This is a genomic window from Kitasatospora sp. NPDC057936 (assembly GCF_042887525.1).
Classification (GTDB): Bacteria; Actinomycetota; Actinomycetes; order Streptomycetales; family Streptomycetaceae; genus Kitasatospora.
Genome location: NZ_JBHVPD010000069.1, coordinates 1 through 41796, shown reverse-complemented (window position 1 = coordinate 41796; position 41796 = coordinate 1). Strand labels below are relative to the sequence as shown.

General features: G+C 71.8%; 36 protein-coding genes. 17 read left to right on the top strand and 19 right to left on the bottom strand.

The genetic code is table 11. The annotated features are described in order from the left end of the window. Positions 1 to 120: 120 nt before the first annotated feature. The 3 genes from ACFVU9_RS30245 to asnB form a co-directional block, all read right to left on the bottom strand. A complete protein-coding gene (locus ACFVU9_RS30245) occupies positions 121 to 873 on the bottom strand; it encodes a hemerythrin domain-containing protein (protein ID WP_387598807.1) in 753 nt (250 codons plus the stop codon). A 137-nt stretch (positions 874 to 1010) separates the two neighbouring features. Then, a complete protein-coding gene (gene glnT, locus ACFVU9_RS30240; protein WP_387598804.1) occupies positions 1011 to 2402 on the bottom strand; it encodes a type III glutamate--ammonia ligase in 1392 nt (463 codons plus the stop codon). 15 nt (positions 2403 to 2417) lie between these two features. Beyond that, a complete protein-coding gene (gene asnB / locus ACFVU9_RS30235) occupies positions 2418 to 4289 on the bottom strand; it encodes an asparagine synthase (glutamine-hydrolyzing) (protein ID WP_387598801.1) in 1872 nt (623 codons plus the stop codon). A gap of 315 nt (positions 4290 to 4604) precedes the next feature. Between asnB and ACFVU9_RS30230 the strand changes: the two genes are divergently transcribed. Both ACFVU9_RS30230 and ACFVU9_RS30225 read left to right on the top strand, forming a co-directional pair. After that, complete coding sequence (locus tag ACFVU9_RS30230) at positions 4605 to 4850, top strand: hypothetical protein (RefSeq protein ID WP_387598798.1); 246 nt, start codon at positions 4605 to 4607, stop codon at positions 4848 to 4850. Positions 4851 to 5020: 170 nt separating this feature from the next. Further along, positions 5021 to 7093 carry an alkaline phosphatase family protein gene (locus ACFVU9_RS30225; protein ID WP_387598795.1) on the top strand — a complete coding sequence of 691 codons (2073 nt, stop codon included), beginning with the start codon at positions 5021 to 5023 and terminating at the stop codon, positions 7091 to 7093. Positions 7094 to 7139: 46 nt separating this feature from the next. On the opposite strand, the gene ACFVU9_RS30220 is transcribed toward ACFVU9_RS30225, so the two are convergent. Next, entirely contained in the window at positions 7140 to 7526 is a 387-nt protein-coding gene (locus ACFVU9_RS30220; protein WP_380445924.1) for a hypothetical protein, read from the bottom strand. A 119-nt stretch (positions 7527 to 7645) separates the two neighbouring features. Then, entirely contained in the window at positions 7646 to 8830 is a 1185-nt protein-coding gene (locus ACFVU9_RS30215) for a TIGR03364 family FAD-dependent oxidoreductase (protein ID WP_380445923.1), read from the bottom strand. A gap of 162 nt (positions 8831 to 8992) precedes the next feature. Between ACFVU9_RS30215 and ACFVU9_RS30210 the strand changes: the two genes are divergently transcribed. From ACFVU9_RS30210 to ACFVU9_RS30175, 8 genes are all read left to right on the top strand, one after another. Continuing rightward, the gene (locus tag ACFVU9_RS30210; protein WP_387598791.1) at positions 8993 to 9778 is read left to right on the top strand and encodes a GntR family transcriptional regulator; all 786 of its coding nucleotides are present in this window, start codon (positions 8993 to 8995) and stop codon (positions 9776 to 9778) included. A gap of 6 nt (positions 9779 to 9784) precedes the next feature. Continuing rightward, positions 9785 to 10498 carry a phosphonatase-like hydrolase gene (locus ACFVU9_RS30205; RefSeq protein ID WP_380445921.1) on the top strand — a complete coding sequence of 238 codons (714 nt, stop codon included), beginning with the start codon at positions 9785 to 9787 and terminating at the stop codon, positions 10496 to 10498. Positions 10499 to 10675: 177 nt separating this feature from the next. Then, positions 10676 to 11299 (top strand): LURP-one-related/scramblase family protein, encoded by a 624-nt coding sequence (locus tag ACFVU9_RS30200; protein ID WP_380445920.1) that lies wholly within the window; start codon positions 10676 to 10678, stop codon positions 11297 to 11299. A 183-nt stretch (positions 11300 to 11482) separates the two neighbouring features. Then, positions 11483 to 12286, top strand: coding sequence for a glycerophosphodiester phosphodiesterase (locus ACFVU9_RS30195; protein WP_380445919.1), 804 nt, complete (start codon positions 11483 to 11485; stop codon positions 12284 to 12286). A 9-nt stretch (positions 12287 to 12295) separates the two neighbouring features. After that, a complete protein-coding gene (locus tag ACFVU9_RS30190) occupies positions 12296 to 13693 on the top strand; it encodes an MFS transporter (RefSeq protein WP_387598786.1) in 1398 nt (465 codons plus the stop codon). Between the two features lie 284 nt (positions 13694 to 13977). Next, the gene (locus ACFVU9_RS30185) at positions 13978 to 14358 is read left to right on the top strand and encodes an acyl-CoA thioesterase (RefSeq protein ID WP_380445917.1); all 381 of its coding nucleotides are present in this window, start codon (positions 13978 to 13980) and stop codon (positions 14356 to 14358) included. Positions 14359 to 14401: 43 nt separating this feature from the next. Further along, positions 14402 to 15934 carry an acyl-CoA dehydrogenase family protein gene (locus ACFVU9_RS30180; protein WP_387598783.1) on the top strand — a complete coding sequence of 511 codons (1533 nt, stop codon included), beginning with the start codon at positions 14402 to 14404 and terminating at the stop codon, positions 15932 to 15934. Further along, the gene (locus ACFVU9_RS30175) at positions 15934 to 16884 is read left to right on the top strand and encodes a DMT family transporter (protein WP_380445915.1); all 951 of its coding nucleotides are present in this window, start codon (positions 15934 to 15936) and stop codon (positions 16882 to 16884) included. Before ACFVU9_RS30180 ends, ACFVU9_RS30175 begins: the two co-directional genes overlap by 1 nt. Before the next feature lie 112 nt (positions 16885 to 16996). Here the strand turns inward: ACFVU9_RS30175 and ACFVU9_RS30170 are convergent, their stop codons facing one another. Continuing rightward, positions 16997 to 17593 (bottom strand): helix-turn-helix domain-containing protein, encoded by a 597-nt coding sequence (locus tag ACFVU9_RS30170; protein WP_380442339.1) that lies wholly within the window; start codon positions 17591 to 17593, stop codon positions 16997 to 16999. 87 nt (positions 17594 to 17680) lie between these two features. Here ACFVU9_RS30170 and ACFVU9_RS30165 point away from each other — a divergent pair, with 87 nt between their 5' ends. Then, positions 17681 to 19129: an aminopeptidase P family protein gene (locus ACFVU9_RS30165; protein ID WP_380500951.1), complete on the top strand. Its 1449-nt coding sequence runs from the start codon at positions 17681 to 17683 to the stop codon at positions 19127 to 19129. A 7-nt stretch (positions 19130 to 19136) separates the two neighbouring features. Here the strand turns inward: ACFVU9_RS30165 and ACFVU9_RS30160 are convergent, their stop codons facing one another. The 9 genes from ACFVU9_RS30160 to ACFVU9_RS30120 form a co-directional block, all read right to left on the bottom strand. Then, positions 19137 to 19742 carry a ferredoxin gene (locus ACFVU9_RS30160; protein ID WP_387598778.1) on the bottom strand — a complete coding sequence of 202 codons (606 nt, stop codon included), beginning with the start codon at positions 19740 to 19742 and terminating at the stop codon, positions 19137 to 19139. Next, entirely contained in the window at positions 19739 to 20464 is a 726-nt protein-coding gene (locus tag ACFVU9_RS30155; protein ID WP_387598775.1) for an SMI1/KNR4 family protein, read from the bottom strand. The genes ACFVU9_RS30160 and ACFVU9_RS30155 overlap by 4 nt, the downstream gene beginning before the upstream one ends. 34 nt (positions 20465 to 20498) lie before the next feature. Continuing rightward, positions 20499 to 20936, bottom strand: coding sequence for a GNAT family N-acetyltransferase (locus ACFVU9_RS30150; protein ID WP_380442330.1), 438 nt, complete (start codon positions 20934 to 20936; stop codon positions 20499 to 20501). A gap of 69 nt (positions 20937 to 21005) precedes the next feature. Beyond that, positions 21006 to 21680, bottom strand: coding sequence for a class I SAM-dependent methyltransferase (locus tag ACFVU9_RS30145; RefSeq protein ID WP_387598772.1), 675 nt, complete (start codon positions 21678 to 21680; stop codon positions 21006 to 21008). 30 nt (positions 21681 to 21710) lie between these two features. Then, positions 21711 to 22979, bottom strand: coding sequence for a sugar ABC transporter permease (locus ACFVU9_RS30140; protein ID WP_387598836.1), 1269 nt, complete (start codon positions 22977 to 22979; stop codon positions 21711 to 21713). Positions 22980 to 23050: 71 nt separating this feature from the next. Then, positions 23051 to 23830, bottom strand: a complete 780-nt coding sequence (locus ACFVU9_RS30135; protein ID WP_380442326.1) for an ATP-binding cassette domain-containing protein — start codon at positions 23828 to 23830, stop codon at positions 23051 to 23053. 69 nt (positions 23831 to 23899) lie between these two features. After that, positions 23900 to 25024 (bottom strand): sugar ABC transporter substrate-binding protein, encoded by a 1125-nt coding sequence (locus ACFVU9_RS30130; protein ID WP_387598769.1) that lies wholly within the window; start codon positions 25022 to 25024, stop codon positions 23900 to 23902. Between the two features lie 226 nt (positions 25025 to 25250). Beyond that, a complete protein-coding gene (locus ACFVU9_RS30125) occupies positions 25251 to 26645 on the bottom strand; it encodes a sensor histidine kinase (protein WP_387598766.1) in 1395 nt (464 codons plus the stop codon). Between the two features lies 1 nt (position 26646). Next, positions 26647 to 27324: a response regulator transcription factor gene (locus ACFVU9_RS30120; protein ID WP_359972186.1), complete on the bottom strand. Its 678-nt coding sequence runs from the start codon at positions 27322 to 27324 to the stop codon at positions 26647 to 26649. Positions 27325 to 27460: 136 nt separating this feature from the next. Here ACFVU9_RS30120 and ACFVU9_RS30115 point away from each other — a divergent pair, with 136 nt between their 5' ends. Both ACFVU9_RS30115 and ACFVU9_RS30110 read left to right on the top strand, forming a co-directional pair. After that, positions 27461 to 28201, top strand: a complete 741-nt coding sequence (locus tag ACFVU9_RS30115) for a hypothetical protein (RefSeq protein ID WP_387598763.1) — start codon at positions 27461 to 27463, stop codon at positions 28199 to 28201. Between the two features lies 1 nt (position 28202). Beyond that, positions 28203 to 29015, top strand: coding sequence for a hypothetical protein (locus ACFVU9_RS30110; RefSeq protein WP_387598760.1), 813 nt, complete (start codon positions 28203 to 28205; stop codon positions 29013 to 29015). 92 nt (positions 29016 to 29107) lie between these two features. On the opposite strand, the gene paaK is transcribed toward ACFVU9_RS30110, so the two are convergent. Further along, positions 29108 to 30475 (bottom strand): phenylacetate--CoA ligase PaaK, encoded by a 1368-nt coding sequence (gene paaK / locus ACFVU9_RS30105; RefSeq protein ID WP_387598757.1) that lies wholly within the window; start codon positions 30473 to 30475, stop codon positions 29108 to 29110. Between the two features lie 290 nt (positions 30476 to 30765). Between paaK and ACFVU9_RS30100 the strand changes: the two genes are divergently transcribed. From ACFVU9_RS30100 to ACFVU9_RS30090, 3 genes are all read left to right on the top strand, one after another. After that, positions 30766 to 32313, top strand: a complete 1548-nt coding sequence (locus ACFVU9_RS30100) for a hypothetical protein (protein ID WP_387598754.1) — start codon at positions 30766 to 30768, stop codon at positions 32311 to 32313. A 23-nt stretch (positions 32314 to 32336) separates the two neighbouring features. Next, positions 32337 to 32726, top strand: a complete 390-nt coding sequence (locus ACFVU9_RS30095) for a hypothetical protein (protein WP_387598751.1) — start codon at positions 32337 to 32339, stop codon at positions 32724 to 32726. 294 nt (positions 32727 to 33020) lie between these two features. Next, positions 33021 to 34184 carry an ROK family protein gene (locus tag ACFVU9_RS30090; RefSeq protein ID WP_380442312.1) on the top strand — a complete coding sequence of 388 codons (1164 nt, stop codon included), beginning with the start codon at positions 33021 to 33023 and terminating at the stop codon, positions 34182 to 34184. A gap of 142 nt (positions 34185 to 34326) precedes the next feature. On the opposite strand, the gene ACFVU9_RS30085 is transcribed toward ACFVU9_RS30090, so the two are convergent. Then, a complete protein-coding gene (locus tag ACFVU9_RS30085; protein WP_380498334.1) occupies positions 34327 to 35115 on the bottom strand; it encodes a GntR family transcriptional regulator in 789 nt (262 codons plus the stop codon). Positions 35116 to 35406: 291 nt separating this feature from the next. On the opposite strand from ACFVU9_RS30085, the gene ACFVU9_RS30080 reads away from it, so the two are divergent. Continuing rightward, on the top strand, positions 35407 to 36213 hold the full coding sequence (locus ACFVU9_RS30080; RefSeq protein WP_380498335.1) for an exodeoxyribonuclease III: 807 nt from the start codon (positions 35407 to 35409) through the stop codon (positions 36211 to 36213). 463 nt (positions 36214 to 36676) lie between these two features. On the opposite strand, the gene ACFVU9_RS30075 is transcribed toward ACFVU9_RS30080, so the two are convergent. Continuing rightward, entirely contained in the window at positions 36677 to 36991 is a 315-nt protein-coding gene (locus ACFVU9_RS30075; RefSeq protein ID WP_380498336.1) for a hypothetical protein, read from the bottom strand. Then, the gene (locus ACFVU9_RS30070) at positions 36988 to 41697 is read right to left on the bottom strand and encodes a polymorphic toxin-type HINT domain-containing protein (RefSeq protein ID WP_387598745.1); all 4710 of its coding nucleotides are present in this window, start codon (positions 41695 to 41697) and stop codon (positions 36988 to 36990) included. Before ACFVU9_RS30070 ends, ACFVU9_RS30075 begins: the two co-directional genes overlap by 4 nt. Positions 41698 to 41796: the final 99 nt, after the last annotated feature.

Genomic DNA, 41796 nt, shown 5'->3' with positions numbered 1-41796 from the left:
CCGCCGCCCCGGGGGGGGGTTTTGCCCTGCTTAGCGCCGTCCCTGCCCCCCTCCCCGGGGGGGGGGGCGCCGCGGCCCCCCCCCACCCGCCCCCCGCCCCCACCTCGGTGTGGGCTCACGTCAGATCTGCGCCCAGACCCGGGCGTTGAGGTCGCGGTACTGCTCCCGCCAGCCGGGCAGCGCCCCGGCCATCTGCTCCGCGAACGCCGGCGGCAGCGCGGCGATCAGCGCGTCCACCACCACCGGGTCCACGTCCTCCTCGGTCCAGGTCGAGACGAGCCACCGCGGCGGCTCACCCGCCCCGGGGCCGCCCTGGCCGGCCCGGCCCGGGCCACCACCGGGGCCGCCCTGGCCCGGACCGGCGCCAGGACCGGCGCCAGGACCGCCCTTGCCCTGGCCGCCGGCCAGTTCCTCGGGGCGGATCCGGTCCACCAGCACCGGCACGATGTGCTTCTCCTCCCGGTCCAGATGCCGGCCCAGCAGCCCGGCGAGCCGCTCGGTGGCGGCCCGCGCCGTGGCGACGGCCTCGGGCGTCGTCAGGTCGGCCATCAGCCGGCCGATCTCCTTGAGCCGCGCGTCCAGTTCCTCGTGCTCCTGCTCGATGCCGTCGAGCGGCTCGGCCAGCTCCGGGGCGCGCGAGAGGGCGAGCGGGAAGAGGCTGGCGTCCTCGTTCTCGCTGTGGTCGGCCAGCACCCACTCGAACAGCCGCCAGCGGTCGTCCAGCAGGGCCGCCTGCGCGGTGTCCCGCGGGTCGAGCGCGGCGAGCGCCCGCGGGAGGCGTTCGGCGTCCCGCCGCAGGGCGTGGTGGACCAGCAGGAAGGACGTGGCGGCGGTGATCCGGCCCTGGTCGTCGAGCTGGAATTCGGTACTCATACCGGTGAACTCCCTTATCGGGTACCGCAGATGGGGACGAGCGAGGGCGACACTAGCGGAGCGCGCCCGGCCTCCGCGGCAACCCGCGGCGACCGGGCGCGCCCGGTGGTGCGCTTCGGTGCAGAGGCACTGCGGTGTCAGAGGGTGGTGAGGTAGCGGTCGACCTCCCACCCGCCGACCGCCCGGTGGTACTCGGCGAACTCCTCGTGCTTCGACCGCGCGTAGAAGTCCACGAATTCCCCCTCCCCCGCCTTGCCGAAGGCCGCGCGCAGCACCGCGTCCCGGCGGACGGCCTCGGCCGCCTCGGCGAGCGTGGCGGGCAGCGGCGCACCGCTCGACGGCTGCGCCGCGGCCGCCTCCAGGTCGGCCTCGTTCGGCGGGCCCGGGTCCGCCGACCGGTCGACGCCGTCCAGGCCGGCCGCCAGCAGCGCGGCCGTCGCCAGGTAGGGGTTCGCCGAGGAGTCGACGCAGCGCGCCTCGACCCGGCCCGGCGCCGGCACCCGCAGCAGCTGGGTGCGGTTGTTGCCGCCGTACGTGGCGTAGGTCGGCGCCCAGCTGGAGCCGGAAGCCGTGTCACCCCTGGCCCCGAGCCGCTTGTAGGAGTTGACGGTCGGGCAGGTGAAGCCGACCACCCCCGGGGCGTGCGCCAGGACGCCGCCGATGAACGCGTAGCCGAGCGCCGAGACGCCCAGGCCGCGGGCGTCGCCCTCGTCCAGGAACAGCTCCTCGCCGCCGGTGCCCCACAGGCTCAGGTGCAGGTGCAGGCCGCTGCCGGTCAGGTGACCGAAGGGCTTCGGCATGAAGCTGGCGATCAGCCCGGCGTCCCGCGCCAGCATCTGCACCAGGTACCGGAAGAGCACCACGCGGTCGGCGGTGACCAGGGCGTCGGCGTAGTCGAAGTTGTGCTCGAACTGGCCGTGGGCGTCCTCGTGGTCGTTGGAGTAGTTGCCCCAGCCGAGGCGGCCCAGGGCGCGGCTCACCTCCGCCACGTGGTCCAGCGAGCGGCCCAGGCCGCGGGCGTCGTAGCAGGGCCGGGGGCCGGTGTCCTCCGGGTCGGCGACCGCGATGCCGCCGTCGGCCGTGCGCCGCAGCAGGAAGTACTCCGGTTCGGCGCCGACCTTGAGCACCATCCCCCGCCCGGCGAGCTCGGCGAGCGCCCGGCGCAGGATCACCCGGGGGGCGTAGGGCCAGGGCGCGCCGTTGACGTGCGGGTCGCACTGGACGACCGCGAGCCCGGTCCGCCACGGCAGCACGCTGTAACTGGTGACGTCCGGAACGGCGACCACGTCCGGGTCGGCCGGCGACTGCCCGATCGACCCGACCGCGTGGCCCGCGAACCCGACCCCGTCGGCGAGCAGCCGGGGCACCGCCGCGGCCGGCACCAGCTTGCAGCACGGCCGGCCGTCCACGTTGACGAACATGGCGAGCACGAACTCGATGCCGTCCCGTTCGACGGCCCGTACGAACTCCTCCGCGGAGCGCGGCGGCCGCGCCTGGGCGTGCGTCGGAGCTTCTACACGAGTGGACACGAGATCACCCCTCCGTCAGACGTCCAGCGTGACGCGGTACTCGGCGAGCCACGTGTTGAGGCTGAGCACCATCTCCACGTCCAGCCGGCAGATCCACGCCCACACGCCCGGCTGGTCGGACACCCGCGCCGGGTTCTCGGCGACCGCCAGCGCGGCGGGGACGTCGATCAGCGGCAGCACCGGCGCGGCCGGATCGGCGAGCACCTCGCGCAGCTGGCGGCAGAGCTCGCCGAGGTAGGCGCCGTCCTGGGTGACCGGGTAGGGGCTCTTCTGCCGGTCCAGGACCTTGCGCGGCAGCAGGTCCCCGGCGGCGGCGCGCAGCAGGCTCTTCTCCCGGCCGTCGTGGTTCTTCATCGCCCAGGGGGTGTTGAAGACGTACTGGACGAACTCGTGGTCGCAGTACGGCACCCGCATCTCCAGGGCCGGCCCCATGCCGAGCCGGTCGCTGCGGTCCAGCAGCACCCCGAGCCAGCGGGTCAGGTGCAGGTGGATGACCTCGCGCATCCGGCGCTCGTGCTTCGACTCGCCGGCCAGCACCGGCACTTCGGCGAGCGCCTCGCGGTAGCGCTGGGCGACGTAACCGCGCAGGTCCAGCTTCTGCAGCAGGCCCTTGTCGAGCAGGCCGAGCCCGAGGCCGGGGTGGGCGGCGTCGTAGACGTGCATGATGCCCATCCACGGGAAGGTGTCGCTGTAGACGACGTCCTCGTTGTGGACCCACGGGAATCCGCCGAACACCTCGTCGGCGGTCTCCCCGGACAGCACCATCGTGGCCCGCTCGCGCACCGCCTTGGAGAGCAGGTACGCCGAGGCGTCCATGTCGCCGAACATCGACGGCATGTCCTGCGCCACGACGCACGCCCGCCGCACGTCCGGGTCGGCGAGCTCCTTGGTGGTCAGCGTGATCTGCTGGTGCACCGTCCCGGCGTACTTGGCCATCGCGTGCGCGAACGGCGCGTCCGAGGTGCCGCGCATCTCGTCGGACCGGAAGCCCTCCGCGCTGGTGAGCAGGAGGGAGAAGCTCTGCAGCGGCGGTTCGCCGTTCTCCTTGGCCCAGCGGGCGGCGAGCGCGGTCAGCACGCTGGAGTCGAGGCCGCCGGAGAGCAGCATGCCGCGCGGCACGTCCGCGACCAGCTGCCGGGCCACCACCTCCTCCAGCTGCTCCCGCACCCGGGTGACCGTGGTCGGCAGGTCGTCGGTGTGCGGGCGGGCCTCCAGGGCCCAGTACGTGCTCTGCGCCGAGCCCTTGCGGCTGAAGCGCAGCACGCTGCCGGGCAGGACCTCCTGGACGCCGGCGTAGATCGACACGCCGGGGGACTTCGTCTGCGCCAGCAGTTCGGCCAGCCCGCCGGCGTCTACCCGGGCGTCCACGGCCGGGTGGACGAGCAGCGCCTTGGCCTCGGAGCCGAAGACGATGCCGTTCGGCAGCCGCTTGTACAGCAGGGGCTTGATGCCCATCTGGTCGCGGATCAGGAAGAGTTCCTCCCGGCCGCTGTCCCAGATGCCGAACGCGAACATCCCGTTGAAGTGCGTGCCGCAGTCCGGGCCCCACTCCAGGTAGCCGCGGAGCACCACCTCGGTGTCGCACCGGGTCGTGAACCGGTGCCCCTTGGCTTCCAGTTCCGCGCGCAGCTCGCGGAAGTTGTAGATCTCGCCGTTGTACGTCACGGCGACGACGGCCCGGCCGTTCTCCTCGGCGGCCATCGGCTGCCCGCCGCCCGGGATGTCGATGACGGCGTTGCGGGTGTGCCCGAAGCCCGCGTGCGGCGCGAACCACACCCCGTCACCGTCGGGCCCGCGGCAGGCCAGGCTGTCCGTCATCGCCCGCACCACCGTGCGCAGCGTGTCCGCGTCCTGCTCGAAGTCGACCCATCCGGCGATCCCGCACATCCGCTCGCTCCTTCCGGCGACGCCTCCCGGCCGTCCGGCCGGTCTCCGTCTCGCCACCACGACGGGCATGGTGGCCGAGCGCGGTCGAGGCGTTCTGAAGACGCATGCCGGGCGCGGTCCGGCTTCGCGCGGACACCCCGGAGGGCCGCCCCGGGCGCCGTACGGCCCGACGGGCCGCGGGCGCTCACGCCGACCCCGCGTCAGCAACGCATCAGGGCGGCGCCAGCAAGCCGTCAAACCCGGATCGCGGGCCGCCGCGCCGGTGCAGGCTGTCGGGTACCTGCAGGTCCGCAGGTCGTTCCGGAGGTGATCCGCATGTCCGTCATCGCTGCGTTCCACTCCGCGGTCCCCGCCGTCGGCCGACGGGGGCGCGGGCTGCGCGCCACGCTCGCCGCGGCGGTCGAGCGCCTGGCCGCGAGCCCGCTCGACAGCACCGTCCTCCAGGCCATGGGCAAGGAGTCCGCGTCGGCGCGGCGGGCCGGATTGCGCGCCCAGTGGCACCCCGTCACCACCGACGAGGGGACGACCCGTCTCGAAGCCACCTGGCGCACCGCGCGCTGACCGGGGCCGCCGGTACCCCGATCACGGGGAATCCGGCCACGGGGAATCCGGTCGCCAACTGTTCACGAGCCGGTCAGGAAACTTGTAGAGACAAGTGTGCCGAGCCACCGGGATCGTATGGACGCCCGGCCGCGCCGCCGGGACCTCGAACCCCACACGGAGACATCCGCATGATTCCTGTGTCCGGCTCACGACCGTCCCGCCTCCCCGCCGCCCTCACGGCAGCGGCCCTCGCCCTCGCCCTCGCCGTCCCGGCCGCGCTCGCCACCCCGAGCGCGAGCGCGGCCACCACGACGGCCACCACGAGCGCCACCACCAGCGCCAACCTGCTGCTCAACGGCAACGCCGAGACCGGCCAGTGCAGCCCCGGCGGCTGGGAGGAGACCACCCTCCCCGGCTGGCGGATCACCGCCGGCGACCCGGTCATCGACTGCTACGGCATGCCGTCCGGCGCCACCGCCGGCTCCCCCGGCTCGCCGACCCGCGGCACGTCCTACTTCCAGGGCGGCTCCCGCGGCAGCTCCCAGATGACGCAGACGGTCGACGTGTCCCCGGCCGCCACCGCCGTCGACGGCGGTTCGGTGTCCGCCACGCTCAGCGGCTGGCTCGGCGGCGTCGGCTCGTACGACGACAACGCCAAGGCCACCGCGACCTACCTGAACGCCGCCGGCGCCTCCCTCGGCAGCTCGGCGATCGGCCCGGTGCTGGCCGCCGACCGCGGCAGCGCCACCGGCATGGTCCGGCGCAGCACCACCGGCGCCCTCCCCGCCGGCACCCGTTCGATCAAGGTCACCATCGACTTCTCGATGACGGGCACCCAGAACGACGGCATGGCCGACGACCTGTCGCTGACCCTCGACACCGCCGTCACCCCCGGCACGCTGAGCGTCCCCGCCTCGGCCGTGCCCGGCTACGACCACGTGTTCCTGATCATGATGGAGAACACGAACTACTCGGCCGCGTCCAACACCGCCACCGGCAGCCCGGGCATCGTCGGCAACACCACCGACGCGCCGTACATCAACAACACGCTGATCCCCATGGGCTCGCTGCTCACCGACTACCACGCGGGCACCCACAACTCGGACCCGAACTACGAGCAGGTCGCGTTCGGCAACAGCTACGGGCGCAGCGCCAAGGCGCCCGGCGGCAACAACAGCAACTGCATCACCAGCGCGGCCTGCGCGGCCACCAACGACGGCCTCGGCGACAAGCTCGACCAGGCCGGCAAGACCTGGGCGGAGAGCGTCTACGGGCAGACCAGCGCCTGCCAGACCACCTCCAGCGGCAACTACGAGAACGACGACGTGCCGTTCTACTACGCCCCGCGGATGAAGAACGACAACGCCTACTGCCGGGCGCACTGGCCCGCGTGGAGCGACTACACGAACGCGCTGAAGTCCGCGTCGACGACCCCGAACTTCACCTGGTTCGCGGCCGGGGCGTGCAGCGACTTCGAGTTCTGCTCGATCTCCTCCGGCGACACCTGGCTGAAGAACAACCTGCCGCTCATCTTCGACTCGCCGGCCTGGAAGAACGACCGCTCGCTGCTGATCGTCACCGTCGACGAGGACGGCAAGTCGTCGCCCGGCGGCTTCGGCCCCGGCCAGACGAACCAGGTGATGACGGTCGCCGTCGGTTCGCAGAACACCGTCAAGGCGGGCTACCGGGCGACGAACCGCTACGACCACTACAGCACCGCCCGGGTGGTCCGGGACGCGCTCGGCCTGCCGGCGATGACGAACAACGACGCCTGGGCCACCCCGTACGACGAGGTGTTCACCGGCACCGGGAGCCCCGCGCCCGCCCCCGCCCTCACCAACGGCGGCTTCGAGACCGGGGACCTCTCGGGCTGGACGACGGCCGGCTCCGCCGCCGTCACCCCGGCCGCCGCCCGCACCGGCGGCTACGGCGCGGTGCTCGGCTCCACGAGCCCGAGCGCCGCGTCCACCGCCGCCCAGACCTTCACCGCTCCGGCCGGCAGCTCCACGCTCTCCTTCTGGTACGACGTGACCTGCCCGGACACCGTCGACTACGACTGGGCGAACGCCACGCTGCAGGACGTCACCACCGGCACGAGCACCACCGTGCTGGCCAACACCTGCACCAGCGGCCTGGGTTGGCAGAACGCCACGACCCCGGTCACGGCCGGCCACAGCTACACCCTGACGCTCACCAACCAGGACGACGGCGCCGCCGGCGACCCGACGTACACCTACGTCGACGACGTCACGGTCTCCTGACGCCACCGTGCGGGGCCCGCACCGCCGGGCCCCGCACCCGCGCGCGTCACGGCCAGCCGGGCGGCCGCGACGTCTCGGTGGCCCTGGCCGCGACGATCGACTCGCAGGCCCGCCGGACCTCCGTCGCCACCCAGCCGGACGGCAGCGGCCCCTGCGCCCGCAGCGCGGCCGCCTGCCGCTGGAGCTCCCGGAGCGCGCTGCCCTGGGCGTTGGACAGCCCCATCTCCTGGTAGTCGCCCAGGTCCTTGCCCCCGTCGACGGCCATCTGGAGCCAGGGCGTGATGCTCAGGACACAGTCCTGAAAGACGCCGCCGGGCGGCGTCGTCGGCAGTTCGGCCGGGGGCGGCGCCGGTGCCGCACCCGGCCCGCCGCACGCCACCACCGCGGCCAGCCCCGCCAGTTCGGCCATCACGACCGCGAACCATCTCCGCATGCCCGCATTGTGACGCCGGTCCCCGGGCCGCACCAGGGATCGGACGGCACCATGACCGGGCAACACCAAAAAAGCGCCGCAGGACCTGTCCTGACAAGTCCTGCGGCGCGGGCCCCACGTCAGCCCGTGGCGGCGAGCGTGCCGTCGAAGGTCGCGGCGGCGAGGCCGAAGGAGAGCGTCATGCCGATGCCCGAGGTGACGGACAGCACCCGCACACCCGACGCGAGGTCGCGCACCAGCAGCGGGCCGCGGTCGCTGCTGGCGTAGACGCCCTGCCAGCGCTCCAGGACCCGCAGCCGCTCGACCCCGAGGACGCCGGCGACCGCGCCGGTCAGCAGCTCGAAGGTGTGCTCGTCGATGAACGGCGGCGTGGTGGCGTCGTAGTGGTGCGAGTCGCCGACGAGCACCGAGCCGTCGGGCAGCCGCGTGAACATCACGTTGGCGCCGATCCCCAGCAGCTCCGGGCTGTGGCCGACGACCTCCTCGCGCAGCCGGGCCGCGGACGGCTGGGCGGTGAACGCGTCGTAGCGCAGCATCGAGGTGGCGGTCAGCACCGCCGAGTCGGTGCGGAACCCCTCCGGGGCGACGGCCCGCGCCATCGTCAGCCGGCAGCGCCGGACCTCGTGCTCCTCGGCGAGGTCCGGGAACAGGTAGTCCACGTCGTGGCCGACGCACACCAGGATCCGCTCGCCGTGGACGGGGCCGCGCGTGGTGTGCACCGTGCCGGACTCGACGCCGGTGACGGCGGTGCCCCACAGGATGCGGGCGCCGGGCTGCCGCTCGATCCAGCGGGCGAGCGCGGGCGTCGCCTCGCGCGGGTTGACCCGCAGGTCGTCGGGCAGGAACGCGCCGCCCACGAGGTCCCCGGCCGCGCCGGACGCCCGCCCGAGCGCCTGCGCCGTCTCGGCGGCGGTGCGCAGCACGACGCCCCGGCCGCCGCGCTCGGCGTGCAGTTCCTCCAGCACGGCCGCCTCGGTGGCCGAGCGGGCGACCACGAGGGCGCCGGCCTCGGCGGCCCAGAACCCGGCGGCCTGCGCGGCGCGCAGCCAGCCGGCCCGGGAGCGCCGGGCGAGGCCGAGCAGGTCGCCCTCCTGGGCGCTGATGCAGCAGTGGCCGAAGTTGCGGACCGAAGCGCCGACGGGCTGCCGGTCGCGCTCGACGACGGTGACGGAGAGCCCGTTGGCGAGCGCCTCGAAGGCGTGGGCGAGGCCGACGATGCCGGCGCCGACGATCACGAGGTCGCTGCGCCCGGGCGCGGGCGAGCGGGTGACGGCGGGGGCGGTGGCGGGTGCAGTGCTGCTCATGGCCCCAGGTTCCGGGTTCGCCGGCGCCTACGTCAAGAGATGTCTGTACAAGTTACCCTCTGTTCACCTGCTCGACGATCACCGGGAACACCGGGCCACCCGGGGAAACCGCCAGGTGGAACGGCCTTGAGAAGCCACGCCCGGAAGTGTCATAGTCGTCTTGTGAAGACAAGTGACCGTCCGCTGGACCGGGCTCCCGAGGACGTCCCGCTGCACCAGCGGCTCGGCGTCGAGTTCCAGCGCCGCATCGACTCCGGCGAGTGGCCCGAGGGCCGCCCGGTGCCCAGCGAGTCGCAGCTGTGCGCCGAGTTCGGCACCTCCCGGGGCCCGGTGCGCCAGGCCCTGGCGCTGCTGCGCCGCGAGGGCAGCCTGGTCGGCGGCCGCGGCAAACCGCCGGTCGCCCGACGCGCGGCCCCCTCCCAGCCCTTCGCCACCTTCCTGTCGTTCACCCAGTGGGCCCGCGGCATCGGCCGCGAGCCCGGGCAGACGACGATCGAGGTGGCCCGCCGCCGGGCCTCCCCCGACTCGGCGGCCCGGCTCGGCATCGCCGAGGGCGCGCCGGTCGTCGAGCTCGTCCGGCTGCGGCTGCTGGACGGCGTCCCGGCCATGCTGGAACGCTCGACCTTCGTCCACGAGGTCGGCCGCGCCCTGTTCGACTTCGACCCGGACACCGGCTCCATCTACGAGGAGCTGCTGCGCCGCGAGGTCGACCTGCACCACGCCCGGCACACCATCGACGCCGTCGCGGCCTCCCCCGAGGACGCCGAGCACCTGGACATCGGCATCGGCGACCCGCTGCTGCGCGTGCGCCGGCTGACCACGTCGAGCCGGGGCGAGCCGCTGGAGGACGCCGACGACCGCTACCTCCCCACCATGGCCACCTTCACCATCGAGAACACCGTCGAAGGCCGCACCACCATCGGCCGCTACCGCACCGAAGAGGACTGATTCACCGTGATCGAGCTCGCCGCTCTGGACATGGCCGGCACCACCGTCAACGAGTCGGGCGCCGTGTACCGGGCGCTGCGCACCGCCGTCGAGCGCACCGGCGTGCCGGTCTCCGACGAGGACCTGCAGACGTGGATGGGCACCGACAAGCGCGAGGCCATCGCCGCCCTGGTCCGCCTCGGCGGCGGCACCCCCACGCCGGAACTCGTCGAGGAGGGCTACGAGGCCTTCGCCGCGTTCCTGCGCGAGGCCTACCGGGCCACGCCGCCGCAGGCCATCGAGGGCGTCGAGGAGGCGCTGGCCGAGCTGCGCCGCCGCGGCATCAAGGTCGCCCTGACCACCGGCTTCAGCGCCGACGTGGCCTACCCGCTGCTGGAGTCGCTCGGCTGGTCCGCCGGCGAGGGCGGCAACCTGGACGCCGTCGTCACCTCGGACGAGGTCCCGCGCGGCCGCCCGGCCCCGCACATGATCCACCGGGCGATGGAGAAGACCGGCGTCATCGACACCCGCCGCGTCCTGGCCGCCGGCGACACCATCGTCGACGTCGAGGCGGGCACCAACGCCGGGGCCGGGGTCGTCGTCGGGGTCCTCACCGGCGAGCTCCCGCGCGCCGCCTTCGCCGGCCACCCGCACGCCCGCGTCCTCGCCAGCGCCGCCGAGCTGCCGACCCTCCCGGAGACGCTCCCGCAGGCCCGTCCCGCGGACCTCCCCGCCGTCTGACGCCGCACCAAGGGCCGTTCGCACACACCCCCTCCGACCAGGGATTTCTCCTCCGCCACAGCCGTTCGCACGTTCTGTGCGGATTGTGCAACAGAGGCCCGGAAAGCTGTCCCGCGCCCGTTTCCCGTCCCTAGGATCGTGCCCGCCAACGCACCATCAGATGGGGACGAAACACACATGAGCAACGAGTTCGGCGGCCTGCTCGGCATCGCGCAGGAGCTGTTCGGTGACGAGCAGCGCCAGGGCCAGGGCGAGCACCACGACAACTTCCTGATGGACCTCGGGCAGAAGCTCATGAACGGCCACCAGCCGGTGCCCGAGGGCGTCGTCTACGACATCGACGAGAAGTTCTTCTCGCCCACCCACGACTTCTGGATCAAGCGCGGCGGCGAGCGCGCCTTCCAGGTCGACGAGAAGATGTTCAGCTTCAGCGGCGCGATCGCGATGCAGGACTCCGAGGGCAACGAGCTCTACCGGATCTCCGAGAAGATCATGACGCTGCGCGACATCCGCTACATCAAGCGCGGCGAGCAGACCATCGCGACGGTGAAGAAGGCGCTCTTCTCGCCGCTGGTCTACAAGTTCACGGTGACCTTCGAGAACGGCGCGGAGATCCACGTCACCGGCAACATCACCGACCACCAGTACGCCATCACCTACGGCGAGCAGGAGATCGCGCACATCTCCCGCGAGTGGTCGCTGCTGAGCGAGCACTACTCGGTCAAGATCGTCCCCGGCCAGGACGACGCCCTCATCCTCACCATCGCCGCCTGCGCCGAGGCGATGGTCCTGGACGACTGAGTCCCCACCGCCCGGGCCGTGAGCGCCCGGGCGACGCACCCCCGCAGGGGCCGTCCCGACCGCCGTCGGGACGGCCCCTGCGGCGTTCGCACCCGCCGGGCCGAGGGCCTGAGCCCCCATTACTGCTTGACAGGATGCGTAATACTGTAACGCGCGCGCACCAGAACGACACCGGAGGCCGAGTTGCACCCCTTCCTCGACCAGCGAGGACCCCTCGCCTTCGCCCACCGCGGCGGCGACCTCGGCCGCCCGGAGAACTCGCTCGCCGCGTTCGAGGCCGCCGTCGCGCTCGGCTACCGCTACCTGGAGACGGACGTCCACGCGACCTCCGACGGCGTCCTGGTCGCCTTCCACGACAGCCGGCTCGACCGCGTCACCGACCGCACCGGCGCCGTCGCCGACCAGCCCTGGAGCGCCGTGCGGCAGGCCAGGATCGGCGGCACCGAGCCGATCCCGCTGCTGGAGGAGCTGCTCGACGCGTTCCCCGACGCCCGCTTCAACATCGACGTCAAGGCCGCCCCGGCCATCGCGCCGCTGGTCGAGGCGGTCCGCCGCACCGACGCGTGGGACCGCGTCTGCGTCGGCGGCTTCTCCGACTCCCGCCTCGCGGCCGTCCGCGCCGCCGCCGGCCCGCGGCTGGCCACCTCGCTCGGCCCGCGCGAGGTCGCCCGGCTGCGGCTGCGCTCGCTGGCCGAATCACTGCTGCCCGGCCCGCTGCTGCCCGGCCGCGGGGCACCGTACGCCGGGATCTGCGCCCAGGTGCCCGAGCGGCACCGCGGCGTCCGGGTCGTCGACCGGGCCTTCGTCCGGGCCGCGCACCGCCTCGGCCTGCACGTTCACGTCTGGACTGTGGACGATCCCACACGGATCAGGGCTCTACTCGACCTGGGTGTGGATGGCATCATGGCGGATCGCATAGACGTCCTGCGGGACGTCCTCAGCGAACGCGGCTGCTGGATGGACGGCGGCGCGGCCCGAGCACGGTGATTGGAACCCATGAACACCGCGACCGACCTGCCGGACCACCCGGCGCCGGACACCCCGGCCACGGCCACCGACAGCCGTGCGCTGAACCGCACGCGCTTCGGCTGGTACATCAACGACTGGGCCAACGCCGCGTTCTCGGCGACCGTCCTGACGGTCTTCCTGGGTCCGTACCTGACGACGATCGCCAACAAGGCCGCCGACGCCAACGGTGACGTCCACCCGCTGGGACTCGCCATCCGCGCGGGCTCCTTCTTCCCGTACACAGTCTCCTTCTCGGTGCTGATATCGGTCGCGGCGATGCTGCTGGCCGGCACCGTCGCCGACCGCACCGGGCGGCACAAGGAGCTCATGTGCGGTTTCGCCTACGTGGGCGCGCTCGCCACCATGGGCATGTTCTTCCTGGACGGCGACCGCTACCTCCTCGGCGGCGGGCTGCTGGTGGTCGCCAACATCGCGTACGCGGTGTCGGTCGCCCTCTCCTACGCCTACCTGCCGGGCCTCGCCAAGCCCGACGAGCGCGACGCCGTCTCGTCCAAGGGCTGGGCGTACGGCTACGCGGGCGGCGGCCTCCTGCTGGTCGCCAACCTGGCGCTGTTCGAGAACGCCGACGCGCTCGGCCTCTCCTCCGGCACGGCCGTGCGGATCTGCCTGGCCTCGGCCGGGCTCTGGTGGGCGTTGTTCACCCTCGTCCCGCTGTTCCGGCTGCCCTCCCGGGCCGGTGTCGCCCCCGCCCGCACCAGCGCCGCGGCCGACGGCAAGCCCACCGCCGGCAGCCTGCGCGAGCTCGCCAACACCCTGCGCGGCATGCGCCGCTACCCCAAAACCCTGCTCTTCCTGGGCGCGTTCCTCTGCTACAACGACGGCATCCAGACCGTCGTCTCGCAGGCCTCGCTGTACGGCAGCGAGGAGCTGGGCATGGACCAGACCTCGCTGGTCGCCGCCGTCCTGATGGTCCAGATCGTCGCGATCGGCGGCGCGCTCCTGCTCGGCCGGATCGCCCGCCGGTACGGCGCCAAGAAGACCGTGCTCGGCTCGCTGGTCGGCTGGGTGATCACCCTCGCCCTCGGCTACTTCATGCCGGCCCACCAGCCCGCGTGGTTCTACGCCCTCGCGTGCATGATCGGCCTCGTGCTCGGCGGCAGCCAGGCACTGTCCCGCTCGCTGTTCTCGCACATGATCCCGGCCGGACGCGAGGCCGAGTACTTCAGCGTCTACAAGGTCAGCGACCGCGGCACCAGCTGGATGGGCCCGCTGGTCTTCGGCCTCGCCTACCAGGTCACCGGCAGCTACCGGCTGGCCATCATCTCGCTGCTGGTCTTCTTCGTGATCGGCTTCGCCGTACTGGCGAAGGTCCCGGTGCGCCGCGCCATCGAAGAGGTCGGCAACCCCGTCCCCGAGCGCCTCTGACACACCGACGGTGCCCCGGGGTGTGGGACGGGTCCCACACCCCGGGGCACCGTCGCATTCCCGCCCCTTCCCGCACCGCGCCCCGCTACCGGAACGACTGCCACCAGAACGGCCCAGGGACGGACAGCACCGGATCAACCCGGATAGACCGGCCCAAGAGGCCCGGCCGGCCCGGCACTTGTGGCCGAGTTCACATCAACTCACCGACCGGTATACCGATTGACGGATGATCAGCAGTGGCAGACTGTTGATAACCGAACAGTCGGACGTCCTAGGAGTTGGATGTGAACGTCACAATCTCGCCGCGTTTCTCCGAGGTCGACGTCCTCGGCCACGTGACCAACTCCGCCGTCCCGGTCTGGTTCGAGCACGGCCGTCTGCCGATCTTCCGGCTGTTCAGCAAGGAGGAGAACATGCGCGACCTCGCGCTCATCCTCCGCCGCTACGAGATCGACTTCACCAAGCAGATCCTCGCGTCCGTCGACGTCGTCATCGAGACGAAGGTGGCGAAGATCGGCAACACGTCGATCACCATCGAACAGGTCGCCCGGCAGAACGACGCCGAGGTGGCCCGCGGGACGACCGTAATGATCCACTTCGATTACCAGGCCAATGCCACCGCGCGCATTCCGGACCACATCCGCGAGGAACTCGCGGCGCTCTGACGAGCCGCATCAGCAGGGCTACCGAAGAAACGGGGATATCACCATGAGCATTCCACGGAACCGGTTAATCGACCTCGACTCCACCGCTTTCCTCGACAATTTCCAGCGCGGCATCGGCGCGTTCGACAGCGCCGTCCTGCCGCAGGAGCCGCTGTCCAAGGACAGCCTCCGCGAACTGATCGACCTCGGCATCTACCTGCCGGCCATCCCCCGCGCGTACGGCGGCCGGGAGAGCCACCGGGAGATGTGCGAAATCATCGAGATCATGTCCGAGCGCAACCTGCCCATGGGCATGTACACGATGATCGTCACGGTCCTCTTTCTCCGCAACGTCGCCTCCAGCGGCGACGAGGCGCTCAAGAAGGAGGTCTTCGAGGACTTCGCCAACAACCCCGTCATCGGCGGCCTCGCCTTCACCGAGCCGAGCAGCGGGTCGAACCTGGCGCGCATGCGGACCACGTACGAGCCGGACGGCGACGGCTACCGCATCACCGGTGTCAAGCACTGGCAGGCCTTCAGCGAGCAGGCCGACTGGTGGATCGTCTGCGCCAAGCACCCCGAGCGCAAGGAGTTCGCCTACTTCGCCCACAAGCGCTCCGACGGCGGCTTCGAGACCACCGAGGTCTACGACAGCCTCGGCCTGAAGAACCTGGGCTACGGGCTGAACACCCTCGACATCCGGGTGCCCGGACACTACCGCCTCGCCAAGAGCCGGCCGAGCCTGGGCGACGCCGCCGAGATCCTCTGCGCGTCGCGGTTCAGCAAGGCCGCCATGTCCAGCGGCTTCCTGCGCCGGCTGACCGCCGAGACGCTGCACCACGTCGAGAGCCGGCAGATCGGCGACGGCACGCTGCACGACATCGACTACGTGAAGTACAAGGTCAGCCGGATCAAGCAGAACTCCGTCGTGTGCAATGCGCTGTACCGGCACCTGATGCTCGACGAGGACTACCGCACGGACATGGAAGGCAGCATGTTCGCCTCCCTGGCCACCAAGGTGCTCTCCTCCGAGCTCATGCTGGAGTCGGCCCTCGACTACCAGCAGCTGTGCGGCGGCGAGGGCTACCGCATGGGCGCGCCGGACAACATCGCCGCCTACGCCCTGCTCGACGCGCGGGTCTACACCATCTTCGACGGCACCAACGACCTGCTCTGCCAGCACCTGGCCAACCTGTTCCTGCGCGAGTTCCAGGACTCCGGGCTGCGCTCGCCGCTGGAGTTCGTCGGCCGGTTCGGGTACCTGGAGGACGCGTTCTTCCACCTGACCGACATCAACTTCAGCCACCTCACCGACGCCTCGTCCCAGGCCAAGATCGTGATCCTGGGCCGCATCCTGTCCCGGATGTACGGCATCGGCGCGCTGGAGAAGGCCTCGCGCTCGACCGCACCCAGCGAACGGCTCGCGGTGGCCGACGCCGACTACCCGAGGGCGATCGCGGTGCTGAAGAACGAGATCCTCGCCCTGGTCAACGAGTTCGAGCTGACCGACCGACTGACCGGCACCGACAAGGCGTCGGACGTGATCCATCCGCAGACCGCCGCGCTCGCGGCCGGCTCCAAGGCAGGCATGCGCTAGTGTCCGGGAAGAACAAGAGCCTCAAGGTCTCGCTGATCGCGCTGGTGTTCGTCACCATCTACGGATCGGGCTTCGTGGGCGGCCGGTTCGGCCTGCCCTACGCGGAGCCGTTCGCCTACCTGGCCATCCGGTTCGGCGGGACCGCGGTCGTCTTGTTCGCCTGCATCCTGTGCCTGAGAATCCCGTGGCCGCGCACGCGCTCGGCCTACGTCCACCTCGCCCTCAGCGGCATCCTGCTGCAAGGGGTGTTCTCCACCGGGGTCTTCTACGCGCTGTACTACGGCATGACCCCCGCGGTGTCCGCGCTGATCATCGCGCTCCAGCCGATCCTGGTCTGGCTGATGGTCTCCGTCGCGACCGCCCGGAAGGTCAGGCCGCTGTCGGTGCTGGCGCTCGCCGGGGGACTGGCCGGGGTGGCCCTGACGGTCTACCAGGGGCTGGCGTCGTCGTCCGGGCTCACCCTGACCAACGTCGCCTTCGACTTCCTCGGGCTGGTGGGGCTGTCCACCGGGCAGTTCTACTACCAGATGAAGAACCCCGGCACGCATCCGCTGGTCAACGGCTTCCTCCAGTCCGGCTCGTCGGCCGTCGTCATGCTCGTCGGCGCGCTGGTCTTCGAGACCGGTGTCGTCCACTGGACCAGGGACCTGGTCCTGTCGGAACTGTGGATGTCGGTCGGCGTCTCGATCGGCGCGCTCAGCCTGCTGTTCGTGCTGATGCGCTCGGAGAGCGCGGACCGGGTGGCCTCGTACTTCTACGGGGTGCCGATCGCCGCGGGGCTGATCGCCTGGCCGATGCTCGGCCAGCGGCCGACCCTCTCGGAGGTCGTCGGGTTCGCGGTCATCGTGGCCTCGATCGTTCTGTTCAACCGGAGCAGCCGGGCCCCCGCCCCGGCCCCCGCCCCGGCGGCACCGGTCGGCACCGAGGTGCCGGCGGCGGACCGCTCCTGAGCACGGGCCGGGAGCGTCCGACGGTCGTCCGGCCGTCGGACGTTCCCGGCCCGTCGCGCTTCCTGGCCCACGTCCGAGCAGCTCGTTCGCTTCACCGAACGAGCTGCTCGGATCAGTGCTCCAGCGCCTCCGCCACGTGCAGCCGCTGGTCCGCCCGGAAGTGCAGGAGCAGCACCGAGCGCACCGCCTCCCCGTCCAGCGCGGTGTACGCGTGCGGCAGCGAGGCGTCGAAGCCGACGTAGTCCCCCGGCCCCAGCTCGACCTCGCACCCGTCGACCCGCACCCCGAGCCGTCCGGTCTGGACGACGGTGTGCTCGCTGCCGGCGTGCCCGGCCGAGTCCTGCGTGCCGCCCGGCCTGACCCGCTGGTCGTACACCTCGAACACCGAGTCCCCAGCCTCGATCCGGCGCAGCGGCCGCAGATCGACGCCGGCCCCGCTGAGCGGCTCCACGTCGGCCGCGCGGACCACCGTGACGCCGCCGCCCGGCGCGCCGTCGACGAGGTCGGAGATCGGCACGCCCAGCACCCGGGCCAGGCCGAACACCGTCTCCAGGGTCGGGTTGCCGGTGCCGGACTCCAGCTGGGAGAGCGTCGCCTTGCCGATCCCGGCCCGCCGCGACAGTTCGGACAGGGACAGGCCTCGCGCGGCCCGCACGCGCTTCAGGTTGGCGGCGAGCACGCCCCGGACGGATCCCTCGGAGTCGGCCACTCGAATCCCCTTCTCTCCGCACTTCGTTCGGTATACCGTACGGGACGCGCCCGCACCCGCATCCCTCCCCAGCCCTGGAGACGGCACATGACCGAGCCCGCCCAGCCCACCGAGTCCCGGCCGGCCGACACCATCAAGTACCGCAAGAACGGCCTGACCCGCGGCGTCACCGACGAACTCGCCGAGAACATGCGCCACGGCTGGGCCGACTCCGAGCGCGGCGACCTCGCGCCGATCGCGCAGGCCGCGCACACCGCCCGCCGCCGCGCCGAACTGGCCGCCGCCTTCCCCGGCGAGACGCTGGTCGTCCCGGCCGGCAACCCCAAGGTCCGCGCCAACGACACGGACTACCCGTTCCGCCCGTCCTCCGACTACGTCTACCTCACCGGCGACCAGTCCCAGGACGGCGTGCTCGTCCTCTCCCCCGCCGGCGACGCCACGCTCTACGTCCGCGACCGCTCCGACCGCGGCAACGGCGAGTTCTGGCTCGACAACCACGGCGAGCTGTGGGACGGCCGCCGCAACAGCCTCACCGAGAACGAGCGCCTGCTGGGCCTGCCCTGCCGCGACGTCCGCGCCGTCCGGGCCGACCTGCGCGCCGTCACCGGCCCGGTCCGCGTCCTGCGCGGCCACGACGCCGGGGTGGAGGAGGCGCTGCGCCATGGTGCCACCGCCGAGCGCGACGAGGAGTTCCGGGTCTTCCTGTCCGGACTGCGCCTGGTGAAGGACGAGTTCGAGATCGCCGAGCTGCGCTTCGCGTGCGCGGCCACCGCCCGCGGCTTCGAGGACGTCGTCCGGGTGCTCGGCAGCGACACCGAGACCGCCGAGCGCCTGATCGAGGGCACCTTCTTCGTCCGCGCCCGGGTCGAGGGCAACGACGTCGGCTACGGCACGATCGCCGCCGCCGGCCCGCACGCCACCACCATGCACTGGGTGCGCAACGACGGCCGAGCGATGCCGGGCCAACTCCTGCTCCTCGACGCGGGCGTGGAGACCAACGAGCTCTACACCGCCGACATCACCCGCACCCTCCCCGTCAACGGCCGCTTCGACGCGCTCCAGCGCAAGGTCTACGACGCCGTGTACGCGGCGCAGGAGGCCGGCATCGCCGCGGTGCGGCCCGGCGGCGTGTTCCGCGACTTCCACCACGCCGCCCAGCGGGTGCTCGCCGAACACCTCACCTCCTGGGGCCTGTTCGGCGACCTCACCGCCGACAAGGTCTACGAGCTCGGCCTGCACCGCCGCTTCACCCTGGCCGGCACCGGCCACATGCTCGGCATCGACGTCCACGACTGCGCCCACTCCCGCACCGAGGACCACGTCGACGGCCCGCTGAAGCCGGGCATGGTGCTCACCGTCGAGCCCGGCATCTACTTCCAGGAGGACGACCTGACCGTCCCCGCCGAGTACCGCGGCATCGGCGTGCGCATCGAGGACGACATCCTCGTCACCGAGGACGGCAACGAGAACCTCTCCGCCGGCCTCCCCCGCGAGGCCGCCGCCGTCGAGGCGTGGCTCGCCGCCCTGCGCGCCTGACCCGCCCTCAGAGCACCGGCAACGGCCGGCCGAGGAGCGGCTCCCGCCCCTCGGCCAGCCAGTACACGTACCCGCGCAGGTACGCCTCCAGCCCGCCGCCGTCCAGGTGTTCGGCGTACGCGCGCAGCGCCGCCTCCTCGTTCTGCCCGGCGTCCCCCAGCGCGAGTTCGGCGGCGATCCACTCCCGGACGGCGCCGCGCTCGCGCCACCAGGCGCGGACGGACTCCGGCGTCCAGTGGTGGTCGCCGTCGCTCGCGTAGCCGCCCTGCGGCTCGCAGGCGGCGACCTCCGCCAGGGCGGCCACCTCGCGCAGGTTCACGGGCTGCCGGTGGACGAACTCGCAGCCGTCCTCGCCGGAGAGGACGGCTGCGGGCAGGTAGTACGGCCCGTTCAGCCCGGTGTCCGTCTCCCCCGCGTAGACCGGTCCGGGCACGGCCAGCCGGCTCCGGTCCTCCCAACGGCCGTCCCCGAGTCCGCCGAACACCCGCACGGCCGGTACCGGGTCCCAGTAGGCGACCTCGTCCCAGGGCCCGTCCACCGGGAAGCGCAGCAGGTCCGTGTCGAAGCGCCGCTTGGCCTCCGCGAGCTCCCGCTCGAACGAACGCCAGCTCATCGGCTCACCTGCTCCCGCCAGTCGTCGAACCAGCGGAACCAGATCGGGGTGTCCTCGCCCCGGTGCCAACGGCTGTGGGCGGCGCTGCGTTCCTCGTCCGTGGCGTACGGCTCCTCGTGCTCCAGGTAGTCGAGGTACCACTCGCCGAAGGTCGCCGGCCGGCCCTCGTCCGTGAGCAGCGGGTTGAGCCGGTCGCAGGTGGCGCGGCCGTCGAACCACATGGTGCCGCGGTCCGGGCCGGTGACGACGAGCCAGGTCGCGAAGCCGCAGCCGTTCTCGGTCAGGCAGACGGCCCCGGCGGTGCGGGCGTCCTCGATCGCCTCGGCCTCGTCGTTCCACGCCGCGAGTGCGGCCCGGAACGCGGCCGGATCCTCGAAGTCCTCCTCGCGCAGCGGGTTGTCCCAGAAGTCGTCGGAGGCCGCCAGCGCGGTGTCGTGGTCCGGGAAGGGCTCGGCCAGGAGGGCGGGCCTGGTCTGCCGGTCCCCCGCCCAGTACCACCCGGTCTCGCCCCGGCACAGCTGCCGCGGCCAGTCCGTCCCGGCGCTGACGGTCGTCAGGAACGCGCGGTAGTCCGCCGGGAACGTGATGCCGAACTGCCGCTCGGCCTCCGCCACCTGTTCCTCGCTCAGTGGGGCCGCCAGCGGCGCCCGGCCGCGCCGCGCGCGCAGCGCGAGGGTGCGCTCGCGGATCCCGTCCCAGTCCCAGCGGACCGTGTCGTCCATGAGCGCACCCTAACCGAGCCGCCGAACGGCGACGTCAGCCGGCCAGGGGCTTGACCCAGCGGCTCCACTGCGGTTCGGGGGTGTAGCCGGCGGCCTTCCAGGTGCGGTGGCCGAGCTCGTTCTCGTCCAGGACCATCGCGTCGATCCGGCGGGCGCCGAGCGCGGCCAGGCGCTCCTCGGCGGCGGTCAGCAGGGCGGCGCCGATGCCCCGGCGGCGGTGGGCGGGGTCGACGGCGAGGCGGTACAGGTGGGCACGCCAGCCGTCCCAGCCGGCGATGACGGTGCCGAGCAGGGTGCCCGGGTCGTCGGCCGGGGTGGCGACGACGAGGCAGTGCGGGTCGCGCGCGAGCAGGGCGGCCACGCCGGCCTCGTCGTCCGAGATGCTGGTGCCCTTGGCGGCGGCGGCCCAGAGCGCGAGCAGCGCGGGTATCTCGGCGGGGGTGGCGGTGCGCAGGGCGATGTCGTCGGTCATGCGCCCGTGTCTAGCAGGACCGATCGCCCCGCCACAGGGAATTTCGCCAGGTGAACGTGCCCGTACCCGCTACCGGTCGAGCCGCCACACCGTCGTCGTCTTGACGGACGTGTCCTCCAGGTCGGCGACGACCGGCACCTCGTACGCGGCGAGCGCGGTGAACCGCTCCCGGGGCAGGTAGGCGCGGCCCGGGTCGCCGACGATGACGGTGGCGCCGCGCGCGGCGGCCCGTTCGAGGAAGGGGAGGAACCGGGCGGCCATGGCCCGTTCGTAGAAGACGTCCCCGGCGAGGACGACCTCCGCCGGGGCGCCGTCGCCGTCGACCAGGTCCACCAGGGCGCCCTCCACCCGGACGCCGTTGGCCTCGGCGTTGAGCCCGATCGCGGCGACCGCGTAGGCGTCGATCTCGGCGGCCCGCACCGACGCGGCCCCGCTCAGCGCGGCGGCGACGCCCACCACGCCCGACCCGGCGGCGACGTCGAGCACGCCGCGCCCGGCGACGAGCTCGGGGTGGTCGAGCACGTACCGGGTGACGGCGACGCCGCCCGCCCACGCGAACGCCCAGAACGGCGGCGGCAGCCCGGCCTTGCCTCGCGCCTCCTCGGTGGTCTCCCAGAGCGCGATCGCGTCGTCCGCCATGTGCAGGCGGATCTCGGGGACGAACGGGACGGGCGTCAGCTCGGTCTCGCGGAGGATGAACGCGAGGTCGGTGTTTGCTTGGTGGAGGCGCAGCTCACTCGGCATGTCCGCAGCATAGGGCCCACGAGGGACCCGTCATGCCCGCCCGGCGGCCTTCTGGGTGCGCCGCGCGAGCGAGTCGACCACGACGGCGGCGAGCAGCACCGCACCGGTGATCATGAACTGGATCGCGTTGCTGAGGCCCTCGATGTTCATCCCGGACTGGATCGAGGCGATCACCAGCGCGCCCAGCAGCGCCGACCAGGTCTTGCCGCGGCCGCCGAAGAGGCTGGTGCCGCCGATGACGGCCGCCGCGATCGCGTTCATCAGCAGGTTGCCGCCGCCGGAGGTCTGGCTGGCCGACTGGATCTGCGCGGCCAGGAAGAGGCCGCCGACGGCCGCCATGGTGGAGCAGACGGTGAAAACGCTGATCCGGATCCAGGTCACGTTGATGCCGGCCCGCCGGGCGCCCTCGATGTTGCCGCCGAGCGCGAACACCTGGCGGCCGTAGGAGGTGCGGCGCAGCACGAAGTCCAGCACCACGATGAAGATCAGGAAGATCAGCAGCGCGAGCGGCAGTCCCTTGTACTGGTTGAGCGTGTAGGCGGCGAGGAAGGCGACGATCGCCAGCAGGATGGTGCGCAGCACGATGTCGGTGACCGGGCGGGACGGTACGCCCGCGGCCGAGCGCCGGCGGGAGTCGACCAGTGAGGCGCCCAGGAAGAGCACCACGCCGGCCAGCGCGGCGCCGTAGGCGACGACCTGCTGGCCGTAGATGGTGGTGTAGAGCCTGGAAACGATGTCCTTGCCGGACAGGTTGACGGTGCCGGTGGCGCCGAGCACCTGGAGCATCAGGCCGTTCCAGCCGAGGTTACCGGCGAGGGTGACGACGAAGGCCGGGACGCCGACCTTGGCGAAGAAGATGCCCTGGATCGCGCCGACCGCCGCACCGCCGGCGATCGCGGTGATCAGCGCGACCCACTGGTTGACGCCGTGGTTGACGTTGAGGACCGCGAAGATCGCCGCGCACAGACCGCTGACCGAGCCGACCGACAGGTCGATCTCGCCGAGCAGCAGGACGAACACGACGCCGATCGCGATCATGCCGGTGCCGACGATCTGCTGCGAGAGGTTGGATAGGTTCTGGGCGGACAGGAAGCTGCTGTTGAGACTGCCGAACACGGCCCAGATCACGATCAGCGCCAGCACCACGGGCAGCGAGCCGAGTTCACCGCTGCTCATGCGGCGGCGGAACTCGCCGAGGTAGCCCTTGATGCCCTCCTGGCGCACGATCAGCCGCGGGTCCACCGCCGGGATCGCCTCGGGCGCCACCGGGACGGGCGCGTTGACGCCGCCCGTGGGCATGCTGTCCTCGGGCAGCGGGGCGTGGCGGCGTTCGGGCTCGCCGCCCTGCGGGCTCCCGGGAATGTTCTCGCTCACTGGGAACCCTCCTCGCCGCGGGCCCGCCGGCGGGTCACGGCGTTGTCCGTGGCGCCGGTGATGGCCGAGATGATCTCTTCCTGGTTGGTGTAGCGCTTGTCGAAGACGCCGTTGTTGCGGCCCAGGCGCAGCACCGCGACGGTGTCCGCCACCGCCATCACGTCCGCCATGTTGTGGCTGATGAGGATCACGCCGTGGCCCTGCTCGCGCAGCCGCTCGACGAGGTCGAGGACCTGGGCGGTCTGTTCGACGCCGAGGGCGGCGGTCGGTTCGTCGAGCATGACGACCTTGGGGGAGCCGATCAGCGCGCGGGCGATCGCGACGACCTGGCGCTGGCCTCCGGAGAGGGAGGCGACCGGGATCCGCACGCTCGGGATGCGGATGGAAAGGGTGTCGAGCAGCACGCGCGAGCGCTTCTCCATCGCGACCTCGTCGAGGATGCCGAAGCGCCGGATCTCGCGGCCGAGGAAGAGGTTGCCGACCACGTCGAGGTTGTCGCACAGCGCGAGGTCCTGGTAGACCGTGGCGATGCCCAGTTGCTGGGCGTCCTGCGGGCGGTGGATGCTCACCGGCCTGCCCTGCCACTCGATCGCGCCCTCGTCCGGCTGGTGGACCCCGGAGATCGACTTGACCAGGGTGGACTTGCCGGCGCCGTTGTCGCCGACCAGCGCGAGCACCTCGCCGGCGTGTACCTCCAGTTCGATGTCGGTGAGCGCCTGGACGGCGCCGAACCGCTTGGAGACCCCGCGCAGGGCCAGTACGGTCTCACCTGCCACAGTGACCAACTCTCTTGCCCCGCCTCCGAGGTGAGGGGGCGGGGCGTATTCGTGTGCTCGGGCGGCGGACTACTGGAGGCCGACGGACTTGCAGGCGGCGGCGTAGTCCGGCGTGCAGATCTGGGCCACGGTGTAGAAGCCGTCGGCGACCACCGTGTCCTTGATCTTGTCCTTGGTGACGACGATCGGCGTGAGCAGGTCGGCGGGCACCTTGTTGCCGCTGCCGTTGGTCACCGTGGTCGGGACGAGCGTGGAGTCCAGGGCCGTGCCCGCGGCGAGGGCGACCGCGATCTGGCCGGCCGCGTCGGTCTCGGGCTTGAGCGGCTTGTAGATCGTCATGGTCTGGGTGCCCGCCACGATCCGCTGGATGCCGTCGAGCTGGGCGTCCTGCCCGGTGAGCGGGACGCTGAGGTCGGCCGCCTTCAGCGCGGTCCCGACACCGGCGGCCATGCTGTCGTTGGCCGAGTAGGCGCCGACCACGTTCTTGGCGCCGATCGCGGTGATCGCGGCGGCGGCCTCCTGGTTGGCCACGTTCGCGTCCCACTGCGGGGTGTCGTACTCCTTGCCGATCTTCAGCTTGCCGTCGATCGCGCTGTGCGCGCCGGCCTTGAAGTCGGCGGCGTTGGGGTCGGTGGGCGAGCCGTTGATCATGAAGATCTCGCCCGAGCCCGCCTTGTCGCCCACCGCGGCGACCAGCGCCTGGCCCTGCAGCTCGCCGACCTTGCGGTTGTCGAACGACACGTACGCGTCGGCGGGCCCCTGGGCGAGGCGGTCGTACGCGAGCACCTTGACGCCGGCGTCGTGGGCCTTCTGCACGGAGGACTGGATCGACTTGGAGTCGACCGCGTCCAGGATCAGCACCTTGTCGCCCTTGGTGAGGGCGGTGTCCACCTGGGTCTGCTGGAGCGTCGCGTCCTGGTTGGCGTTGTAGTAGTCGATCTGCGCCTGCGGCGCCAGCTGCTTGATCTTCGCCTCGATCAGCGGGCGGTCGAACTGCTCGTAGCGGGTGGTCTTGGTCTCCGGCAGAAGCAGGCCGATCCGCACCGCTCCGACCGCGGCCGTGCCGCTCGCACTGGCACCGCCGGAGGAACCGCCGCCGGACGACGACTGCTTGGCGCTGCCGCAGGACGCGGCGCCGAGGCCGAGGGATACCACTGCGGTCACCGCGAGGACGCGGCGAAGCCTGATGCTCATGGGGTTGCCTCTCCGGTTTGAGTCCACCCCCTGTCCTCCGAGTCTGGGAAGCCCGGGCCGTGCCCACGACCGCAGGTGCGCCGAACGGGTGCCCGGGGTGTGGCTTTCGGGTCAGGCCGGAGGGCTGCGGCGTCAGGGTGCGTGCATCGCACGGCGGAGGACGGGGCGCCTGCCGGCCGCCGGGCTGAGGAAGCGTCGCGGACTCCGGCCCGCCGAAGGACACGCCCTACTGTTCCCAGGCCAGCGGCAGCTCGGCGGTCAGGCGGGTGCCCGCGGCACTCGGGGCGACGGCCAGCGTGCCGCCGTGGTGACGGGCGATGTCGCGGGCGATCGGCAGGCCGAGGCCGCTGCCGCCCTCGTCGCGGCTGCGGGCGTCGTCGAGGCGGGTGAAGCGCTCGAAGACCCGCTCGCGGTCGGCGGCCGGGATGCCCGGGCCGTCGTCCTCGACGTCCAGGACGGCCACCCCGCGGGCGCGGTCCGCACCCAGCCGCACGTGGACGACGCCGCCCGCGTGCCGCTCGGCGTTGTCGAGCAGGTTGGTGAGCAGCCGTCCGAGCCACAGCGGGATGCCGTCCACGGCGATGCCCGGGGCGAGGTCGGTGGTGCGCCGGTGCGGGCCGGGCGGGCGGCCGAGCACGGTGTCGGCGACCAGCGCGGTGAGGTCGACGCGCTGGCGGGGCCGGTCGTCGGCGCCGCCCGCGTCGAGGCGGGCGAGGAGCAGCAGGTCGGTGGCGAGGCTCTGCAGCCGGTCGGTGTCCTGGAGCGCGCCGTGCACCAGCTCGGCCCGCACCGCCGGGTCGGGGTGGGTGTCGGCGACCTCCAGCTGGGTGCGCAGCACGGCGAGCGGGCTGCGCAGCTCGTGCGAGGCGTCGGCGATGAACTGGCGCTGGCGCCGTCCGGAGGCCTCCAGCCGGTCGAGCATCGCGTTCATGGTGGCGGCCAGGCGGGCGATCTCGTCGGCGGTGCCGGGCTCGGGCACCCGGCGGTGCAGGTCCTGCCCGGTGATGGCGTCGACCTCGGCGCGGATCGCCTCGACCGGGCGCAGCGCGTTCCCGGTGACCTTCCAGGTGACGACGACGCCGGTGAGCAGCAGCAGCGGGCCGGCGACGGCGAGCCCGGCCTGGGTGATGTCGAGGGCCTCGTCGGCGGCGCGCAGCGAGGCGCCCGCGTAGACGGTGACGGGCCCGGCGGGGGTGTCGCCGGTGACGGCGGTGACGCGCTGGCGGTGGTGGTCCAGGAGCGGGTCGACGTCGTCGGTGGTGTGCGAGCCGGTGCGTCCGGCGGGGGTGATCGCGGGGCGTCCGGCCAGGTTGGGGCTGGCGGCGAGGACGGTGCCGCGGGCGTCGACGACCTGGAGGAAGTCGGTGCCGTGGCCGGTGTGCAGGACGGGGGTGAGCCGGCCCTGCGCGGCGAGCTGGGCGACGGTCTCGGCCTGCTGGCGGGTGGCCGAGGCGGCGGAGGCGACGAGGTCGGCGTGCAGGACGGCGAGCAGCCCGGCGCTGGCGAGGGCGAGGGCCGCGCCGAGGACCGTGCCGGCCGCGGCGGTGGCCCGGGCGCGGACGGTGCGCGGGACGAGGCGACGGGCGGAGCGCGGGACGAACTGCGGCTTGCGGTAGGGCACTTCAGCCGCCGGCCGGGTCGAGGCGGTAGCCGGCGCCGCGCATGGTCTGCAGGGCGGCACGGCCGAAGGGGGCGTCGATCTTGCGGCGCAGCGCGTGGATGTGGACCTCGACGACGCTGGGGTCGGCGTCGTGGTCGGCGTCCCAGACGTGGTCGAGGATCTCGCGCTTGGAGACGACCGTCCCGGCGCGGGCGGCGAGGTGCTCCAGGATGGCGAACTCGCGCGCGGTGAGGTGGGTGGGGGTGCCGGCCCGGGTGCAGGTGCGGGCGTTGGCGTCGACGACGAGGTCGCCGAGGGTGTGCAGGCGGGGCCGCTGCTGGTCGATGCGCCGGTGCAGGGCGCGCAGGCGGGCGAGCAGCACGACGAAGGAGAACGGCTTGGACAGGTAGTCGTCGGCGCCGGTGTCGAGGGCCTCGGCCTCGTCCCACTCGCCGTCCTTGGCGGTGAGCATGAGGATCCCGGCGCGGCAGCCGTTCGCGCGGAGGCGGGCGCAGACCCGGTAGCCGTTGAGGCCGGGCAGCATGATGTCGAGCAGGATCACGTCGTAGGGGTGGCGGTCGGCGAGGGCGAGGCCTTCGGGCCCGTTGTGGGCGGTGTCGACGGTGTGGCCGTCCGCCTCCAGGCCGCGGCGAAGCGCGGTGGCCATCCGGTGTTCGTCCTCGACGACGAGAATGTGCATCCGTTCAGGGTGCCAGGTGGTCCGTGGCGATCTTCGGCGGGCTTAAGCGCAGGTTCAGGAACGGTCCGCCATGATCGCCCCGCGCGGCCCGGGCGGTTCCGGGCGCGCGGAGCACGCCACGCAAGGAGAGCGCCCGATGACCGACTCCCCGTCGTCCAGCACCCCGTTCCCGCAGGGCCCGGACTCCGGCCCGGACTCCGGCCCCGAGCTCGGCCCCGAGGGCTCGAAGTTCGGTCCCGAGCCGGGGCCGCACACCGGCGCCGAAGAGGTTCCGCCGCTGCCGGCCAAGCGGCGCCGGGTGGCGCGGGTGCGCGCCTGGGCGGCCGGGCAGGAGCGCCGGATAGCCGCCGGGGTGGCCGCGGTCGCGCTGGTCGGCGCCGCGGGCGGGGTGGCGCTGACCGTCGTGCACGACGGGCACGGCCGGGACCAGGAGCGGGCGATGAGCTGGTCCGAGGACGGCTCCGGCGACCAGGCCGGCCAGGGCGGCCAGGGCGAGCACGGCGGCGAGGCCCGCAAGGGCGGCCACGGCGAGCACGGCGCCCAGGGCCACCGCCACCACGGCGGCGAGCAGGGCTCCGACGACCGGAACGGCGAGGGTCACGACGGCGAGGGCCGGAACGCCGAGGGCCAGGACGGCCGCGCCGGTGGCGCCCCCGCCCCGCTCCCGTCGGTCGCCGCCTCCGCCGCACTGGAGAAGGCGCAGGGCGCCGTCCCCGGCGGCCGGGCCGAGTCGCTGCAGCGCGTCACCGCGCAGGGCGGCACCGCCGCGTGGTCCGTCGTCGTCATCGGCCAGGACGGCGTCCGGCACCGGGTGACGGTGGACGGCGCGAGCGGTGAGCTGACCGGCAACACCGTCGTCGCCGCCCCGGGACGCTGACGTGGCCCAGCACTCGACGCTGACCCGGCCGGACGAACGGACCGGCCGGGCCGCCGGGGCGAACAAGGTCCCGCCGGTGGACGGCTGGTTCTGGCTGGTGAAGATCCTCACCACCGGCCTGGGCGAGGTGCTGTCCGACTTCCTCGCCCGCACCGCGGGGCCGGTCCCCGCGGTGGGCGGCGCCGGCCTGCTGTTCGTGGTGGCCATCGTGGTCCAGCTGCGACTGCGCCGTTGCGTGCCCGGCGTGTACTGGGCCGTGGTGGTCATGGTGAGCGTCTTCGGCACGATGGTCGCCGACGTGGCGCACGTCGCGCTCGGCGTGCCGTACGCGCTGTCGGCGGGCTCGCTGGCGGTGGCGCTGGCGGCACTGTTCGTGCTGTGGCACCGGGTGGAGGGCTCGCTGGCGATCGACCGGGTCACCGGGCTGCGCCGGGAGCTCTTCTACTGGGCGGCCGTGCTGCTGACCTTCGCCCTGGGCACCGCCGTGGGCGACCTGACGGCGGCGACGCTGAAGCTCGGCTACCTGGTCGCCGGCATCGGCTTCGCCGTGCTGATCGCCGTCCCCGCGCTGGCCTCGAAGGCCCGCTGGGTGGGCCCGGTGGCGGGCTTCTGGTGGGCGTACGTGCTCACCCGCCCGCTCGGCGCCTCGTTCGCGGACTGGGCGGGCGTGAGCCACGAGCGGGGCGGCCTGAACCTGGGCACCGGCCAGGTGAGCGTGGCGCTGGCCGTCGCGATGGCGCTGGCCCTCGCCCTGTCCGCCCGCGCGGCGCGGGCCAGGACGCGCCGGGCGCGGGCTGGACGCTCCGCCGCCTGACGTCTACATTGCTGTAGACGCCGCGGAGGCGTACGGCACACCCCCCGGACTGCCGTCCGCCTCCGCCGCGTCCTGCCCGGTGGCCGCGGGTCTCACCCGCGCTCGTCGATCACCCGCTTGATCTTCCCGACCGAGCGCTCCAGCGTGTACGGCTCGACCACCTCGGCCGTGACCGTCACGCCCACCCCGTCCTTCACCGCCCGGACGATCGCCGCCTCCGCCGCCGTCCGCACCTCCGCGGGCGCGTCCGGCCGCGCCTCGACGCGCACCGCCATCACGTCCAGCCGCCCCTGCCGGCCCAGCCGCAGCTGGAAGTGCGGCGCGACGCCCGGGGTGCGCAGCAGGATCTCCTCGATCTGGGTCGGGAAGACGTTCACCCCACGCAGGATGATCATGTCGTCGCTGCGCCCGGTGACCTTCTCCATCCGCCGGAACGCCGGCCGCGCGGTGCCCGGCAGCAGCCGGCTGAGGTCGCGGGTGCGGTAGCGGATGACGGGCAGCGCCTCCTTGGTGAGCGAGGTGAACACCAGCTCGCCGCCCTCCCCCTCCGCCAGCACCTCGTCAGTGAGCGGGTCGACGATCTCCGGGTAGAAGTGGTCCTCCCAGACGTGCAGGCCGTCCTTGGTCTCCACGCACTCCTGCGCGATGCCGGGCCCGATCACCTCGGACAGCCCGTAGAGGTCGACGGCGTGCAGGTCGAGCCGGTCCTCGATCTCGCGCCGCATCTCCTCCGTCCACGGCTCCGCCCCGAAGATCCCGATCCGCAGCGACGTGCCGCGCGGGTCGATCCCCTGCTTCTCGAACTCGTCCAGCAGCGTGAGCATGTAGGACGGGGTGACCATGATGATCTCGGGCCGGAAGTCCTGGATGATCTGCACCTGCCGCGCCGTCATGCCGCCGGACGCCGGGATCACCGTGCAGCCCGCCCGCTCGGCGCCGTAGTGGGCGCCGAGCCCGCCGGTGAACAGCCCGTAGCCGTACGCGATGTGCACCTTGTGGCCGGCCCGTCCGCCGGCCGCGCGGATCGAGCGGGCGACGACGTCCGCCCACATCGACAGGTCGTTCTCGGTGTAGCCGACGACGGTCGGGCGCCCGGTGGTGCCGCTGGAGGCGTGGATCCGGCGGACCCGGTCCATCGGGACGGCGAACAGGCCGAACGGGTATCCCTCGCGCAGGTCGGCCTTGGTGGTGAACGGGAAGCGGGCGAGGTCCGCCAGGCTGCGGCAGTCCCCCGGCCCGACCCTGGCGGCGTCGAACTTGCGGCGGTACAGCTCGACGTTGTCGTACGCGTGCCGCAGGGTGGCCCGGAGGCGGTCGAGCTGGAGGGCGCGCAGTTCGCCGACCGTCATCCGCTCGCCGGCGTCCAGCAGCCCCGGCGGGACGGGCTCGCCGAGGCGCCTCGGCGAGGCGCTCCCGGCTCCCTCGGGGACCCCGGCTTCTTCGGGCGCGCTGCTGGTCATCGTCGCTCCTTCGCAGGTCGGCCGGGCCCCCGCGGCCGCCCCGACCGATCGTTCGGCCGGGCGACCCCAGGGCCAGTAATCCAGGACGCGCCGCGGGTGTCAAGACATCGGGCCGACTCCGCGGAGCCCATCCGGATTGCGCAGTTCCGGCCCGTTCACGGCGAGATTTCCGGGGCCGAGTTGACGATCCGATATGAAAATCATTACGAATTTTTACCCGGATACGGCTACCACCGGCTCCCCCGCATGGTTCAGTGGTCCGGCTTCCCCTGCCACCCGGAGTGATCACCTTGCCCACGTCCCCCGCCCTGGTCAGCGCGCTGCGCGAACTCGGCGACCGACCCGCCGTCGTCGCCGGCGGCCGCTCGATCAGCGGCATCGGCCTGCTGCTCGGCGTCTCCCCGCCCGGCGGACTGCCCGGAGCCGTCGCCGCCAAGGTCGCCGCACACTCCGCGCTGCCCGCGAGCACCGCCCGCGCCGCCGAGCAGCGGCTGCGGCACTGGGCGGGCGTCCTCGGCCCGGAGCCCATCCGGCACACCCTGCTCCACCCCGCGACCGACCTCGCCGTCGAACTCGCCCTCGCCACCCTGCTGGCCGGCGGCACCGTCCACTGCGCCGACCCCGACCAGCGCCCCGAGGAGCAGCTCGCCGCCCTCGCCACCACCGGCACCACCCACCTCACGCTGCCCTCCGACCTGCTCTGGCGCCTCGCCCGCGTGCCCGGCCTCGCCGCCCACGACCTGTCCGCGCTGCGCCTCGTCCTGCACGTCGGCCCCGAGCCCCGGCAGGACGACGTCTACGCCGCCGTCGACGCGCTCGGCGCCGTCGTCGCCCACCTGCGCGAGCCGCACAGCGACGCCGAGGCCGCCGAGCACCGGTTGCGCGCCGCCGCCGCCACCGCCGCGACCGCCGCCTGGAAGCACGCCATCGGCATCACCGCCGAGCAGGTCCGCGACTTCGGCGCGCACCTCGACCACGCCGTCCTCGGCTCGCTCCTGCTGACCCTCCAGCAGTACGGCGTCCTCACCGACCCCGCCACCGGGCACACCGAGACCGAGATCCTCGACTCCGTCGTCGTCACCCCCGTCTACCGCCCCCAGGTCGTGCGCTGGCTCGACGCCCTCGCCCGGCACGGCCTGATAGCCCGGCACGACGACCGCTACGTCGGCGCGCCGCCGCTCGCCGCCGCCGAGGTCCGCGAGACCTGGCGCCCGGCCGCCGACGCCTGGGCCGACGGGCTCGGCCAGGCCGCCGCCCTCGACCGGGTCCGGCGCGCCGCCCTGCGCCTGCCCCGCCGGATCACCGGCCAGGAGCCGCCCCGCCCGGCCGTCCCCCCGCTGCGCTGGACCGCCGCCCGCGGGTACTTCGGCGCGGCGCTCGGCTCGCTCGTCCGCGGCATGGCCGAGGCGCACGACGGGCCCGCGCCGCTGCGGGTGCTGGAGCTCAGCGACGGCGACGGCACCGACACCGCGATCGCCCGCGCCCTGTCCGCCCGCCCCCGCCAGGTCGTCGAGCACCACCCGCTGCCCGACGGCGGCCGCTTCGACGTCGTCGTCGCCACCGGCGCCGGCGACCCGGACACCACCGTCGCGGAGCTCGTCCGCCTGCTGGCGCCCGGCGGCCGGCTGCTGCTCGTCGCGGCGACGGACGAGCAGCTCGACGTCCTCGTCACCACCGAACCCGACGCCCTCGAAGCGCCGGCGCCCGCGCCCGCTCCCGCCGAGGAGTGGCGCGCGGCGCTGACGGCGGCCGGCTGCGCGACCGTCCTCGCCCTGCCCGAGGACGGGCACCCGATGGGCCTGCTCGGCCAGCACCTGTTCGTCGCCCGCGTGCCCTGAGCCGCCGCACTAGGATCGAGGACATGGCCCAGTCCTCCCGGCACGCGGTCCCGCTCGCGTCGATCGCCTCGATCGCCTCGATCGCGTCGCTCGCCTCGATCGCCTCGATCGCGTCGCTCGGCTCGCTCGGCTCGCTCGGCTCGCTCGGCTCGCTGCTCTCGATCGGCTCGGTCGGGTCGATCCTGTCGATCGGCTCGGTGGGCTCCTTCCTGTCCATCGGCTCGATCGGCTCGTTCGGATCCGTGGGTTCCATCGGCTCGTTCGCCTCCGCCGGCTCGATCGGCTCCGCGCTCTCCGCCCTGTCCATCGGCGCCTGGCGTAGCGTCGGCTCGCTCGGCAGCGCCCGCGGCCGGGCCGCGTGGTCCCACCCGCCCCGGCGGCAGCACGGTGAGCATTTCGTGGTCGAGCGGTGAAGCCCGGGTCACGCACCGCCACCCGATGCGTACCATTTCGATACCGAAGCGGGGATGAGCTGCGAGGATCCTCGCCCGTCGGCCCCGGGCCCGGGTAGCATCCGCCTGGGCTCGTCACCGCCCGGCACGCGGGAGTTCGGGGACGGGCCCAGGCCTCCCGGCCGTGATGCAGGCGGCTCCTCCCGCCGTCGGCGGCCTCGGATCCGGGCGGCGGAACCCCGCGGGGCGTTGGCGGTCCCCGCGGACTCGACTCCGCGCGCCAGGGCAGTCGCGCGAACGGCGAAGGGCATCGTGTTGGCGGATCGGCTCACCGGCGGGGACTCCTCACTGCTGCGGCGGATCAACGCGGCGGTCACGCTCCGGGCGTTGCGGGCCGGCCACGCCGTGACCCTCACTCAGCTCGTCGGCGAGACCGGGCTCTCCCGGCCCACCGTCGAGGGCGTCATCGAGGGACTCGTCGACACCGGGCTCGTCGCCGAGGTCGACCAGCCCAAGGAGGACGGCCAGCCGGGCACCGGCCGCCGCGGCCGGCCCGCCCGCTGGTTCCGCTTCCGCGCCGAGGCCGGGCACATCCTCGGCATCGAGATCGGCGTGCACGACGTCCGCGTCATCCTCGCCGACCTCACCGGCGAGGTGCTGGGCAGTCACTTCAAGCCCGTCGACGAGACCCTGGAGGCCGAGGACCGGCTCGCCGCCGTCCGCACCGCCGTCGCCGAGGTGCTGCGCAAGGCCGGCATCTCGCGCGACAACCTGTGGGCCGTCGGCATCGGCACCCCCGGCATCGTCGACCGCGAGGGCACCATCCGGCTCGGCACGGCCATGCCCGGCTGGACCGGCCTCGACCTCGGCGTGCGGCTGCGCCGCTCCTTCCGCTGCCCCGTGCTGATCGAGAACGACGCCAACCTCGCCGCGATCGCCGAGCACTGGCAGGGCGCGGCGGTCGGAGCCGACGACGTCGTCTTCGTCATGGCCGGTCTCAGCCCCGGGGCCGGCTCGCTCATCAACGGCCGCCTGCACCGCGGGTACGGCGGCGCCGCCGGCGAGATCGGCGCGCTGCACCTGCTGGGCCAGGAGGTCACCCCCGAGCGGCTCCTGTCCACCACCGGCAAGCCCCTCAACCCGCTCGACGAGGCGGCCGTCGCCCGCGTCCTGCGGCTCGCGCGCGAGGGCGACGAGGTGGCCAAGGTCGCCATGGACCGCTTCCTGACCCGCCTCGTGCAGTCCGTCGCCGCCCTCGTCCTCGCGATCGACCCGCGCCTGGTCGTGGTCGGCGGGTGGGCCGCCGGGCTCGACGGCGTCCTGGAGCCGCTGCGCGAGCGGCTCGCCGAGTTCACGCTCCGCGCGCCCGAGGTGGCCCTGGCCGCGCTCGGCTCGGAGGTCGTCGCGATGGGCGCCCTGCGCGTCGCCCTGGACCACGTCGAGGAGCAGCTCTTCGCCGTCGACCCGCCCCGGGTCTGACACCTCCGGGTGGGCGAACGACCGAGGCCCGGACGCCTGTGGAGCGTCCGGGCCTCGGTCCGAGGGTGGTGCGATGTGGTTCGCGGGCCGCCGTGGCTCAGGAGGCGGCGGTTCAGGAGCCGACGGTTCAGGAGGCGGCGGTTCAGGAGGCGGTGCGCACCTCGGGAGACGAGGCGGCGGCGGAGGCCGCGACCGGGGTGACCTCGACGAGACCGGCCTCGCCGAAGGTGAGCTTGCAGGTGTCGGCGCGGTAGGTCGCGACGGCCAGCGCCACCAGGCGGCCGGCCGAGGCGTACTGGGTCGTCATCACCAGCACCGGCGAACCCGGCGGGCGCTCCAGCAGGACGGCCTCGTCGGCCTCGGCGACGCCCAGCTCGACCGCCCGGGACTCGCCGTCGACCTCAAGGCGCTCCAGCTGGCGCAGCACCGAACGGGCGCGGTCGCTCTCGGCGCGGAAGCCCGGCAGGTGCGGCAGCGCGGAGGCGGGCACGTGCAGCGACTCGGTGGCCACCGCCCGGCCCTCGACCAGCCGGACCCGGCGCACGGTGTGCACGGTGGCGCCCTCGGCGATGCCCAGGTGCTTCGCGAGCTGCGGGGAGGCCGGGGCGGTGGTGCAGTCCACCGTGCGCCAGGACTGGCTGCGCCCGGCACCGGGCCAGCCCTCCTCCTGCCGGTTGACCGGCACGCCGACGCGCGGGGCGGCGATCAGGGTGCCGATGCCGCGGCGGCGAACCAGGCGGCCCTCCAGCTCCAGCTGGTCGAGCGCCTGGCGCAGCGTCGCGCGGGCGACACCGAAGCGGGCGGAAAGCTCGCGCTCGTTGGGCAGCACCTGGCCGGTGGAGAACTCCGAGTCGATGGCGCGGAGCAGCACCGTGCGCAGGTGCCAGTACTTCGGCTCCGGTACCGACGTGAGCTGCCCTGTCGTCCCCACCGTGTCCTCCACCCTGTCGCGTCCGCCCGGCCGGAGTGGCGGGCTGAGAAGAGGGGCGGATCGCGGGCCCGCTGTCCGCTGTTGCGGCAGGTGGGAGAGCGGGCCTTTATCCGTCCTTCTTTATTAAAGGTCCTTGCAGTAAGCGACCCTAGGGGCATCTCGCGGAGATGGTCAAGACCAATGGCACGGCTTGGTGCGACCGTCGCGGGACTTCATGCCGCGTTCACGTCATTCACGTCCGGACGCGCGTCACGGCGCGGGCCGTACGCATCCACTCGGTAGGCTGCCCGGGTGATCGTGGTGACGAGTGTGAACGTGAACGGAATCCGGGCCGCCGCCAAGAAGGGCTTCATCGAGTGGCTGGCCGCCACCGAGGCGGACGTCATCTGCCTGCAGGAGGTGCGCTCCGAGCCCGGCCAGCTGCCCGTCGAGCTCCGGGACCTGGACGGCTGGCACGCCGTCTGGGCCCCGTCCGTCGCCAAGGGCCGGGCGGGCGTCGCCGTCCTGTCCCGCGCGGAACCGCAGCGGACGGCGATCGGATTCGGATCAGAGGAATTCGACAATTCGGGCAGGTACGTGGAAATCGACCTCCCGGGCCTCACCGTCGCGAGCCTCTACCTCCCCTCCGGCGAGGTCGGCACCGAGCGCCAGGACGAAAAGGAACGCTTCATGGCGGAATTCCTCGTCCACCTCACCGCCCTGCGCACCCGCGCCGCCGCCGACGGCCGCGAGGTCGTCGTCTGCGGCGACTGGAACATCGCGCACCGCCCCGAGGACCTCAAGAACTGGAAGGCCAACCAGAAGTCCGCCGGCTTCCTCCCCGAGGAGCGCGCCTGGCTCTCCCGCGTCTACGACGAGGCCGGCTACGTCGACGTCGTCCGCGCCCTCCACCCCGACCGCACCGGCCCCTACTCCTGGTGGTCCTACCGCGGCCGCGCCTTCGACAACGACTCGGGCTGGAGGATTGACCTAATCGTATGCACTAAGAATTTGGCAAACAGGGCTATCGAGGCCTACGTCGAGCGCGCCGCCTCCCACGCCGAGCGCTGGAGCGACCACGCGCCCGTCACTGCCGAGTTCGACTTCGGTGATAACTGACCTACAAGCAGCAGCATTTGGGTAAAATCTGGAGGCGACACCGGATTTCGGCGCCCTAGGCGCAAGCCTTCTCCCGCCGGTGGACCAGGCCTACTATCTTGCCCGGGTCGTTTTTACAAGTCGATTCGCATCCCACCCTCCGAATGGGATACGGCATTGGGCGAAGAGCCGGTGACATGCATCAGCAAGGCCGGACACCTCCCCTACATCGCCAACCAGCAACCGGCTGACGACCGCCCAGGCCAAGCGGTTCGCCTCTGCCACGAATCCGACAACCCTCACGCCACCCCAATGTCAGCACAACTCCCGGCCAGCCACCAGGTAAAAAAGCAACCCAAATAACCAGTCAGGCAACACGACGAGAGGCCCCTCAAGATTTCCTCGAGGAGCCTCTCACCAGCCGGCAACCACAGTCGAATCTCTCCCATGTGCCCGAATATGGCTGCAGCGTTACTCGGGCCCTCTATTTCCCAAACTTGGGAATAAGACCGGAAAACTCGACCCTAGCCAGCCTATCGACCGCCCGCAAAATCTCACCTCTAGTTACAGCTGGAACCACGAGAACATTTGCCATTACGAAGTATCCACTCGAGGGGACTTCGTCCGAAACCTCTTGGGCCAGGCGCACCGGATCATAGACAGTCAGATCAAAAGCGGCCTCCTCCGTCGAAATGACCACATCAACCAGGTAGCCCTTGGCTTCAGTCTCGACCTCGTAACCGTCCATATACTCGGGAAACCTCAAGCTGTATGGAATCATCAAATTGCCCTCGCTCACCTTGTCTTGATATGAGACAGTGCGTCAGTGTACTCCTCCGGTGTTAGGTTAGCACCGGGTGCTGGCACAACCTCGAAGTGCCTGGGGTCGTTTCCTCGCTGAATGATTCGAAGAGAGTCAGGCACGCTACCCATGTCTATGCCATGCGGCACAAATCCCTTCCCGGCAACACTTTCGGGATTATCAAATACGGACAGGCCGTGCGTTTCCTTGACGAATCCTGTAGCCGGGTCCACCTTATAGTCATTCGGACGGGGAACGAAACTGGGCGACTCGCCTGCCCTCGCGCCCCGAAAACAGCTCTCTGGTCCAGGTCCAGCATTGTGCACCAGAATTGGAATTTCCGCAGCCAGCACATAGTACGTGTGAAGGTCGGAAACTGTGAGGTTGTAGGTGAAGACCTGCTGGTGATAGTTGTGTACGCCCGCTACGGTGACCGCGGCTCCGTCGGGCTCTCGGAGTTCTTCGCCTGCCTTGAGTTCGCTGGCTTCGGTCCAGCGTCCGTTGGTTAGGCTCCAGAAGGGGTGGTGCCAGGTGGTGGTCAGCGTCCGGCTCTGGGTCTGCCCTGATACGTCTGAGGTCGAAGCACCCTGGAACGACAAGTCGGTGAAGTCCTCGTCGTTTGGCGTCTCAGTGACGGCCGTTACGGCCTTACCGTCAGTTTCGCCAGTCTGGGGATCTGTCGCGAGAACCCGGTCTCCGACCTTAATTTGTTCGATTGACGTCTGCTGGCCGTCGGCCATGACGACCAAGGTTCCGGCGACGAAACTCTGACACAAACGAGCACGGGCTCCTGACGAGAGGCCGGAGAGCTCACCCGGCCTGCCGCCCCTGGCGGCCAGGCCCATCATCGAACCGGCAACCGCATTCGCTGTTCTCTCAGCCGGAGAAGGACCGAAAGGCGTTTCAAGCGGGGCCTGAATGGCTCCGTGCCCGGTCATTTGGCCTTCCAGGCCACAATCGATGTAGAGACAGTAGTGAGCCCGGAAGTAGTCGGCTTCTTCCTCGGTGGCACCGTATTGCCACATCCGCAGTGCCGCCCAGTCGACGGAGCTCTGACCAGAGTTGTACTTGATGCTTACGCGGACCTGCTCAGCGGTGGACGCGATTCTAACCGGTTCCTGATGCTGGGCCATTCCTGCGGTCTTCAGGAAGGAGCGCATAGTACGTTCTTCCAGGGAAGGACATGAGTTGTCGTTCCTGCAGTCGAATGATCCGTAACCCTTATTTCCTGTGTTCCCGTGATCACCTTCGAGGGGCCCAAGGTCGACCGGCAAATGAGCGCAGCCGGATAGATCACAGGACGGATCTGGCCTAAGGCCTGTCGGGTCAGAGAGGTTTACGGGATCGTTGTTGCTGTAGGCGTAGCCGTTCCACTGTTGCGGGTTGGTGGTGTCGAGGATCGGGTCCGGGCTGATGAAACGCCCGGTGTTGGGGTCGTACTGGCGTGCTCCGAGGTTGGTCAGGCCGGTGGCGTCGTCCTTGCTTCCGCCGACAAAGCCCTTGATACCGGCCCAGGCTGATGCGGCGGGCTGGGTGCCGCGGGGGTTGCCGAAGGGATCGGTGGGACGCCGGGTGACGGTCTGGTTTGCGTCGGTGTTGACTTGGACGCCGTTGGTGCCGTGCGGGTCTGCTGCCTGAATCAGGACGGTGCCGCCGCCGATGGCCGCGGTAACCCTGGTGTAGGTCAGGCCGCCGGGCGCGGAAAAGGAACGGACGTTGCTCGCTGAGCCGCTGGAGGTGTCGAGTGTGAGTTCGTCGGTGGGCAGGTTGAGTGTGGTCTTGCCGGGATTTCGGCGGATGAGCTGGTTGCCGTCGGCGTCGTAGAGGTAGGTCGTGGCGCCGGCCTGGCCGGTCTTGGTGAGGGAGTCGAGCTTGTCCTCGCCGTTCCAGGTCAGGCTAGCGGTACCGCTGGTATCGGTGATGGCCGTGGTTCGGCCCTTGGAGTCGTACTGGTAGCCGACGGCCTTGGTGCCTGCGGGTCCGGTGATGGTGGAGGTGAGAAGGGCGTGGGGCCCGCCGGTTCCGCCGCCGGTGTTGGACGCACTGGTGGGGGTGTTGGTGGTCTTGGCGGTTCCGAAGGTCTGGGTGGTGGTGGTGTCGTTGAGGCTGTTGCCGGTGATGTCGTGCTGGACGAGGCTCGTGCGGTTCCCGGTGGCGTCGTAACCGTAGGTGTTCCAGTACGGCGCCGGGCCTCCGATCGTGCGTCCGCCGGGGCTGACGATGGCCGGGCCGCTCGCGTTGTTGCAGGCCCCGATTCCGGGGACGGTGGTGGAGCTGCCGGTGCCGTGCTTGGTGCCGGCCGAGTCGGTCCAGTCGGCGATGGTGGAGGTGCCACCGGTGTCAGTCCAGGCGTTGGTCAGCCGGCCCAGGTAGTCGTAGGTGAAGCACTGAGTGTCGGTTGCCGAGGCGTCCTGGATGTTCGCGACGGACGTGATCCGCCCGGACGGGGTGTAGGTGTAGCTGGTCTGGTCGATGGAGACGGTGCCGACCTGCCGGTCCACGAAGGAGTTGATGACCCGTCCGGTGGCCCAGTCGTATTGCTGTGTAGAGACGACCTGTGTGCCGTAGTCGCCAGCCGTGGTCCGCACGGGGCGAGCGAGGGCGTCGTAGTCGACCTGCTGGACGATGCTCTGGTCGAGGCTCGCGATGGAGAACAGGAGGCCCGTGATGGTTCGGGCGTAAGTGACGGACTCGGCCGGAAGTCCACCGGCTGCGGGAATGCTGCTCGCCGTCAGCGTGCCGAGAACTGGGCTGTAGGTGTTGGTGGTGGTGTAAGTTCCGGCAAGCGCTCCTTCGATGGGCGGGATGATGACGGAGGCCCCGAGGGGCCGGTAGGCCGTGTCGTAGCTGGTGACAGCCTTGGTGTAGGCCGCTCCGCTCGCGCCGCCCACGTAGCGGGTGGAAGAGGTGGGCTGGCCCTTGGCGAGGGTGTCGTAGGCCCAGGAGGCCAGCTGGTTCGCCGGCGCCACGCTCCCGTTGAACATGCCGGTTTTGCGACCGAGCAGGTCGTAGGTGTAGGCGAGGGTGTTGCCCTTGGCGTCGACGGTGTGGTCGATGCGCGAGTTGGCGTCGTAGAACGTCTGCGATGTACCGGTGTCCGGGTCGGACGCGGAGATCTGCCTTCCGCGCAAGTCGTAGGTGTTAGTCCAGGTGTTGCCGCTGCTGTCGGTGCGGGCAGTGGACTGGCCGGTCGGTGAATAGGTGTAGGTGGTGACGTCCGCGTCGGCGCCGTTGCCCGTAGCGGTGGGCGTGCGGTACTGCCACAGCGCGACGGGGTTTCCGCGAGCGTCTGTCACGGTCGAGCTCGGCGTGCCGCCGCTGGGCGGGATGGTGTCGGTCCGGTCCGCTCCCGGGTAGGCACTGGTGGTAGCCCACTGGGCGTTGCCGTAGGAACGGAACTCCGCTCGCACGACCCGCCCGTTGCCGTCGTAGGTGTTCCAGGTCTGGCCTGGTACCTGGCCGTCGGCTGCCGGCATGAAGATCGACTCGGTGGGGAACGACTTCCCCTCGTAGTACGCCGACGAGGTCTTGATCGCCCAGCCGTGCGTGTCGTACACGGTGTCGGTGATCAGGCGGCCGGTCGGTCGAGCGTCGCTCGTGCGCTGGTTCTGGCGCGGTCGGCCGAGGCCGTCGTAGATGTCGATGCTCACCGAGTAGGTGGCCGCGTCGTCGTTGAGTGTCTCGGTCTTGACGGTTGACGGCGCCGAGCTGCCCTTGACCCCGTAGGTGAACCTCCGGCTCGGGAGCTTCGCCGTCGGGCGGTCCGGCATCCAGACGGCGGTGAGCCGACCGAGCGCGTCGTACTGCTGGGTGATGACGCGGCCGTTGGCATCGGTGCTGCTCAGTGTCGACCCACGCGCCGGATCCTGCATGACCGTCGCGGTCCAGCCGGCGCCCATGGGCCCCACGGTCTGCACTTGGGTCGGGAGTGCACCAGCAGCCGGCGTCGGAAGGACCGTAGTCACCGCAGGAGTGATGGCCGGTCCGCTCAGCTGGGCGCCCGAGGCGTTGTAGGTGGAGCCATCGGTGGTCGCGTTGGTCAGTCCGCGGCCGTACACGTCGAAGGTCGCGCTGCCAGCCTGGGTGTAGACGGCGTTTCCGGCCTGGTCGAAGTGATCGAGGGCCTGGGAACTGGTCCCATCCCCCGTCGTACCGGCCCGGCCGAAGGCTTTGCCATCATAGATCGTGTGGCTGCCGGACAGGGTGTTGGCAGACGTGGCGCTACCGGCACAGGTGCCCTGGAACGCGATCTTCTCCGATACCAGCACCAACAGTTGCGGGTTGTCACTGACCGCGTAGCTGGTGGTCGCGCAGGTCTCGGGAGTGGCGACGGTACCGTCGCCCTTGTCGTCGACCTTGACGACACGGTTACCGTTGGCTGGCTCCGTGGTCGTGACCTTCGTTGTCGTACGCCATGTCCCGTCGGCAAGCCTGGATTTGGTGATCGCCGTGGTCTCGAAGTCCGGCCTCCAGGCATAGATCTTCGGCGCGCCGGCGCTCTGGGCGTGGGTCGCTGAGGTCTGCTGCCCGTTGTAGGTGGCTCCCGAGATGGCCGTCACTGTCCCACCAGCCTGGTCGAAGACCTCTGTGGCTACAACGCGGCCGGCGAGTTGGGCGCTGTCAGGGACGCTGCCGCCGAGGGGGCTGGGAACGTCGGGGACGGTGCGTAGGGTCTTGCCGTCGGCGAGATAGTCGCCGGCCATGCCCGGGTCTGTACGGTCTTCGGTGTAACTCCCGATCAAGGAAGAACACCTGATGAGCGACGTGATCGTCTCTGCTGAGGCGGTTGAGGAAGTCCGGCC

Excerpts from the sequence above, each read along its gene's own strand:
- ACFVU9_RS30120 (WP_359972186.1), bottom strand. The coding sequence starts at position 27,324 with ATGCACATTCTCGTCGTCGAGGACGAACACCGGATGGCCACCGCGCTT.
- ACFVU9_RS30165 (WP_380500951.1), top strand. The coding sequence starts at position 17,681 with ATGACCGAGCCCGCCCAGCCCACCGAGTCCCGGCCGGCCGACACCATC.
- ACFVU9_RS30070 (WP_387598745.1), bottom strand. The coding sequence starts at position 41,697 with ATGGCCGGCGACTATCTCGCCGACGGCAAGACCCTACGCACCGTCCCC.
- ACFVU9_RS30220 (WP_380445924.1), bottom strand. The coding sequence starts at position 7,526 with ATGCGGAGATGGTTCGCGGTCGTGATGGCCGAACTGGCGGGGCTGGCC.
- ACFVU9_RS30130 (WP_387598769.1), bottom strand. The coding sequence starts at position 25,024 with ATGAGCATCAGGCTTCGCCGCGTCCTCGCGGTGACCGCAGTGGTATCC.
- ACFVU9_RS30115 (WP_387598763.1), top strand. The coding sequence starts at position 27,461 with ATGACCGACTCCCCGTCGTCCAGCACCCCGTTCCCGCAGGGCCCGGAC.
- ACFVU9_RS30150 (WP_380442330.1), bottom strand. The coding sequence starts at position 20,936 with ATGACCGACGACATCGCCCTGCGCACCGCCACCCCCGCCGAGATACCC.
- ACFVU9_RS30145 (WP_387598772.1), bottom strand. The coding sequence starts at position 21,680 with ATGCCGAGTGAGCTGCGCCTCCACCAAGCAAACACCGACCTCGCGTTC.
- ACFVU9_RS30155 (WP_387598775.1), bottom strand. The coding sequence starts at position 20,464 with ATGGACGACACGGTCCGCTGGGACTGGGACGGGATCCGCGAGCGCACC.
- paaK (WP_387598757.1), bottom strand. The coding sequence starts at position 30,475 with ATGACCAGCAGCGCGCCCGAAGAAGCCGGGGTCCCCGAGGGAGCCGGG.
- ACFVU9_RS30190 (WP_387598786.1), top strand. The coding sequence starts at position 12,296 with ATGAACACCGCGACCGACCTGCCGGACCACCCGGCGCCGGACACCCCG.
- ACFVU9_RS30140 (WP_387598836.1), bottom strand. The coding sequence starts at position 22,979 with ATGCCCACGGGCGGCGTCAACGCGCCCGTCCCGGTGGCGCCCGAGGCG.
- ACFVU9_RS30180 (WP_387598783.1), top strand. The coding sequence starts at position 14,402 with ATGAGCATTCCACGGAACCGGTTAATCGACCTCGACTCCACCGCTTTC.
- ACFVU9_RS30215 (WP_380445923.1), bottom strand. The coding sequence starts at position 8,830 with ATGAGCAGCACTGCACCCGCCACCGCCCCCGCCGTCACCCGCTCGCCC.
- ACFVU9_RS30200 (WP_380445920.1), top strand. The coding sequence starts at position 10,676 with ATGAGCAACGAGTTCGGCGGCCTGCTCGGCATCGCGCAGGAGCTGTTC.
- ACFVU9_RS30230 (WP_387598798.1), top strand. The coding sequence starts at position 4,605 with ATGTCCGTCATCGCTGCGTTCCACTCCGCGGTCCCCGCCGTCGGCCGA.
- ACFVU9_RS30225 (WP_387598795.1), top strand. The coding sequence starts at position 5,021 with ATGATTCCTGTGTCCGGCTCACGACCGTCCCGCCTCCCCGCCGCCCTC.
- ACFVU9_RS30095 (WP_387598751.1), top strand. The coding sequence starts at position 32,337 with ATGGCCCAGTCCTCCCGGCACGCGGTCCCGCTCGCGTCGATCGCCTCG.
- asnB (WP_387598801.1), bottom strand. The coding sequence starts at position 4,289 with ATGTGCGGGATCGCCGGATGGGTCGACTTCGAGCAGGACGCGGACACG.
- ACFVU9_RS30245 (WP_387598807.1), bottom strand. The coding sequence starts at position 873 with ATGAGTACCGAATTCCAGCTCGACGACCAGGGCCGGATCACCGCCGCC.
- ACFVU9_RS30160 (WP_387598778.1), bottom strand. The coding sequence starts at position 19,742 with ATGAGCTGGCGTTCGTTCGAGCGGGAGCTCGCGGAGGCCAAGCGGCGC.